Origin of the sequence: Collinsella sp. TF10-11AT, from assembly GCF_003437565.1 — a bacterium.
GTDB lineage: Bacteria > Actinomycetota > Coriobacteriia > Coriobacteriales > Coriobacteriaceae > Collinsella.
Map to the genome: position 1 here is coordinate 5319 of NZ_QSQW01000014.1, position 52402 is coordinate 57720.

At 59.4% G+C, this 52402-nt stretch carries 50 protein-coding genes, 1 tRNA gene and 1 pseudogene; 13 read left to right on the forward strand and 39 right to left on the reverse strand.

Annotated features, from left to right (window positions below; all coding sequences use genetic code 11):
* Positions 1–86: 86 nt before the first annotated feature.
* From DXC99_RS08835 to purH, 4 genes are all read right to left on the reverse strand, one after another.
* Complete coding sequence (locus DXC99_RS08835; RefSeq protein ID WP_117629943.1) at positions 87–1130, reverse strand: sensor histidine kinase; 1044 nt, start codon at positions 1128–1130, stop codon at positions 87–89.
* Between the two features lie 9 nt (positions 1131–1139).
* On the reverse strand, positions 1140–1811 hold the full coding sequence (locus tag DXC99_RS08840) for a response regulator transcription factor (protein WP_117629944.1): 672 nt from the start codon (positions 1809–1811) through the stop codon (positions 1140–1142).
* A gap of 176 nt (positions 1812–1987) precedes the next feature.
* A complete protein-coding gene (locus DXC99_RS08845) occupies positions 1988–2719 on the reverse strand; it encodes a hypothetical protein (RefSeq protein ID WP_117629945.1) in 732 nt (243 codons plus the stop codon).
* A gap of 251 nt (positions 2720–2970) precedes the next feature.
* A complete protein-coding gene (gene purH, locus DXC99_RS08850) occupies positions 2971–4578 on the reverse strand; it encodes a bifunctional phosphoribosylaminoimidazolecarboxamide formyltransferase/IMP cyclohydrolase (RefSeq protein ID WP_117629946.1) in 1608 nt (535 codons plus the stop codon).
* A 276-nt stretch (positions 4579–4854) separates the two neighbouring features.
* Here purH and DXC99_RS08855 point away from each other — a divergent pair, with 276 nt between their 5' ends.
* On the forward strand, positions 4855–5493 hold the full coding sequence (locus DXC99_RS08855; protein ID WP_117629947.1) for a GNAT family N-acetyltransferase: 639 nt from the start codon (positions 4855–4857) through the stop codon (positions 5491–5493).
* Positions 5494–5682: 189 nt separating this feature from the next.
* On the opposite strand, the gene DXC99_RS08860 is transcribed toward DXC99_RS08855, so the two are convergent.
* Positions 5683–7629 carry a DUF2207 domain-containing protein gene (locus tag DXC99_RS08860; protein WP_158551691.1) on the reverse strand — a complete coding sequence of 649 codons (1947 nt, stop codon included), beginning with the start codon at positions 7627–7629 and terminating at the stop codon, positions 5683–5685.
* Positions 7630–8144: 515 nt separating this feature from the next.
* On the opposite strand from DXC99_RS08860, the gene gluQRS reads away from it, so the two are divergent.
* Positions 8145–9146: a tRNA glutamyl-Q(34) synthetase GluQRS gene (gluQRS, locus tag DXC99_RS08865; RefSeq protein ID WP_117629949.1), complete on the forward strand. Its 1002-nt coding sequence runs from the start codon at positions 8145–8147 to the stop codon at positions 9144–9146.
* A 15-nt stretch (positions 9147–9161) separates the two neighbouring features.
* Here gluQRS and DXC99_RS08870 read toward each other — a convergent pair whose 3' ends face one another.
* The 4 genes from DXC99_RS08870 to DXC99_RS08885 form a co-directional block, all read right to left on the reverse strand.
* Positions 9162–9887 (reverse strand): metallophosphoesterase, encoded by a 726-nt coding sequence (locus DXC99_RS08870; protein WP_117629950.1) that lies wholly within the window; start codon positions 9885–9887, stop codon positions 9162–9164.
* A complete protein-coding gene (locus DXC99_RS08875; protein WP_117629951.1) occupies positions 9884–10522 on the reverse strand; it encodes a metallophosphoesterase in 639 nt (212 codons plus the stop codon). Before DXC99_RS08875 ends, DXC99_RS08870 begins: the two co-directional genes overlap by 4 nt.
* A gap of 40 nt (positions 10523–10562) precedes the next feature.
* Positions 10563–10802 carry a hypothetical protein gene (locus tag DXC99_RS08880; protein ID WP_117583597.1) on the reverse strand — a complete coding sequence of 80 codons (240 nt, stop codon included), beginning with the start codon at positions 10800–10802 and terminating at the stop codon, positions 10563–10565.
* Positions 10803–11088: 286 nt separating this feature from the next.
* Positions 11089–12384: an ATP-binding protein gene (locus tag DXC99_RS08885; RefSeq protein WP_233505714.1), complete on the reverse strand. Its 1296-nt coding sequence runs from the start codon at positions 12382–12384 to the stop codon at positions 11089–11091.
* 414 nt (positions 12385–12798) lie between these two features.
* On the opposite strand from DXC99_RS08885, the gene DXC99_RS08890 reads away from it, so the two are divergent.
* Positions 12799–14340, forward strand: coding sequence for a DNA cytosine methyltransferase (locus DXC99_RS08890; RefSeq protein WP_117629953.1), 1542 nt, complete (start codon positions 12799–12801; stop codon positions 14338–14340).
* Here DXC99_RS08890 and DXC99_RS08895 read toward each other — a convergent pair.
* From DXC99_RS08895 to DXC99_RS10520, 5 genes are all read right to left on the reverse strand, one after another.
* Entirely contained in the window at positions 14315–16399 is a 2085-nt protein-coding gene (locus DXC99_RS08895) for an AIPR family protein (protein WP_117629954.1), read from the reverse strand. The genes DXC99_RS08890 and DXC99_RS08895 overlap by 26 nt on opposite strands.
* A 5-nt stretch (positions 16400–16404) precedes the next feature.
* Positions 16405–17391, reverse strand: coding sequence for a PD-(D/E)XK motif protein (locus DXC99_RS08900; protein WP_117629955.1), 987 nt, complete (start codon positions 17389–17391; stop codon positions 16405–16407).
* On the reverse strand, positions 17369–20131 hold the full coding sequence (locus DXC99_RS08905) for a Z1 domain-containing protein (RefSeq protein WP_117629956.1): 2763 nt from the start codon (positions 20129–20131) through the stop codon (positions 17369–17371). Before DXC99_RS08905 ends, DXC99_RS08900 begins: the two co-directional genes overlap by 23 nt.
* Positions 20132–21580, reverse strand: coding sequence for an ATP-binding protein (locus DXC99_RS08910; RefSeq protein ID WP_117629957.1), 1449 nt, complete (start codon positions 21578–21580; stop codon positions 20132–20134). It abuts the gene before it with no gap.
* A 231-nt stretch (positions 21581–21811) separates the two neighbouring features.
* Positions 21812–22093 carry a hypothetical protein gene (locus tag DXC99_RS10520; RefSeq protein ID WP_233505715.1) on the reverse strand — a complete coding sequence of 94 codons (282 nt, stop codon included), beginning with the start codon at positions 22091–22093 and terminating at the stop codon, positions 21812–21814.
* Positions 22094–22121: 28 nt separating this feature from the next.
* Between DXC99_RS10520 and DXC99_RS10525 the strand changes: the two genes are divergently transcribed.
* On the forward strand, positions 22122–22325 hold the full coding sequence (locus DXC99_RS10525) for a hypothetical protein (RefSeq protein WP_233505716.1): 204 nt from the start codon (positions 22122–22124) through the stop codon (positions 22323–22325).
* A 12-nt stretch (positions 22326–22337) separates the two neighbouring features.
* On the opposite strand, the pseudogene DXC99_RS10640 reads toward DXC99_RS10525, so the two are convergent.
* Positions 22338–22460, reverse strand: a pseudogene (locus DXC99_RS10640) (hypothetical protein); the annotation flags it as partial.
* A 183-nt stretch (positions 22461–22643) separates the two neighbouring features.
* Here DXC99_RS10640 and DXC99_RS08920 point away from each other — a divergent pair.
* Complete coding sequence (locus DXC99_RS08920) at positions 22644–23447, forward strand: hypothetical protein (protein ID WP_117629959.1); 804 nt, start codon at positions 22644–22646, stop codon at positions 23445–23447.
* Between the two features lie 12 nt (positions 23448–23459).
* Here DXC99_RS08920 and DXC99_RS08925 read toward each other — a convergent pair whose 3' ends face one another.
* Positions 23460–24206, reverse strand: coding sequence for a metallophosphoesterase (locus DXC99_RS08925; RefSeq protein WP_147329358.1), 747 nt, complete (start codon positions 24204–24206; stop codon positions 23460–23462).
* A 392-nt stretch (positions 24207–24598) separates the two neighbouring features.
* Here DXC99_RS08925 and DXC99_RS08930 point away from each other — a divergent pair, with 392 nt between their 5' ends.
* From DXC99_RS08930 to DXC99_RS08940, 3 genes are read left to right on the forward strand one after another with little or no spacing between them, the layout of a single operon-like run.
* Positions 24599–25141: a DUF4342 domain-containing protein gene (locus tag DXC99_RS08930; protein WP_117629961.1), complete on the forward strand. Its 543-nt coding sequence runs from the start codon at positions 24599–24601 to the stop codon at positions 25139–25141.
* 18 nt (positions 25142–25159) lie between these two features.
* A complete protein-coding gene (locus tag DXC99_RS08935; protein WP_117629962.1) occupies positions 25160–25945 on the forward strand; it encodes a response regulator transcription factor in 786 nt (261 codons plus the stop codon).
* Entirely contained in the window at positions 25929–27224 is a 1296-nt protein-coding gene (locus tag DXC99_RS08940; protein ID WP_117629963.1) for a cell wall metabolism sensor histidine kinase WalK, read from the forward strand. Before DXC99_RS08935 ends, DXC99_RS08940 begins: the two co-directional genes overlap by 17 nt.
* A 295-nt stretch (positions 27225–27519) precedes the next feature.
* Here the strand turns inward: DXC99_RS08940 and DXC99_RS08945 are convergent, their stop codons facing one another.
* Both DXC99_RS08945 and DXC99_RS08950 read right to left on the reverse strand, forming a co-directional pair.
* Entirely contained in the window at positions 27520–27894 is a 375-nt protein-coding gene (locus DXC99_RS08945; RefSeq protein WP_117629964.1) for a VOC family protein, read from the reverse strand.
* Positions 27895–27905: 11 nt separating this feature from the next.
* Positions 27906–28193: a PTS sugar transporter subunit IIB gene (locus tag DXC99_RS08950; RefSeq protein WP_055252380.1), complete on the reverse strand. Its 288-nt coding sequence runs from the start codon at positions 28191–28193 to the stop codon at positions 27906–27908.
* 163 nt (positions 28194–28356) lie between these two features.
* Between DXC99_RS08950 and DXC99_RS08955 the strand changes: the two genes are divergently transcribed.
* Positions 28357–28980: a hypothetical protein gene (locus tag DXC99_RS08955; protein WP_117629965.1), complete on the forward strand. Its 624-nt coding sequence runs from the start codon at positions 28357–28359 to the stop codon at positions 28978–28980.
* A gap of 31 nt (positions 28981–29011) precedes the next feature.
* Positions 29012–29096: transfer RNA gene (locus DXC99_RS08960), tRNA-Leu, on the forward strand.
* A gap of 300 nt (positions 29097–29396) precedes the next feature.
* Here DXC99_RS08960 and DXC99_RS08965 read toward each other — a convergent pair.
* From DXC99_RS08965 to larC, 6 genes are all read right to left on the reverse strand, one after another.
* Positions 29397–30398, reverse strand: a complete 1002-nt coding sequence (locus DXC99_RS08965; protein WP_117629966.1) for a hypothetical protein — start codon at positions 30396–30398, stop codon at positions 29397–29399.
* Positions 30399–30418: 20 nt separating this feature from the next.
* A complete protein-coding gene (locus DXC99_RS10530) occupies positions 30419–31180 on the reverse strand; it encodes a hypothetical protein (protein ID WP_233502567.1) in 762 nt (253 codons plus the stop codon).
* A gap of 195 nt (positions 31181–31375) precedes the next feature.
* Entirely contained in the window at positions 31376–32665 is a 1290-nt protein-coding gene (gene eno / locus DXC99_RS08975; RefSeq protein WP_117629967.1) for a phosphopyruvate hydratase, read from the reverse strand.
* A gap of 189 nt (positions 32666–32854) precedes the next feature.
* Complete coding sequence (mazG, locus tag DXC99_RS08980) at positions 32855–33715, reverse strand: nucleoside triphosphate pyrophosphohydrolase (protein ID WP_117629968.1); 861 nt, start codon at positions 33713–33715, stop codon at positions 32855–32857.
* Positions 33716–33717: 2 nt separating this feature from the next.
* Positions 33718–34266 (reverse strand): phosphodiesterase, encoded by a 549-nt coding sequence (gene yfcE / locus DXC99_RS08985; protein ID WP_117629969.1) that lies wholly within the window; start codon positions 34264–34266, stop codon positions 33718–33720.
* A gap of 57 nt (positions 34267–34323) precedes the next feature.
* Positions 34324–34809 (reverse strand): nickel insertion protein, encoded by a 486-nt coding sequence (gene larC, locus DXC99_RS08990; protein ID WP_117629970.1) that lies wholly within the window; start codon positions 34807–34809, stop codon positions 34324–34326.
* Between the two features lie 383 nt (positions 34810–35192).
* On the opposite strand from larC, the gene DXC99_RS08995 reads away from it, so the two are divergent.
* The 3 genes from DXC99_RS08995 (at position 35193) to DXC99_RS09005 (ending at position 40210) form a co-directional block, all read left to right on the forward strand.
* Entirely contained in the window at positions 35193–38759 is a 3567-nt protein-coding gene (locus tag DXC99_RS08995) for an ATP-binding cassette domain-containing protein (RefSeq protein WP_117629971.1), read from the forward strand.
* Entirely contained in the window at positions 38759–39178 is a 420-nt protein-coding gene (locus DXC99_RS09000) for a nitrous oxide-stimulated promoter family protein (RefSeq protein WP_117629972.1), read from the forward strand. The genes DXC99_RS08995 and DXC99_RS09000 overlap by 1 nt, the downstream gene beginning before the upstream one ends.
* A gap of 120 nt (positions 39179–39298) precedes the next feature.
* The gene (locus tag DXC99_RS09005) at positions 39299–40210 is read left to right on the forward strand and encodes a PHP domain-containing protein (RefSeq protein ID WP_117629973.1); all 912 of its coding nucleotides are present in this window, start codon (positions 39299–39301) and stop codon (positions 40208–40210) included.
* A 27-nt stretch (positions 40211–40237) separates the two neighbouring features.
* Here DXC99_RS09005 and hisE read toward each other — a convergent pair whose 3' ends face one another.
* The 15 genes from hisE to DXC99_RS09080 form a co-directional block, all read right to left on the reverse strand.
* Positions 40238–40555 (reverse strand): phosphoribosyl-ATP diphosphatase, encoded by a 318-nt coding sequence (hisE, locus tag DXC99_RS09010; protein WP_117629974.1) that lies wholly within the window; start codon positions 40553–40555, stop codon positions 40238–40240.
* Between the two features lie 15 nt (positions 40556–40570).
* Positions 40571–40798 carry a hypothetical protein gene (locus DXC99_RS09015; protein ID WP_099432266.1) on the reverse strand — a complete coding sequence of 76 codons (228 nt, stop codon included), beginning with the start codon at positions 40796–40798 and terminating at the stop codon, positions 40571–40573.
* A complete protein-coding gene (hisI, locus tag DXC99_RS09020) occupies positions 40795–41136 on the reverse strand; it encodes a phosphoribosyl-AMP cyclohydrolase (protein WP_117629975.1) in 342 nt (113 codons plus the stop codon). Before hisI ends, DXC99_RS09015 begins: the two co-directional genes overlap by 4 nt.
* 153 nt (positions 41137–41289) lie before the next feature.
* Positions 41290–42072, reverse strand: coding sequence for an imidazole glycerol phosphate synthase subunit HisF (hisF, locus tag DXC99_RS09025; protein WP_099432268.1), 783 nt, complete (start codon positions 42070–42072; stop codon positions 41290–41292).
* A complete protein-coding gene (locus DXC99_RS09030) occupies positions 42035–42820 on the reverse strand; it encodes a HisA/HisF-related TIM barrel protein (RefSeq protein ID WP_117629976.1) in 786 nt (261 codons plus the stop codon). Before DXC99_RS09030 ends, hisF begins: the two co-directional genes overlap by 38 nt.
* Positions 42817–43518, reverse strand: coding sequence for an imidazole glycerol phosphate synthase subunit HisH (locus DXC99_RS09035; protein ID WP_233505717.1), 702 nt, complete (start codon positions 43516–43518; stop codon positions 42817–42819). The genes DXC99_RS09030 and DXC99_RS09035 overlap by 4 nt, the downstream gene beginning before the upstream one ends.
* A gap of 138 nt (positions 43519–43656) precedes the next feature.
* Positions 43657–44244, reverse strand: coding sequence for an imidazoleglycerol-phosphate dehydratase HisB (gene hisB / locus DXC99_RS09040; protein ID WP_117629978.1), 588 nt, complete (start codon positions 44242–44244; stop codon positions 43657–43659).
* Positions 44245–45360 carry a histidinol-phosphate transaminase gene (hisC, locus tag DXC99_RS09045; RefSeq protein WP_117629979.1) on the reverse strand — a complete coding sequence of 372 codons (1116 nt, stop codon included), beginning with the start codon at positions 45358–45360 and terminating at the stop codon, positions 44245–44247. It lies immediately after the preceding gene.
* Between the two features lies 1 nt (position 45361).
* On the reverse strand, positions 45362–46786 hold the full coding sequence (gene hisD, locus DXC99_RS09050) for a histidinol dehydrogenase (RefSeq protein WP_117629980.1): 1425 nt from the start codon (positions 46784–46786) through the stop codon (positions 45362–45364).
* 105 nt (positions 46787–46891) lie between these two features.
* Positions 46892–48607 carry an ATP phosphoribosyltransferase gene (hisG, locus tag DXC99_RS09055; protein ID WP_117629981.1) on the reverse strand — a complete coding sequence of 572 codons (1716 nt, stop codon included), beginning with the start codon at positions 48605–48607 and terminating at the stop codon, positions 46892–46894.
* Positions 48608–48776: 169 nt separating this feature from the next.
* Positions 48777–49613 (reverse strand): sugar phosphate isomerase/epimerase, encoded by an 837-nt coding sequence (locus DXC99_RS09060; RefSeq protein WP_117629982.1) that lies wholly within the window; start codon positions 49611–49613, stop codon positions 48777–48779.
* Positions 49614–49696: 83 nt separating this feature from the next.
* Entirely contained in the window at positions 49697–50533 is an 837-nt protein-coding gene (locus tag DXC99_RS09065) for a PTS system mannose/fructose/sorbose family transporter subunit IID (RefSeq protein WP_117629983.1), read from the reverse strand.
* Positions 50523–51314 carry a PTS sugar transporter subunit IIC gene (locus DXC99_RS09070; protein ID WP_117629984.1) on the reverse strand — a complete coding sequence of 264 codons (792 nt, stop codon included), beginning with the start codon at positions 51312–51314 and terminating at the stop codon, positions 50523–50525. The genes DXC99_RS09065 and DXC99_RS09070 overlap by 11 nt, the downstream gene beginning before the upstream one ends.
* An 8-nt stretch (positions 51315–51322) precedes the next feature.
* Entirely contained in the window at positions 51323–51793 is a 471-nt protein-coding gene (locus DXC99_RS09075) for a PTS sugar transporter subunit IIB (RefSeq protein ID WP_099432278.1), read from the reverse strand.
* Between the two features lie 17 nt (positions 51794–51810).
* Positions 51811–52227, reverse strand: a complete 417-nt coding sequence (locus tag DXC99_RS09080) for a PTS sugar transporter subunit IIA (protein WP_117629985.1) — start codon at positions 52225–52227, stop codon at positions 51811–51813.
* Positions 52228–52402 lie beyond the last annotated feature (175 nt).

Genomic DNA, 52402 nt, shown 5'->3' on the forward strand with positions numbered 1-52402 from the left:
ATAAAAGATGGCGTGCCGCCCCGTTTGGGGCGGCACGTTTTGTTTGGGCTGCGCGTTTTTGTTTGGGCGGACGTCTGCCGCGTGCGTTACTCGAAATATTGAAACTTATTCGTTGAAAACGCGAATGTTACGACGAAGCCTTCGCCGGAGTTGGATGCTGCGGTGACGTCGATGCCCATCTTGGAGCACAGACGCGCCACCAGGTAGAGGCCGATGCCCGTTGCACGCTTGGTGGTGCGGCCGTTGTCGCCGGTAAAGCCCTTCTCGAACGCGCGCGGCAGGTCGGCCGCGCTCACGCCACAGCCGTTGTCGGCAACGGTAAGCTCAATGCGCTCACTCGCCAGGCCCTCGTCCAGCAACGCGCCCGAAAACACGATCTTCGCGCCGTCCTCGCGCGCATATTTAATGCTGTTCTGGATGAGCTGACCTAAGATGAACTCCAGCCACTTCTCGTCGGTAAAGACCTCGAAGTCGAGGTTTTCGCACACCGGAGCCACGTGCGCTGCAATGAGTTCGCGCGCGTTGGCCTTAATCGCACCCGTCACCAAGGTCTTGAGATCCCAGCGGCGAATCAGGTAATCGCGCTCCACGACTTCCGAGCGCGCATAGTACAGCGCTTGGTCGATATAGCGTTCCACGCGAGCCAGCTCACGGCCCAGGTCATCCACACGCGACAGGTCGTCTTCGCTGCCGTCCAGGTTTTCCAAAATTAGATGGGCCGCCGCCAGGGGCAGCTTGGCCTCATGGACCCAGCTCTCGATATAGTCGCGATAGTCATCGGTCTGACGCCGGCCTTCGGCAACCTCGCCGCAGGCAGCTTTGCCCACCCGGCGCAAGACCTCGTACTCGAGCTCGCCCTCGGCATAGGTCGGGCATTGCACCATCTCCTGCACCCATACGGGGCTCTCCAGCTCCTCTGCCGCACGCTCCAGCTGGCGCAGAAAACGACGACGGCGCGCGTACTCGATCACGATGCCGAGCATACCAAAGATAAAGGACACGCCGACCGCCACGACCACAATAGATGTCGAAGCACCGGCGACCGTCAGCACAAAGCAGCTCAGCAGCACGCCGCACGCCCACACGGCGACGGGAAGCAGCGCATCTTTAAAGAATTTGCCAAACGACATAGCCGACCCCTAGACCGAATAGCCTTGGCCGCGGTGCGTTGTCAAATACCCCTTGATGCCGATTTTTTCGAGCGTAGTACGCAGGCGGTTGATGTTGACGGTGAGCGTGTTGTCGTCCACGAAGGCGTCGGAGTCCCACAGGTCCTGCATGATGGCCGAGCGCGAAACGATCTTGCCCGCACGGCTCAGAAGCAGCGAGAGGATACGCAGTTCGTTTTTGGTGAGCTCGGTGCTGGTACCGGTTTGCGTATTGGTGACCATGGAGCGAGCGAGATCGAGCTCCAGCCCCTTGTGGACGAGCGTGCCGCGCTCGCCCGCCGCCGCGGTGCGACGCAGCAGTGCGTTGATGCGCGCCACGAGCACGCGCGCGCTGTAGGGCTTGGGAACAAAGTCGTCCGCGCCGAGCGTCATAGCCATGACCTCGTCGATCTCGGTCGTGCGCGACGTGAGAACGATGATGGGGACCTCGGATTCGCGACGGACCTCATGACAGATGTGCTGGCCGTCTTTGACAGGAAGCGTGAGGTCGAGCAGCACCAGGTCGGGCGCGGCAGCGAGAATATCGCGCGAGACGTGCTCAAACGATTCGCAGGCCTCGACCTCAAAACCGGCACGGGCAAGGATGTCGGCAAGCTCGCGACGAATGGGCTCGTCGTCCTCAACGATATAGATCAGCGCCATGGATTCCGTTCCCCTCTTAGTTGCCTTACAGCCATTATCGCCGCGAAGTCGCCGGCACGCGCCTCGCGCGGCAACAAGGTGACAGAACTGTTCGCGAACGAAAGGTCCGACTCGCCCTCGCTCGCAACGGGTGCGGGGATCAAATGATTATAAAATCCCCGTCCCAGAAAAATCATTTAGCGGCGGGCGCGGAGCTTTTCGTAGCCGTCGGCAAAAAAGGCGACCGTCGCTGCATCGGACTCGGCGGCGTCGGCATCGGCAGCGGGAACCACGCCGTGCTCGTCGCTCACCAGAAACAAAGCGCCCTTGAGCTGCGCGGGAATGTCTACGCGCGTGACCGAGATGCCCTTGGTCTGGGCCAGCTGCTCGATGAGCGTCGCCGTGCCGCACAGGAACTCGTCCGCCGGCGCCACAAAGGCGAGCTCGCCGTTGTTGACGGCGGCGAGCAGCTCGGGCGCCACACCAGTTTCGTCAGCCTCGGAGCGGGCCTCGGCAGAGCGGGCACGCAGCGCCTTGGCCGACGTATCGGCGAGCGGCTCGTACTCCCCCACCGTCATGGCGGCGTTGCCGTTGATGTCGATCACCAGCATGAGCACGCCGTCGCGTGCGGTGTAGTCGCCTTCGGCAAGCGACCACTCAACGTGCTGCTTGGCCCAGCTGAGCATGTTATGGGTAAGCGGCTCGCCCTGCACCAGGCGCTCGGATAGCGCACGGATGTGGCGGTTGAGCATGGGCACCTTTTTGTTGGACATGCGCCAACGGCAGATAAGCGCGGGCTTGTCGAGCGTAAACTTCTCGACCGCCTCCTGATTGGCGCAAAAGTCCTCGTACGCACGCTGATCCTCGGCATTGCCAAACAGCTCGGCATCATCAATCTGGGGCATGGTCATACCTTTCGTGTTAGTCATTCCGTCCTCTTATACCAAAAAGACGGCCCTCCAAACGGAGCGGCCGTCTTTTGCAGAGATTATTTTAGAAGCGAGGCCAGTCCAAGGGACGAGATAACATCCCATCCTCCCCAGTCAACCTAACAGGTCGGCGAGGGTTGCCCAGGTGCCGCAGATTGCCGTGAAAGAGGAGCGACGCGTACTTGGGTACGCGAGCGACGAATGAACGGCAAGGTGCGGTGGCTGGGCAAGCCGCAGCGCCACCTCCCTACTTAATGGCGGAAGTGGCGGGGGCCCGTGAAGACCATCGCAATACCATGCTCGTTGCAGGCCTGGATGCTCTCGTCATCGCGCTTGGAGCCGCCGGGCTGGATGATGCAGGTCACGCCGTGTGCGGCAAGCACGTCGACGTTGTCGCGGAACGGGAAGAACGCGTCGCTTGCGCAGGCAAAGCCGCCCTTCTCCACGCCCTCGCGCTCGCAGAAGTCCTCGGCGCGCTCGCAGGCAAGCAGCGCAGAGTCAACGCGGTTGGGCTGACCGGGGCCCATGCCAATGCCGGCCTTGCCCTTGGAGACCAGGATGGCGTTGGACTTGACGCCCTTGCAGACCTTCCAGGCAAACTCGAGCTCGGCCATCTCGGCATCGGTGGGCTTGCGGTCGGTGGGGAACGTAAAGGTCGCGGGGTCCTCGATCACGTGGTCGACCTCCTGCACCAGCATGCCGCCGTCGATGGAGCGCAGCTCCACCTTGGCGCCGTGGTCCACGCCGCCGGTAGCCAGCACGCGCAGGTTGGGGCGCTTGGCCATGCGCTCGAGCGCCTCGGCGGTGTAGCTCGGGGCGATGATAACCTCGACGAACTGCTTGTTCTGATCGGCAAAGTGCTCAACCAGCTCAAAGGGGACCTCGCGGTTGCAGGCGATGATGCCGCCGAAGGCGCTCTTGGGATCGCAGGCAAAGGCGCGGTCGTAAGCAGCCGTGATGTCCTCGGCAACGGCGGAGCCGCAGGGGTTCTGATGCTTGAGGATCACGCAGGCCGGCTCGTCGAACTCGCGCACCAGGTTCCAAGCGGCATCGGCGTCCAGATAGTTGTTGTAGCTGAGCGGCTTGCCTTGAATCTGCTCGGAGCCCACGAGCGGGAACTGCGAGCTCGCGGTGTTCTCGCAGCCCTCGGCAAAGCGGTAGACCGTAGCCTTCTGCTGAGGATTCTCACCATAGCGCAGGTCGTCGACCTTCTCCAACGAGATCTCGAGCTTGGCAGAGGTGTCCGCCACGTCGCTTGCCTGGGCGGCAAGCCAACGGGAGATAGCCGTGTCGTAGGCGGCGGTAGTCTGGTAGACCTTCACCTGCAGGCGACGACGGGTGGAAAGCGTGGTGCAGCCACCGGTCTCGCGCATCTCGGCCAGGACGGCATCATAGTCGGCCGGGTCGGAGATGACGGTAACGCTCGCGGCGTTCTTGGCGGCAGAGCGCAACATGGAGGGGCCACCGATGTCGATGTGCTCGATGGCATCCGCAAAGGTGACCTCGGGGTTGGCGACGGTCTTCTCGAACTCGTACAGGTTGACGACGACCAGGTCGATCAGCTTAATGCCGTGCTGGGCGGCCTCCTGCATGTGCTGCTCGGAATCGCGGCGGGCCAGCAGCGCGCCGTGAACCTTGGGGTGCAGGGTCTTAACGCGGCCGTCCATCATCTCGGGATAACCCGTGAACTCCTCGATGGGGGTTACGGGAACGCCCGCGTCCTCGATGGCACGAGCCGTGCCGCCCGTAGAGATGATCTCGACGCCAAAGTCATCGACCAGCGTCCGTGCGAAATCGACGACACCCGTCTTATCGGTAACCGAGATCAACGCGCGTGCGATCTTCACATCAGATCCCATGCAGTCCTCCTGTCTGATACGCCGCCGTGCTCTGTGAGTCGGTGATACGTCGATCTGCAGCGCTCGCGCAGCGGCATTGAAAATACTGATTCAATGTAGCGCATCGAGCGCGACGTTGCATCCCGCAACGCACGGCTGTGCGGAAAAAGTTTGCGAGCGGGGGGATGGGCACGGCACCGGGCACGGTGAGTTCATGGAACACAGGGGCACCATAATTAGATGCCAATGGCGTGGTAGAACTGTGCTCGATATGCATCCGCAAAAGAAAGAGGCACCATGGTCTCGCGGGTTCTCTACCGACCGTTTGATACCGAAGACTTCGACGCCATCGCGCTGATTCTGCAGCAGCTTTGGCATAACAATTCGGATAACGATGAGTACAACCGCCTCGAGGCCGCGTGCGACCTTGCCTACTGCCTTTCGTCGTCGACGTTTTCGCAGGTTGCGGTGATTGACGGTCAGGCGCGTGGCATTTCGCTCGCGCGTGCGGGACAGAGCTCCGGCGCCGTTAAGGAACACTGGATGGATACCGAACGCGCGCTGCTATCGCAGATGCGTGAGCTGGAGCCCGATGCCTGCGCCGAGTATCTCTCGTTTGTACGCGCAACCATCCGAACCAACAACCGTCTGCTCGAGAGCAGCCCGTTGCCGCACGACAACGAGGTCACGCTGCTTGCCGTGGATCGCGATGTCCATGGCCTGGGCGTTGGCACGGTTCTGCTCGATGCCGCAGTCTCGCACCTGTCCTCACTTGGAGCGACGAGGGCGCACCTGTACACCGACTCCAACTGCTCGTGGAAGTTCTACGAGCTGCACGGCTTTAAGCGCACGGCCACGCACCGCGCCAACCGCGAAGAGCGCCGCCACGCCATGCCGCGCGAAAGCTTTCTCTACGAACTCGACCTAACAGCCTAAACCCGGCAGTTAGGGACGTTCCTCTTGTGCCGGCACTCCGGGACACCCCTTGGCAGCAACCACACCTAGTCATTGGGGACGTTCTTAAATGACTAGTCGCTGGGGACAGTCTTCGTAGGTAGCGCGTAAAAAGGGGATGGGCTTTCCCCGACGGCTGTCGAGAAAAGCCCATCCCATAATTTACGACCGTTAGAACGTTCCGCCGCCGCCTCCGCCGACGCCGCCGCCTCCGCCGCCCGAGAAGCCGCCACCACCGCCGCCACTCGAGCTATCGGAGCTCGAAGCCAACTCGCGGATGGTCTCGTGATACACATCGTTGAACGAATCGAGCGGAGACTCGTTGCCGTAGTGATGGTAATACCACCAGTAGCAGGGGTAGTTGTCGTAGAAATCGTCGCTGTTGCGCAGGTCCGCAGGCACGGCCTCGGCCAGCTGTCGCAGCACTTCTTTCGAAACGCCTAGGGCAACGCCCATCACCAGCAGCTTGTTCCACAGCACCAGATCGCCCGGAACGGCTTCCTTTAGGCGTGTGAAATCCTCGAGCCAATGCTTGAGCGCCTTGCAGCGAGCCGCCACCTCGGCGCCCTCCGGCGTGTAACGGCGGAAGGTGCAGCTCAGGACAAAGCCCACGATCGTGACGGGGATCGAAATCATAGCGGCACCGACGTTGGCGTCCGCAAAGTCGGTATAGAACAGAGAGCCCAAAATGCCAAAGACAATGATGATGCCGAGAACCAGGCCGGCCACCATCGCGATAGTGCCATCCGATGCGATAAACTCGCACTCCTCCAGCTTGCCCTTAACCGTGCTCTGATAGTCCTCGAGCTTGTCGCCAACAGATTCAGTACGCTCGCTGGCATACTCCTCCAGCTCGCTAAACGTGCGCGAACGGACGCCGTCTTTATCGGGCTTAACGCCAGCGAAGAAGACCTTGAGCACGTCGCGATCGATGCCGTCCTTCTTGGCAGCCTTCCAGGCCTCGTCGGTCACTGTGATGCGATACGTCTGCTCCTCTTTTTCGCGACGGAGCAGACCCTTCTTCTTGGTCTCGGTCGCTTCTTCCAGCTTGATCACGCGGTCGTCGGTCAGCTTCATCAGCGTGGCGATATATGCCTGATCGGGCACGTCGTTCCAGCTCATAAGAGTTGCAAGCACCGCGGGATGATCGGCGGAGGGCACATCGCGGAAGTACTCGTCCTGGAAGAGCGGCTTGGGCTTGGGCCTGCGCAGCTTGAGCATCACGATTACACCGGTATAGGCAACCGCCACAACAACACACACCACGGCAATCGCGCTGGCAACCGCACGCGCGTGCTCACGGCGGGCGTTAGCTTCGTCGGCCCATTCCTTCTCTTCGCTCAGGATCGTTGACATGCGCTCTTCGCCCGAAGCGGCAAGCTGCGGCACCCAGTCGCTAGGGAAGGCGATGCGTGCCTCGGCGAATTCGCCCTGGTGCACGCAGGGAATGGTATAGGTGACCATGGGCTCGTCCTCATCGAGCGACACGTCGCCCGTCAGCGGACCATGGCCCCATGCGCGGAAGTTATCGCCCTTGACGGCCGCCGTCCCGGCAGCGGCATTCGCGAAGCACACTTCCATCTCGACGTCATCGGAATCCGCAGACCAGCCGTCACCCACGAACTTCCAGTAGAGCTCGGCGGTATCGGCCCAGTTCATAACCGCACCGGTCATGGTGTAGCTCACGTAGTAGATTGCGCTGTCGCCGCTCTCGTGAGGGCTGAACACCTTAATCCTTACGCCGTCACCGGTCTGCTCGACCGTGTAGACGCCAGAGTCGCCCTTGTTCGCGCTATCGACTTTGTTAAACGCGGTGTCCTCTTCCTCGACACTCAGCACGTCGACGCCCGCCGTGCCGCCCTGCTGGTTGGAGCCCGTATTGATCTCCCAAAACACGCCGTTGATGTCGTCGTCGAAATCAAACTGGCGTCCCTCGACAACGGTCAGCGATCCATCGGCCTCGACCGTGGCACTGATGTAGGTTTGGGTCATGGAATACCCGTCGGCACGTGCAACGGCGGGCAACAGCAGCAGCGCGCACGCGACGAGCGCGCAAATGGAAGCAAATCGCGCAAACGGGCAGCGCTGCCGACAGGTCTTGGCAACGGGGGCGTTCATAGGCACATCCTTTGTCTGTGATACCAGTAGCGTCATTGTCCCACGTTTGCGGGTTCATGTGACGAACATCTAGGTCAGCGGAGTATCAAACGGGACGAAAGTCACGCCCGCGGCCGGCACCTGGGGACGTTCCTTATCTGCCGGCAATCTGGGACACTCCTTGGCATAGCCCGCTCCGGCAATAGATACCACTTCATAGCTCCGTCACAGGTGTAGCGGCTTTGTGTGGGCGCGGCGTGAGCCGATTAAGCCGGCGAGCGAGGGGCATAAAGCAGTTGAGCGAAAACGGTTTGCCCCTTTGCCGTTCGCTTGAGGATCATGTCCCCCTTTTCCGCGGAAACCCCGGCAGTTGCGAAGAGCTGCCGGGGTTTCTGTCGTTTGAGGGGTTGAAGGGGCTGAGCTTGGGGCGGTAATCGAGGTGTTGAGTCGGTGCCCGCCGCGCACAACACGCAGCCTCGGCAACTCGCGAGCATCGACGACGCCCCCTCACCTCACCCCGCGCTATACTCGTCCGCATGGATATCAACGCATGCAACATAGCGACACACGCCGCGGGCGCACCAGCAGCGGCCGCTCCCGCGCCCGTCGCGGGCCGCTTTGCCCCGTCGCCCTCGGGCCGCATGCACCTGGGCAACGTGTTCAGCTGCCTGTGTGCGTGGCTTTCGGCCCGCAGCCAGGGCGGCAGTATCGTGTTGCGCATCGAGGACCTGGACGATCGCTGCAAGCGTCCCGAACTTGCGGCCCAGTTGATCGACGACCTGGCCTGGCTGGGTCTCGAGTGGGACGAAGGCCCCTACTACCAGCACGATCGCCTGGACTTGTACGAGGACGCCCTGCACCAGCTGCAAGACGCCGGCCTCACCTATCCCTGCTTTTGCACGCGTGCCGAGCTCCACACCGCAAGCGCGCCGCACGCCAGCGACGGCACGCCCATCTACCGCGGCGCCTGCCGAGGCCTTTCTGCCGAGGAGGTTGCCCACCGCAGTGCCCTGCGCGCTCCGGCCACGCGCCTGCGCGTGCCCACCGTAGATGACCTCGCGGAAGACGTGATCGAATTCGTTGACCGCACGTACGGAGCCCAATGCGAGGCACTCGCCACCGAGTGCGGCGACTTTTTGGTGCGCCGCAGCGACGGCGTTTTTGCCTATCAGCTGGCCGTGGTGGTCGACGACGCTGCCATGGGCGTCACCGAGGTCGTGCGCGGATGCGACCTGCTTGGTTCCACGCCGCGCCAGATCTATCTGCAACATCTGCTGGGACTGCCCACACCGCGCTACGCGCACATTCCGCTGCTCATGTCGCCGGACGGCCGCCGCCTTTCCAAGCGCGATCGCGATCTGGACCTGAGCGAGCTCCGCACCCGCTTTGGCACACCCGAGGCACTGTTGGGATGGCTCGCCGGGCAAACAGGCATCGTGCCGGACACCACGCCGCGCTCTGCCGAGCAACTGGTCGAGCACTTTAGCTGGGACGTTATCCGCGCACACCGGGAGAACATCACTGTAACGGCCGAGTAGCCGCTCACTCCACCCCTACGCAACATCCCAGGGCTGGAGTTCGTCGCCCAGGCGAACGATGCAGTCGTAGAGCACGGTATGGCGCTCGGCCGGGTTGGCATCCCGATGGAAATGCCCGTAATACCAGCACTTGTAATCCAAGCGGTCTTCCAGCTCATCGAAAAATGCCGTAAGCCGATCAACGGCGGGGTAATTCCAGCCGGGTGCCGGATAAAGCGTGGGCGAAAGCATGCGCGTAGGGCAGGTGTGGGTGACCACGTAGTCGACCTTCCAACCCACGCTGTCGAGCTTTGCCCGCGCCTCCTCAAAGTTGCGCTCGTCCGGCAGTTCCTGCGGCCACCAGCTGGAATAGGGAATGCGGTATCCTTTGTCCACGCTCGTGGCGCCGCCCATGGTAAAGATCGTTGAGCCGTCGAGCTCAAAAACCTCGCCGCGCGTCAGGCGCCGTATGGGGGAGGTATCCGACAGACGCTGCGTCAGCCCACCGTGCCACAGCTCCATGGGACGCTCCGCCCAGTGATCGAAACGCTCGTGGTTGCCGTCGACGAACAGCACGGTATAGGGGCGCGACTCCAGCCAAGCGATGTCGGCACATTCCTCGGCAGAGAAATCCCAGGGAAAGCCAAAGTCGCCCGCGACAATCAGATAGTCGTCGCTCGTCAGGCTATCCCCAAGGTCCCAATCGCGCAGCTTTTGCATGTCGAGGCCGCCGTGAATATCGCCCGTCACATAGACCGTCATCGGATCACCACTTCCCTCTTATAGGCTTCGAGATCGCGCTCGACCTGTTCATCGTCCGTAACGTTGACCCACCACGGCCACTTAACGCACTGCACCAGCTCGTCTACCTGCGCAAACCATAACTTGAGCTCATCCAAACTTACCGGGGCGTAACCGTTGGCGTCCACGCCCACGTCATAGCGCAGCAGCCCCTGCCGAAGGTTGAACTTGTTATACGCGCCGCCGCAGCTATGGATATGCCCGTGCAGATGCCAGCTGCCGTGCGACATGCCCTGCCAGTCGACCATGGGATAGTGGCTCAGCACGATTTTCTGCCGATCGATTTTGAGCACGCAAATGGGCGGCTCGACGATAAAAGCATCCGCTACGGCAGGCTGCGTCCAGTCTTTGTCGTGGTTGCCGGGTAGCAGGTGGACGTGCTTACATACGATGCTTTTACGCAACTCGTAGGCCTCTTGGACCGTCATCTTAAAGCTGAAGTCGCCCAAAATGTAAAGCTCGTCGTCCGCAGCGACTTTGCTATTAATGCTCGCGACCATGGCGTCGTTCATCTGCGCAACATTCGACCAAGGCCTGTCGGCGAGACGCAGCATGTTCTCGTGTCCAAAGTGTGTATCGCTGGTAAACCAGATCACGGGGACCTCCTAACGCTGCGGGGCATCCATCCCTTAGGGCTTACCCTTCGTTCTTCCATCCAAACGGGTCAAACACCCAAAAAGCTAGATCGAGCACGCCGCCGGTCATCATGGCGCCGGCAAGAGCCATGCAAACGTGTAGAGAGCTGGCGCTTCGAAGCACGTCAAATGGCCCCAAAACAGCCAGCAGCGCGACCGCTGCACCGGCAAGGCACAGCGTGAGACACGGCCCCGCGTCCTTGACGCATTTCTTTGCGAGATGCTTGGTGTTGTCACTCATCGATTTCGAGCTCCTTAGAGGGTCGTTGTTCAGGTACGTGCCGTCGCGGCAGAGCAGGACGGCAGGTTAAGTGTCCCACGCCACGCGGACACAGCTGAAAGCCCTCGCTCAAATAACAGCGCGCCGCAGGATTCGTATCACCTGCGGCGCGCCGAAAATGGTCCGCTTTCCTCCATCCCCAACGGATCAGCTGAGTTGGTGCCGCCCGACGGAAAGGAAGAAGCCGGCGGCGTCACGAGCTGTGGCAATGTCGCTAGGCATAGGAAACAGACGCGCTCCAAACGCACTAAGCCCCAAGCCTACCCATTAAGAAATCGACTGCAGAAACGATTTTGATGCCGTCGATGTCGGTCGGATGGCTCCCCTGACGAACGACGACGATCTTCTCGTAACCGCCGGTAATCTTCTCGAGCGACCTGAGCTCAAATGGACGCAGCTCGCGCTTACGCGTCGCCTCCTCGTCAATCGACTCTGTGACCTGAATAAACTTACGATCCGAGCCGTCGCCTATCGCAACAAAGTCGATTTCGGCATCTCGAAGATGACCCGTGAAGACCTGGTATCCGTCATAGACAAGGCGATTGTAAACGGCATTTTCGAGAACACGTCCGCTGTCGCTGCCGCGATACCCATCCAAGAAGGCTCGAAGTCCCAGATCCTCAATGTAAAACTTGCCGCCGGTCTTCAAAATGTCCCGACCCTTAATATCAAATCGGCGCGCGTGCGAAAAGATATAGGTCTCCTCAAGGGCGGACACACAAGTGTCCACGACGCCGTGCGAGGATTTCGCCCCGTTCTCTGCCAGCGTTCCAACGATCTTATTAATTGATGTCGGGTTTGAAATGTTATCAGCCAAGTAGGAAGTGACGCGGTCGAGCACACTCCTGCTCGTCACCGACCGTCTACCCCGACGCGCCTCGCGAGCCAAAATGTCGCGCCCGACGATTGTTTGGTACGTGCTCCAGATATAGTCCTTCATTTCCTGCTCCGGCAGCTTTGAAGCAGCGAGAAACGGCAGGCCTCCAAACGTCAGATATCGGTCAAGAAGATCGTCGAGTGCAACAATATCCTCCCGACCAAAAACAGCGAGCCTATTCGTGACGTCAGTCGGACCAAGAAAGTCGACATATTCCGAAAAAGCGAGCGGGTGCATCCGAATCTCGACATACCTGCCCGAGATTAAGGTCGCGATCTCTGACGAGAGGAGAAAAGCATTCGAACCCGTAACATATATATCGCAGTCCCGGTCGACACGAAGTGCGTTAATCGCCTTCTCCCATCCGGCAACCTCCTGAAGCTCGTCGAAGAAGAGATAGCACCTCTTGCCCGCAGGCATTAGGCCGTCCACGTGGCGGTAAAGCTCTCGCCAATCACGCACGCCCTCCAGCTCAAATGACTCCATCTTAAAGGTCAAAAGACATTCGGATGGAACGCCGTTATCCTCCAGATGTTTGCGCATCATGTCCAGAAGCGTCGATTTGCCACAACGGCGCATACCCGTTACGACCTTGATGACATCCGTGTCACGGAAGGCGATTAACTTCTCGAGATATCGATTTCTGGGAACCATCCGTTTATCCATCGCTCGCCCCAATCTGCAAGTTTTTCTCACAGAATGACAAGAACTTGCGAATTTTGCAAGTTCTTGTCACGTAGCAACAAGAACCTGCAGAATTACATCAGAGCCATTATAAGTCGGGCTCAGTCAAAGCAGCGTCAAGGCGCAGAACAATGGTATGAGGCGAATCGTTCAAGAGTGCGTTGAACAATTTCATTCCCGCATTTTTGGAATGCCCATAAGATGCCCGTTTGACAGGAAGCGATCTGGGCCATCTTTGAGCAGAAACTCAAATGCTGGCGCGCCGCCTGCACTTATCGAGTTTCCCGCAACTGCTATAAATAGAAAGTTTATTTACATAGCGAGACACTCCTGGACGTTTGACTTTCATCCTGGTAGCCTGGATATCTAGAAGTTTCTGTTTGGAGAGGGTTAGCAGTGATTCCCGTTATTGACTTATTCGCGGGCCCGGGAGGCCTTGGGGAAGGCTTCTCATCACTTCGAGACGCTGAGAACAAGCCCGTGTTCCAAACAATCATGTCCATTGAACGTGACAAGCAGGCTCATCAGACCCTGAGGCTTCGTTCATATCTGCGCAAAATTGCAGAACCGGACGGAACATTGCCGAGAGTTTATCTCAGATACATGAAAAAGCATGACAATGAGACCTTCGACCAACTTATCCGCTACCGCCCAAAAGAATGGCAGGCTGCTTGCGAAGAAGCTTTATGCGACGAGCTCGTCGATGGAGACGACCGCTTGGTTAAACTCGGCGCCGAACGCGTGACAAGATGGTTTGAAGACCGTGATAGGGGTCCGCTAGTCCTTATTGGCGGACCTCCGTGCCAAGCATATTCGTTGGTGGGCAGATCGCGGCGCAAGCATGACATTACATTCGAAGAGGACCCGAAGCACACCCTCTACCGTTGCTACCTCTCGTTTATCAACGAGCTAAAGCCGGATGTCTTCGTTATGGAAAACGTCAAAGGACTTCTTTCTGCAAAGCACGAGGGCCATGGCGTTTTTAACCGCATATGCAAAGATATGGAAGAGGCGGGATACACTATCCATTCCCTCGTCACTGATGACCCCCATAATCCAAAAGATTACGTTGTCAAAGCCGAACAGTATGGAATCCCCCAGATGCGCCACAGGGTCATTCTCCTTGGTATTAAAAATGACACCGGAATCGAACCGAGCACGCTAACCAAAAAGCATGTTTGCACTCTTGGGTCAGCCCTTCGTGGGCTGCCTAAACTGCGAAGCGGATTCTCTGAACGCAACGAAAACTGGCGCGATATGAACTGGGCAGAGTACATAAACTCAGCGGCAAAAGAGTTGAAAGACAATGGCGAATGCAACGATCTTACAGACATCCTTGATAGGGTAATTTCACGCTACGCGCCAAAGTTAACCGCAAAGCACAAAGTTGATCCCGTCCACAATCGATATGAAGAATGGTATAGAGGAAGGCTCGGAAATAGCAAGGTCCTCACAAATCATGAGTCTCGCTCTCACTTGGCGAGCGATCTTGACCGTTATCTCTTTTGTGCGGCATATGCAGAAAAATACGGTACGCCCGCACGCCTTGAAGAATTCCCCGAGTCATTGCTTCCCAATCATAAGAACGTCCAGGCAGCAAAAACGACTGGTAACTATAAATTCAACGACCGTTTTCGTGTGCAAGTATGGGGAAGACCCTCTACGACCATCACCTCGCATATCGCCAAGGACGGACACTATTACATCCATCCGGATCCGTCGCAATGCAGGAGCCTTACCGTGAGAGAGGCCGCAAGACTTCAAACCTTCCCAGATGACTATCTGTTCGAAGGCAACAGAACGTCTCAGTACACTCAGGTGGGTAACGCGGTGCCGCCGCTACTTGCCCAGCAGATAGCGGCGGTAGTCGCAAAGGCACTTGGAAAAGAAGCCCACGGGTTTTACGAGAATCTTACAGACGATACTGACTGCTCTTAACACGGTAAGGACAGCCGACTCTGTGCAGCCGCTTCATCATGTTAATAAGTACAACGGACTGGCTCTCGGAGGGCACTTTGTTTGGCAAGGCACATGCATACTGCAAAATACCCCGTTCCTTCTCAGTTCCCTCGCCCTCTGCAAGGCACCAGTTAAGAACATTTTGCCAAAATCCGCTTCCCATCTCGCAAACCGCCGTCTGAGCTTCAATCCCATTCAGCGTTTTCTGGTTACGGGAGCCCTCTCGCTGAATGTCTTTCTCCTCATCGAGGTCAATAAGCTCGCCAAGCCACTCTTTGTCCCAATCAACCTTTTTTAACTTGATAGCCTCCCAGCATTTCTGTTGTTTTGCCCATTCAGAAATGTTTCGATAGCCCGTCGCGGGATGCATCAATACATCATGCGCAGCGTCAGATGCTTGCCCAAGCGCCCTCTCAAACGCTGGCGACAACGATTGTTGATTCCAAATGCCAAGAAAGTTAACGGCTTTTCCTAAAGCGGAAACTGCATTTGAAAGCACTCCCACCGCAAGGACTACATGCTGCGAGCGATAGCTGCCGGTTTCCCACCAATCACGCGCCTGCACAATCTTGCCTGTGCGATCGAATATAATTTTCTTGGCAATCAAATATTTGAAATAAGTCTCATTGAACTGACTCTCATCCTTATCCCAGGAGTCTTTAATTAGCCGAGCAAATTCAGAGAAGTTCTTCTGGGCACCGCGATTGACCAAGTAGGCCTTATTCGTCCAGACCATGAGATATTTTGCCAAATCCGTTTTCGTAAAAGTCTGCGTTTTAGGAAACTCAGCAACAAATTTACGCTTCTGCGCAGGCGTAAGATAAGCTTGCTTATCTCGATATGAGCCTCTTGCCCGCTCGTAGAACCATTTGGTTTGCGTGAAGCTATCTGCCCGCATGGGAGCAAGTATCCTTTGCGAGAACTCTTCGATCCTCACGTGATAAGGGTGGTTTGCAAAGAAGTCGGCTGAAGAAACCTTATTCTGGCTGTTTGCATATTCAGAGATCCTAGGCACCAGTTCGAGAGCCTCTTCCGGGCTGACAACACTAAGCTTCATTTGGACAAACACGCGGTCCAAACTTTTACCAGCCTTATATGCGGCATAAACCGATGCGGTTGTCTGGCCACCGTTAACTATCTGCAGGTTTTCTAGACGGTCAATTAAAAGCCCGTCTTCCCCGCTCTCCGTTGTAACGCTCTCTGCGGTCGCCGTGATACCGTTATTGAACGAGAAGAAAAGCTCGGGCTCATTCTCGAGAGTACGCTTTATACCCTTGTTGACATTGCTTCTCGCCTGAAGAAATACACGGACGTTTTGCTCAAGAAGTCGCGCTCCCCAACGATCGTAGATGCGCGCCAAATCGACACCCGGTATCGCAGCAAGGTAAACCTTGTTCTTGTCTTTCGGAGAGCTTGCGAGAAGGGCCCGAATCGGACCCGTCGGCAATTCGTTAAAGTCAATGAGCAGTCTCTCCCGCTCACGACCCGATTCAATAAGATTACCTATCCGTTCAAGATCCCAGACGTTGTAAACAACCTCTTTGCCAAGGACACTCCCCGTCTCTTTACCCGAAACCCTTTGGCTAAGTTTTTTGTTTGAAAGAAGATACAGATTAACTCGCTCGATTTCGTTCCAGCGAGCGTGAATTAAATCGGCGAGCCCAAACCCCGGATCCGTCGGCTCAAGAGATTCCCTAAATTGAGAATCCAATGCTTTGGTTACGAATTTCTCAAGCCGCCGAAAATCTGCCTCCATTTCAGAATTCGTTAATGTCAGCAAGCCAGTATCTTGGTTGAAGTCGAGGACAATGAGGCCAAGGACTTTTCTGCTTGACTCAAAAGGATCGCCACAGTAGCCATCAACCCTTATTCCAGTTCTCTGACAGAAGGCGGGGATGGCCTCATCGAATTCTCCCGCATCGCAAAGATAATCAGTGATGAGGTCAAAGAACGCATCGTTCTTATAGACTCCCTCTGAGTCCGCCTTATTCTTGACCTCTTGAAACAGTTCCTCCTGAAACGAAGTGGAATCTGTCATCTAATTCACCTCAATGCTTGGGTAATTGCGCTCTGATCAACTTCGTAATCAGAGCAGTAGCCAAGGTCGATTTTATATGTAACAGCCTTAACTCCAGGCGGACACGAACTGGAAACGATTCGCGGAAATCCATCCTTAACTTCATATGTTTCAGTTACGCCCTCGCTCCACAAGGTGTGGGAATAATCGTCTTCCGGAAAATACCCGGCATCCGACAGCTTCTCCTGAAAGTGCGCCAAATCCAATGGGCTGTCGAAGAGCATTTGAACATCGTTGACGACATCGGTAAGGCTGAATGCCGCTTTATCTTCATCCGTAGCGCTGTTCAACTCAACGACATATAAGAAGAGCCTTTCACTTTCGTTGGTGTTCAATTGCTCTTCTGACGATATTCCAATTTCCGAATTCGACGACCCTCGTTTGCTTTTCACCTCGACGAAAATCTGCCCGTAACCGAAATCGCGCTTAGAGCGTTCTGGCCCTGTCCAGCCACTCAAGGCATTCGACGGCTCGTAAATGGCAGCGGAAACCCGTTTAAGAAAAAGCAGCTCGCCGATAAGCCCTTTTTGTTGCTCGGCTGTGAGGGGACCACGCCCGGGCCTGAGAAACGAAGCCCATTTCTCGAGCCTCATGAAGGTCATCTTCCTCATCGCAACGGTGGGGGCTTTCTGCACCGAGTCGGCAATATCAAGACATAAGCGGAGAAATTGGGCTTTCATTTCCTGGTCTTGGAGCTCAAGCAGTATGGAGCGCTCCGATTCAATGTCTCGAATAGAGATGTTCTTAAACTTGGGAGGCTCCGGTGCCCCCGTCTCGCTGCTGTCATATTCGACAAGAAAAGCAGGGTGATTAGAGCGCCCCTTTGCCCAATAAATCCTTTTTGCATCGGGATTGACATCGGGTGCGACCATTCTCGTGTTGTAGTCGCCCCTTCCACGCGATCTAGGCAGCTCTTCCCACGGATTATCGCTAGTCGTCTTCATAATCATCATCGCTATCTTCGGGTTCCGGCATCATGTTCTCCAGTGCCACAGAATTAAAAACGTAAGTGACTGGTCGCGTTTGCTTATCGGTGTGCGGAAAACTGATGCTCCAGCCGAAAACGCATTCCTGAGCATCCCAGCTCTTCCACCAGGAAGGAGCTTCTTTTCCGGCCTCCTTCTTTTCTTTAATTTTGATTTCTCCAAATCGCATGCAAATCGGATGCAAAACCAGCAATGGCCGCCTCCTTATTTGACGATAATAGAGATCAGAACAGTTTTTCGCCTTGTCGCCGCTATGGTCTGCAGCATATCGTTCTTCCGCCATTTTCCTTTCTTCCGCACTTAAGCCAGCGGCCTCAACTCCACGACTGGATAAACGATGTTTCTCTCCGACAACAACGACATCATTGTTCGAAGCGCTACCGGGATATCTTTGCTCCATGCTGACCGTTCCATCAACAGGCAAATCGATTGGATCATTTGATCGAGAGCCATGTGCCAAGAGAACGTCCCATTCCTTCAGCTCGCCATCAAGCAGCCGTTCGTTGACGTAGCTTAGGATTGGAGCTTTTTGAGACTTTGGCGAAAGGCCATCTTCATTTTCATAGGCTTCTAGAAAAGCGGTAACAAACTTGACCGGAACCCCCTTATAAAGATATCTATAAGAGCCCCCGTCTTTGAAGTCCGCATACCCCTTTATTGCGCTAAGAAGGTCCCTGCATGCCGCCTCGTTATCGGCAACTATCTCCGCGTCCCTGTCAAATGCAATCGTTTCAACGAATCCCTCGTTTAAATCGATGGGGGCCTTTTCCTTTTGCCCGGCACCCATCTTATTTCTCGCGGTAACGGTCAGGGCATCAGGGCTCTGGCGTATTTTCAAAACGTAATTCTTTGGAGTGCGCTTAACTTGGCGCATGCTCCTTAGTTGATCGAACAGATTCTCCGTCGAATCGGCAACGTATTTGTACCAGCCCGCCGCCTCGTCGGTCATCCATACACGACAAAGATCCTCATACTGAGGCCTATATCCAAACCAACGAGCCATCTGCATCAGCGCATCATATGCTCTGGCGTTTCGCGAATAGTAAGAGACCGTTAACCCTTCAAGGGTTAAACCACGAGAAAGCCTATATCCGCCAACCGCGATAACTCGCTCGTTCCTGTTCTCATAGTCCAGAGCATCTCCTGAGTCTGTATTGATGCTCAGAACATGATAATCCGGGTCGTAGAGACGTGGCTGTATTTCGCTCCAGCCAAAACCGCAGCCTGCATATTCCAGCTCCCAAGTAGCTTTCAAATCCTTTAGGTGCGGAGAAGCCTCAAGCGCCTCCTCCGGGTTTAAGGCCCCATAGGATTTCGCCGCCGTATTCAGGTCGTTAAGGTAATCCTCAACTAGATTCCGCATGCAATTCTGCGGTTTCTTATAGGGAGATACATTGACCATCATCGTTGAATGGAAATTAGTGCCAAAACGAAGTGTCTTTATCGTCGTCGCCAATACAAAAGTACGAATTGCCGCCTTTAGACTAAGGGGAAGCATAAAGGGCTCAAAGCTACTTTTATGTTTTGCAGGAAGGACATCGTCCGCATCGTCAATGAAACGCAAGTGCTTGTGAGTAGGCTCGTCGTAATCTCCGAATACCTTTTTGGCACCGAAGTAGTCAGAGGACTCCTCAAGCGTATAAATAAAGTTGCTCGGGAAAAGGTCCTTGCCATACTCATCGCTGTCAACGCTAGGGTCGATCAAAACGTTAGCAAATGGCGTAGCAGTGTAGCCAACATAGCAGGCCTTATTGAATAGGTTAAGCAGGTTTCTTATCTGCCCATTGATTTTGGTCGGTTCATTCTCTCGCTTTTCGAGCTTGTATTTTCCGTTAATCGAAGCATTATCCGCTTCATCGTCAATGAGCAACAGAGGTTGATCCTGGCTATTGCTGGCATCCAGCCATTCAATTACCTGCTGGAGAGACTTACTATTCTTCTTAACAACAAACAAAAAAGGTTCGTTTGTTTGCGTCGGCTGGATGCACCTTAAAGCCTTAGCTCGTTCTGTACTAAAGTCTGCTTCTCTCGAGGTACAGGCAATTGGTCGTCGGGCTTGACTCCCCTTGCCAACGCCAACCGGTTCGACTGTGCTGTTCTCAATGTTAAAACCTGTAAAACCATCTTCAAGACGAGCTTGCGTCTGATTTCGCAGGACATTATGCACGCCGGCCATGACGATAATGATTCGATATCCCGCGTCGGCGGCGCGGGATATCAGCCCAATATAATTTGCAGTTTTTCCCGATTGAACGGATGCGACTACGAGGCCGCGTCTTGTAAAAGAGCCGCACTCTAAAGGATCGGCCATTAAGTCAAGGATGTTGCGACTGTCCCTATCTATCGACTTAACCGCGGCGGGCGCCCATTTCTTATCGCGCACCAAGTATCGCCTATAGCGATTCCAGTAGAACCATTCGATCGAGTCTTCTGCTTCACTCAACCAGGGATGGCTATCCTCATCCTTAAACTCAAAGCCAAGCTTTTTCTTAATCGTAAGCTCGCTACAATACTTCTCAACAAGCCTACGGACGATATCATCCTTGTCGCATTGTTTAGATACAGGGAAAATTCCGGCGAATGCAGTGTAGAACTGCGAATAGGTATCCGCAACATCCGCCTCTTCGGGAACGCCGTCATCGTTCTCTAGTTTATCTCTGGCGGAGTTGTCAATGTAATTGATGAACTGCTCTAGTGTGGCGTCCATTTAGCACTCCTCGATTCCCAAAATGGCAAGTACTTCATTCCAACGTGTGGCGAACAAGTCAACTGACCTCATAGTGGAGAGGATGTCATCCTCATCCTTCCCCATTTGTTTTAATGAGCCAAAGAAAGTGAGAACAGCATTACAAAAGTCATCGTCTTTCATCTCCTCAAAGCAAACTGACCCTTCGTTGTTCGACAGTTCGTAAAAAAGAGATTCCGTTGGGAATGACGATTCGACCAGCGAAAGAACAGTCTTGAAAGCAGCCCTCTGATCATCATCAAGAGATGAATTGAAGCTATCAAGAATTGGGTTTTTGCGATTAATGCAATAAAGGGTCTTGTCTCCAGTTTTTATCGCATTCCAAGCCGGATATACCTCAGGCCTCGTTAACCTAGCGCCGCGACGACGATAAACTCTTTTTGAAGGCGCACCAATATGAGCAATCAATTGTTTGATACTCGCCCTTACTTCTTCCGGAAGCTGAGCGGACACTTTCTTAACGTCAATTTTCCATGCTTCATCTTGGTTAACATCAATATCAATCTTCACGCGGCACAACTGGGTGAGAGCGGTTTTCTTGGCAATCCCAAACCAAGTTCCATGCAGTATCAAGCGCTTCGCGCGATAGAGAAAGACTCCCTGATTCTTTAAGTAACCGCCAGGAAGAGCAAACTTTTCATACTCTGCATCTGAAGCATAATTTGACCTATGCGGAAGAGTAAACGCCTGCATCGTAACGCCGGGACAAACATTTTCGACAGGCGATGGTTGCGTCGCCTGATTGCTAACATTAAATGGATCGATGGGGTCAAGCGTGCGATTATTCACATTGACCTTAATGCGCTTGAGCCCACGTTCTCCCGCTAAGTAACGATGAAATACAAGAGAGAGGTAATCTTGAGCCTCACTTATAATTCTGTCGTAATTGGCTTTTCCGGATCCATTTACCCCGGTTAGACGATCAAGTTTTTCCCATAGAACAAGCGTACCCGTCTCGTTCATCTCTCCAATAAACGGAATGGAGTCCGTTCTTTTCTGTTCCAAAACTGTCCATTTGTTTTCACTGGCAACAAGATCGAGATCCCACGTGAAGGCATTCACTTCACCGTTTTTCTTTGACACAACCGTCAGCCTTCTGCATTGTGAAAATGAAGCGGTTTTTAACCCGAGACCAAAACGCCCGAGATCGTTCAAATTCCGCTTGCACCTCGGATCAGTGCTACCGAGCCTCATGGCATGCATTAACTCATCTCTGCCAAGCCCCTCACCGTCATCAATGATTGCAATTCTGAAGTCATCAGAAGGAATAGCAAGGATTGGGATATTCCTTGCCCTCGCGGTAATAGAATTGTCAACAATATCAGCTAGTGCACTATTAAACGAATACCCAATATCTCTTAGGCTTTCAATTAAAATCCTCGGTTCGGGCTCAAGCTGCATCGATTCCATCCAAAGCCAATCTTACTAGCATCATAATCGATAAGTATAGCAGCGGCCATTAATCAATTATCACTTACCGGCACCCAAATCATGCGAACGGTAGCGCTACCGGCAATAACGTGACAGTCGCAGCACGATTATTCACGTTTCGGCGCTCATTTAAAACTGCCTTGCGGCATTCCTAACAGCCATCTTCAATGCGGCAGGCGTTTTGTACTTCACCATGTCCTCTGTTTCACATTACCCGTTCAGTACCATCAGCAAAGGCATCATCAGTCCGCGCCGCTTGGCGGTTTTAGAGTTCTCCTTTACGAATTCTTTCAGCCGCTGTATATCGAGCCCTCGCCCAAGCGCATCGTTATAGGCATCGATAATTAATGAGGGGTCCTCGCAATCGAGGCAAAGATCGACAAGCGTGCGCTCGGGCTTGGTTACCGGCAGGCCGTCGAGCCAAACGATATCCCGCTCGGCAATCTCGCGCTTTACAAAAGAAAGGGAATCGTTTCTCGTATTGATGCGCATGGGCGCGGTCATCCTGTAGGGGGGACAGATGGAAATCGCCCATTTGCTGCAGGTTCGCCGCAGTCGTACCGCTCACGGCGATGCCATCCCACTGGCGTTTTCTCTCCCACGCGCACAGGGAGGGATTGGTGAGCTTCCAAAGAGCGTTGAGCTCGTCGGTGTCTCGGCGCTGCGCGCCCGACATCCGGTAGGCACCGTGGCATATCCGCTCAAGACGCCCCACGCGGCATGAGTGCGCCAGCGCATCTCGAGAAATGTCCATGCGAGCCGCCTGAGCCGTGGTGAACACGCCCTCGCTCTCGGAAAGCTCGCTTATCGCCGTTATGTTGCTAAAGTACTTCATGTTGCATTTGTAGGATATTTTCATACTTTTGCAACGTGATTTGCATAACGCACAGGCGCAGTGCCTTGCTTAATCTGTTCCTGCCGCAGCGCTGTCGTTGAGAGGCCATCATTTTCCTCCCCTGGGACCATGCTGGCACCCCTAGCCGCTACGACCGCAGGCATGCCTATAATGAGACATGTTTCCTGATGAGAAAGGAATCCAGATATGGACGAAGCCAAGCTCGCCGATTTGAACCACATCCAGGACTTTTTCAACCGTGTCGATAGCGTGCGCAACAGTGCATCCCCGACCAAAAAGTTTCATATCGATCATCCAATAGGAATAGGCGTCAAGAACTTCATTGGATGGTGCAACGATTCCTGCGAGATCGGTTCCGAAAGCAGTAATAGCGCAGACGATGCCGAGACGTTGGGCGAAGCCATAGTCGCTCTGAATCAGCTTGACAACAGTGAGCTCGCTGCAATGGAAGCCGCTCTCAGGGAAGACGTATGGGGCGATTGGTGTGGAACCGAATGGAGACAAGCGAAGCAGGCAAAAAGACTCGGACCGACAATTAACATAATGAAAAATCACCCGGAAAACGCGGCCTTCTATCTTGTGCTCAGACACCGCACCGATAAGCAAAAGCATTACCGCTTTTATTTTGACGACGATACAATTGCAGAAGTCGATGCCTTCAAGCCCTTTACCGACAGCGCGCATGACAATTTAAATCAGCAATGGCATGTGCTCATCTCCGTGCTCGCATACCTCGATGTCGCTCACGCTTTAAGCAGTGATCAGCACGAATACCATTGCCTGTATCAACATTTTAAATCGCGGGACATGGGCGATTTAAGTGCATTGCATCTACAGTTATTGTGTTCCCCTAACCAGCCTGAAAACAGGCGCATCAAGCTACAGCTTGTTAAACCGAAGACGGCCCCAAAGCCCTGGACAATAACATATCGCTCGGAAGCGATGAATGGTTGGCTTAAGGAAGCACTGCGTAGGTTGGCAGACAAATAATCGCCCGTCAACCTACTCCAGCCCTTGCCCGCTGTACTTCCCTGTCTCTGAGTCGTAGTTCAGCACGACGACCTCACCGTGCTGAACTACGTTCCCGTCAATGTAGAAATGGCTGGCTCCGTCATACCAGATACCGCGGTAGCCTGCGATGCCCGAAGCCGCTTCGGTATTGATGTGCCCGGCGATAACATCCAGGTAGAACTTACGCCCCACGTAATCGGGCGGCATCATGGTAAACGACTCGGCAGACGTGCCCATCTTCCAATACTCCCCGGCATCCTCTTCAATACCGGCGTGCACAAAAACCTGGCCGAAGGGGCTCTCGTAAAAATAAGGGAGCTTGCGGACCCACGCGATGATGTCCGCATGCTCGGCCTTCATGCTCTCGACCGTAAAGGCGTACGCTTCCTCGAACTCCCTGAGCCTCAACAGATGCTTAACGTGCTTGAATGCCTCGGCATCTAAGAAGCTCTTAGCCGTTGCCAGATTGCTGTCGGCAAGTATCCATGCCTGCGTGAAATTGGGATCGTTCACCTCGTCAATGTACTCAAGGAACATCCCCTCATGGTTGCCACGCAGTGCCACGACGCGATCGCCGTAACGTTTTTGCAGGTCCATGATGAGCTCAAAGACGCCAAGCGAATCGGGGCCTCGATCGCAGTAATCGCCAAGTAAGACCAGCTTGAAGTCCTGGGCATCGAGGTCGATGGTGGATAGCGATGCCTTAAAGGCGTCCAAACACCCGTGAATGTCACTCATAGCGTAGATATGCACCTATGACCCCCTGTTTGCGTCGGGACCCCGCTCGTTTGCGCCATACGGCACGGCGACCCCTCTGATTTCGCGGGCGGCAGGCAACTTTGCCCCGTCACGCCCTTAACGTTGGTAATAAGTATATCTCGCCGTGCGGACACAAATTTACCCTTACGCCCCGGGCGCCCGGCCCGCACTTGCCTCAAAGACTGCCTGTGCCCACACCACCCAAAAACTCATCCAGCATTAATCTTGGCTCAAGAATCGCTTAATCTATAACCTGCACTATAGAGTTCGACCAAGGGCGGGGCGGCGCCGCGCGACGCAGGCCGCCGAACGCAACGCTCGCGCCCGAGCAGATCGCCTGGCGTCGCGCCCATCGAACGAAAGGACAGGTCATGGACGACCTCGAAAAAGTTGAAACCATCCGCACCAAGTGCAACGTGAGCTACACCGACGCCAAGGCGGCGCTCGACGCCGCCGACGGCAACGTTCTGGATGCCATCATTTGGCTCGAGTCGCAGGGCAAGACCCAGACCACGTCGGCGCATGCCGCCACCGAGTCCGCGCCAGTCGATGAGCCCTCTGCCGAGATGGTCGCCGCGCAGGCAGCCTACGAAAAGTCGAGCGAAAAGACCGACTTCTCCAAGAAGATGGACAGCGCGTGGGAGTACCTCAAAAAGCTCTTCCGCCTGAGTCTGGACACCAAGTTTATCGCCACGCGCCGCGATGCGATCATCCTCAACATCCCCATCCTGATTCCCATCGTCGCGCTGTTTGCCTGGGGCGCCACGATATGGCTGATGCTGATTGGCCTGTTCTTTGGCATGCGCTACCGCATCGACAGCGACGGCGACGTGCCCGGCAGCATCAACAACCTTATGGATAGCGCTGCTAACGCTGCGGACGACATCAAGCAAAATCTCAACGACGACAAGTAATCGCAGACGGGGGCACGCATGGCACGGATCCTGATCGTAGAGGACGAGGAGAAAATCGCCCGCTTTGTGACGCTCGAGCTGGAGCACGAAGGCTACCAGGTGGAACACGCCGCCGATGGCCGCACTGCCGTGGACCTGGCGCTGGAGCGCGACTACGATCTGATTCTGCTCGACGTACTGTTGCCGCAGCTCAACGGCATGGAGGTCTTGCGACGTGTCCGCAAGCACAAGGATGTGCCGGTGATTATGGTCACCGCGCGCGATGCCGTGATGGACAAGGTGGCTGGGCTCGATGCCGGCGCCGACGATTACCTGACCAAGCCGTTTGCGATTGAGGAGCTGTTCGCACGGATCCGCGTGGCACTGAAGCGCTCGGAAGCCGTGCGAGCGGCTTCGGGCGTTGGCGGCGCCAGCGCCGGGGCTGGCGTAGCGAGCGGCACGGCCGCCGGTATCGCCACAATGTCCCCGGCAACCGACACGGCCCAGACCGCTGCCGCGCCCTCCCCCGCCGCGCTCACCGTGGGTTCGGTCGCGCTCGATCCCGACCGCCGCGAAGTCACGGTCGGCGGCTCGCCCATCGCGCTCACGGCCCGCGAGTTCGACGTCCTCGCCCTGCTTATGACGCATGCCGAAACCGTGCTCACGCGCGAGCGCATCGCGCACGAGGCGCTGGGCTACGAATACGTGGGCGACACCAACAACGTCGACGTGCACATCGCGCACCTGCGCGCCAAGATCGAGGACGCCGGCGGCGCCCGCATCATCCAGACCGTGCGCGGGGTGGGCTATGTCTGCCGTGCGTAACGCCGAGGTCAAGCGCGTCACCTCCATCGCCCGCGCCATCAACTGGAGCTATATGTGGCGCCGCTTGATGAGCCACATCTGGCTCGACCTGTTACTGTTGGTTATTGCGGCGGCGATCCTCGTCTATGGATACAACCAGACGCTGCCCGATGGCGCGTTTACCGCGGGATGGATCCCCGGCGCCGCCGTTCGCAGCATGTCGCTGACGCCCGCGCGCGGCTGGGACCTGACAACGCTCACCTATACCGTCGAGCTTGCGCGTACCACCAAGACTTTCCCCCTCGCGCAGGACCTCGTCACGCTATGGCCTCTCTACCTTGTCGTTGTGGGCTGGCAGGTCATCAGCGTGCTCAACATGCTCGGCGGCGCCCGCCGCGTGCGCCGCACCATGGCGCCGCTCAACGATCTGGCCCTGCGCGTGGACGAACTCGGCCGCATGCAGCTCTCCGGCGGCAAGATGGAAACGCTGGAGCAGGCCATCGAGCGCGCAAGCGTCGACTCGCCGAGCGTCACCACCGGCGACGCCGACCTGGCAAGCATCGAGGTCGCGCTCAACCGCCTGCTGCGCCAGATGCAAGAGGCCAAGCTGCAGCAGATGCGCTTTGTCAACGACGCGAGCCACGAGCTGCGCACGCCCATCGCGGTGATTCAGGGCTACGTGAACATGCTCGACCGCTGGGGCAAAGACGACCCGGACGTGCTGGCAGAATCCATCGCGTCCCTCAAGGCCGAAAGCGAGCACATGCAAGAGCTCGTGGAACAGCTGCTGTTTTTGGCACGCGGCGATGCCGGGCGCACGGTCCTGCGGCGTGCGCATACCAACCTGGCCGCACTGGTCGGCGAGGTATGCGAGGAATCGCAGATGATCGATACCGAGCACACGTATCGGCTGGCGTACGACACCACGCTTGCCAACGACCCGCGCTGCGACGCATCTGTCGACGTGGCGCTCGTGAAGCAGGCTCTGCGCGTGATCGTGCAGAACGCCGCCAAGTATTCGAACGCGGGCACGTCCATCAGATTTGGCGTAGTGCCGGATGCGGGCGCGGGCACGATCGACATAAGTGTTGAGGACGAGGGTATCGGCATGAACCAGGAATCCGCAGCTCACGCTTTTGAACGGTTCTACCGCGCCGACAACGCACGCGATGCCGGCGCGCAGGGCTCGGGTCTGGGGCTCGCCATTGCCAAGTGGATCGTCGACAGCCATGGCGGTGTCATCGGCGTGACCTCAGTCGAGGGCGTCGGCAGCCGCTTTACGATTCGCCTGCCGCGGTAGGGGCGTCTCTCACGAATCGAAGGTGAATGCTTTTCCGCGAAGTGAACGACCTATTTTGGACCCCCGAAGCATCCGCACTTTTTGGCGCCAAAACCGCAGGAAATACCTGACAAAACCGCAGGAAAGAGCGACGTAAAAGTGTCGATGCTTCAGGGGCTCGATTTCACTCGTTCACTTCGCGGAAAAGCATTCACCTTCGATTTACGGCAGCCCGTCAGTCACCCTCTCGGCATTAAAAATGGGGTAAGGCCACGTGGCCTTACCCCATTTTTCGTTAGCTATGGCAGCTTGTGCGCTACTCGCGGCACAGGTGCACGGCGAAGCCGGCGAACTCGCGCTTAAAGTACACGAGCTTAGTGCCGCCGTCGGGCAGCAGCACGCGCGACTCCTCGTTGACCTCGAGCCCGCGCTCGGCAAACCACTTCTCGGCCGCATCGATGTCGTTGACGGCAAAGCCGATGTGGCCCTTGGTGCCACGACCGTTCTGCTTCATGATCTCGACCAGCGAATCGTTAAAGTACGAAACGGGGGTCTCGATAACGGGCAGGCCCATCATCGTCGAGAACAGCTCCGCGATCTCCAAGGCGTCTGCCGGATCGGCAGCGTTAATGCCCACATGGGCAACGCGCATACCAAAGAGCTCGACCGGGTTGGCGTTCTGCTCACTCATGCAGTCAGCGCCTACTGAGCCATAACGTCGAGAACGGCCTTCTCGGCAGCAACGCGGTTCATGCCGGTCATGAAGGGCACGCCGCTCACGTACGGGCAGGTGAGGCCCTCAGGGGCAACGGTGGTGGCGATCAGCAGGTCGGCGCCCTCGTCGCAAGCGTCCTTGGCCTCGGAGATGGCGCACTGCACGATCTCATACTTGCCGGCATAACCGTTGGCGTCGAGCATGGTGGCGACTTTCTGGGCAACGAGCGTGGAAGTAGCAGCGCCAGCACCGCAAGCCAAAACGATTTTCTTCATAGGTAATGTCTCCCTTCATGGTTTACTTTAGGTAAGTGTACCGCAGCGAGCGATGGCACTCGGCCTCGATGAGCTTTTATGCCAGTTTGCTTGCGCGCTGCGTATAATACATCCAGTACGTGTTGTCATACCGCTCGCTTTATGAGCGACTAAGGACCCTAATATGCCCGATTCCCGCACACTCTGGACCGCCGTCGTTATCATCTGTATCGCCGTGTCGGTGTTCTTTAGCATCAAAAAACGCACCACGTTTAAGCGCCTGCAGCAGCTTATGGCTGCCAAGCAGTGGGACGAGTTCGATCGTTTGCTCGACGGCAAACTCACCAGCATGCTGTACCCGCGCTACAACCGCGACTACCTGCGTCTGAACTCCTATCTGCTGCGCGAGGACCACGAGCGCGCCAGCGAGATGTTCGACCTGCTGCTGGGACTCAACCTCCCCAAGATGCAGCGCGTCGACCTGGTCATTAAGGCCTTTAACTACTATGTTGGCCAGGAGGACCGCAAAAAGTCCAAAGAGCTGTTGCGCGAGATCAAGGGCTTTGAGGGCGGTCAAGCCGAGGCGGTTGCACACGAGTGTCAGCTGATGTACGACACGATGATCCTCAAGCGCCACAACGACATTCCCGAGTTGGAGCGCATGCTCGAGGATGTCGGCGACGACCCGGTCAAGCGCTGCCGCCTGGAGTACCTGCTGGCCCTGCAGTACAAGAACAAGGGCGACGAAGCCAAGTTCCAGGAGTTCCTGGAGAAGTCGGGGCAGCACTCGATGGCCGTCAACGCGTAACGGACGGCTTGTGCTAGACTTCTAGTCTCACGGGGGCGTGGCGGAATTGGCATACGCAGGAGACTTAAAATCTCTCGCCGCAAGGATTGTGGGTTCGAGTCCCACCGCCCCTACCATTTGGCTTTTACGGGCCCGTGCCCCATGGGGATGCGGGCTTGTTTCTTTTGGACGCCGGTGGGGCTCGAACCCGCGAGGGGGCGAGCGTCAAGCGGACGCGCAGCGTCCGTAGCGAGCCGGCGAGGGCGCCGACAGGCGGCCGAAGCCGGTGCGCATTTGCGCAGCAAATGCGCAGACGTCCCACCGCCCCTACCACGTATTGTCTACGAGCCCGTGTCCCCAAGGGATGCGGGCTCGTTTCTTTTAGGTGCCGTCAACTGCAGAGCAGCTCATTTGGGACAGAGCTTTTTTGACTACTTTTAAAGGGTGCTCAGGCTCGGGGTCCAGGCGATGGTGGGGGTCGCGCCGTCGAGAACCTCGTTGATGGTGGCGGCCATGCCGGCGAGGAGGCTGTTCTCACTTACGGTGAGCGTCTTGTAGCCGCCGGCTCGCATGAGCTCGCGAATCACCACGGCGCCGGCCAGAATCACGCCCGCGCGTTTGGGCTGTACACCCGGTAGCGCGGCGATACCCTCCACATCCAGCGCGGACATACGCTCGATGGCAGCCGAAACCTGCTCCATCGAAAGCTCGCGCAGGTGCACAAAGCTCGAATCATACGGCTCCAGCTCGTGAACGAGTGCCACGAGCGTGGTGACGGTGCCGCCCACCGCAACGAGGCGTTCGGCGCGCTCAAAGTCGCTGGGCAGGCCTTCAAAATAGGCGGCAAACTGCTCGCCTGCCCACGCGGCAGCGGCAGCAAGCTCGCCATCCGCGGGCGGCAACGCGGAGAAAAAGCGCTCCGTCACGCGACGGCAACCGATGTCCAGCGAGCGCGTTCCCTCCAGCGCAAAGACACCGCGCTCCGGAGCGTATACGCCCGTCGCGAGTTCCGTGGACCCGCCGCCCGAATCCGCGACGATGATGCGCTCGCCGGCAAAGTCGTGCGCCACGCCAAAAAACGTCAGGCGCGCCTCGACCTCGCCCGGAATCACCTGTGGTTCGAGCCCCAACTCGCGCAGGCCGTCCAGCAGCAACGCGGCATTGGACGCATCGCGCGCGGCACTCGTGCACGTGGTGCAGACGCACACGGCCCCAAAGGCGCGCGCCTCGTCCACAAACGTACGGCACGCAGCGAGCACACGCTCAACGGCCGCCTCGCAAAAGCGGCCCGTCGCGTCCACGCCCTCGCCCAGGTCGGTAATCTCGGTATGCTTGGACGATTCCACGATCGCCCCGGCCTCGACCTGCGCCAGCACCAGTCGCGACGACACCGTTCCCAGGTCGATCGCGGCTACCTTATAGCGTTTGCAATTTGTCATTGCGGGCTCCCCTCCGGGCGCTATTTGCCGTTGGACACGACCGTCTGGCCCTCGACGCCGTTAAACCCAAACAGCATGTCGAGCGCCTGGATGTACCACGGCGCGTCCTTGCCGACTTCTTCGATTTCCTTGGCCACTTCGCTGGCCTTCTTGGCGTTTGAGGACTTTTTGCTCGACGACGAGTCCGAATCGTCGTCCAAGCCCAGCACGTCAATCTTCTTCTCGCCGGGCATCACCAGGCCCAGGTCCTCGGACGCCGCGTCCTTGATACCCTCCTCCGAGAGCAGCTTGTCGACGCTTTTTTGCAGCTCATCATTGTATTGCTGGCGAATCTCGACCTGCTTGGCCAAGATATCGCTCGAACGCTTTGCCACGTACAGGTCGCGCACGGGGAAATACAGGCTCACGAGCACCAGCGCCACCACGACACCGATAAACAGCGGACGCAGAGAGCCATGCGTAAAGTCATAGATCGCCTTGACCACCGCGTTGTCGTTGGCGTAGCGCATAAAGTCCGAGCCCGAAAAACGGTTCGAGGGCCTGCTCGATTTGTCGTGTGCCTGAGTCGAGGGACGCGACGTATGCGACGAACGTGCCGGGCGCACCGGTCCATCTGTCGAAGTATTCACTTGAGCATTGGGGCGCGAGGTACTTGTCGGGCGCTGCACGGGGCGGTCGACGCCGGCGTAGGCGGGCCCACCGAGCTGCACCGTGCGTGCACGGCGAGGCGACGGCTCGCGTGAACCGGCGGAATAGTACCTGTTGTCGTAAATCTGATCCATGTGCGCCTTGTGCGGTTGAGGTTTGTTTGCGCTAAGTCCTTTAGTTATAGCACGAGCGCCCGCACCGCCTTCGCCAGCCTTTGCTCGACATAAAAAAGGCGCTGAGCCATATGGCCCAGCGCCCACAGCGCTTTGCGGCGTCCAGCCAAGGCGGGGCGGAACCGAGTCAGCCTCCTCCTCGCCAAATTCGCCCGTTTAGCGAATGTTGTAGAACGCGGCCTTGCCGGCGTAGCGCGCGCTGCCCTCGAGCTCGTCCTCGATGCGAATGAGCTGGTTGTACTTGGCGATACGGTCGCTGCGGCACGGGGCGCCCGACTTGATCTGGCCGGCATTGACGCCCACGACCAGGTCGGCGATCGTGGAATCCTCGGTCTCGCCGGAGCGGTGACTCACGATGCAGGCGTAACCGGCCTCCTTGGCGGTCTCGATGGCCTCGAGCGACTCGGTGAGCGTGCCGATCTGATTGACCTTGACCAGGATCGCGTTGGCGGCACCCAGCTCGATGCCCTTCTTGAGGCGCTCGGTGTTGGTGACGAACAGGTCGTCGCCCACCAGCTGCACCTTGTTGCCAATGCGGCGGGTAAGCTCAACCCAACCGTCCCAGTCCTCCTCGGCCATGCCGTCCTCGATGGAGATGATGGGATAGGTGTCGACGAGCTTCTCCCAGTAATCAACCATCTGGGCACTCGTGTACTCCACGCCCTCGCCCTTGAGCTCGTACATGCCGGTCTCGGCGTTGTAGAACTCGGTCGAGGCCGGATCCATGGCGTACATGAAGTCGACGCCGGGCTTAAAGCCAGCCTTCTCGACGGCCTTGGTAATGTACTCGAACGGCTCGGCATTGGTCTTGAGGTTGGGCGCAAAGCCGCCCTCGTCGCCCACGCCGCCGCCCAGGCCCGCCTCGTGCAGCACGCCCTTAAGGGTGTGGTAGACCTCGGCGCACCAACGCAGGCCCTCGGCAAAGCTCGGGGCGCCCACCGGCATGATCATGAACTCCTGGAAGTCAACGTTATTGTCGGCATGGACGCCACCGTTGAGGATATTCATCATAGGCGTGGGCAGCAGGTGGGCGTTGACGCCGCCCAGGTACTGGTACAGCGACAGGCCCGCCGACTCGGCAGCGGCGCGGGCGACGGCCAGCGACACGCCCAGGATGGCGTTGGCACCGAGCTTGGTCTTGTTGGGGGTACCGTCCGCGGCAATCAGCGCGGCATCGACGGCGCGCTGGTCGAAGGCGTCGAGGCCCACGACGGCGTTAGCGCACTCGTTATTGACGTGCTCGACGGCCCGAGAGACGCCCTTGCCCAGATAGCGGCCCTTGTCGCCATCACGCAGCTCGCAGGCCTCAAAGGCGCCGGTCGAAGCGCCCGAAGGCACCATCGCGCGGCCGAAGCTGCCGTCCTCGAGCACGACCTCGACCTCGACGGTGGGGTTGCCGCGGCTGTCGAGTACCTCGCGACCGTAGACATCCAAAATATCGCTCATGTTGTCTCCCTCTCACTTGGAAACGGGTTGAATGCTTGGCGACACGGCTTGCACGCTACAGCGGCGCGCAGGTTCATAAGTTAGCCTTATCGCACTTTTTGCATTATGCCCTAAGTTAGCCAAGGGATACAATCTTTTTAAAAAATAATAGGGGCGATGGGACAAGTCCGTCCCGTCGCCCCCGCAGTCTTACTCCTCTGCCTTTGCGGCATCCCAGAGGTCATTGAGGCCGTGGGTCGAAAGCTCGGCCAGATCCACGTGGGCGTCGGCCGCCATCTGCTCCATCGCGGCCCAGCGGCGGCGGAACTTTGCCGTGCTGGCACGCAGGGCGCTCTCGGCGTCGATTCCCTCCTTGCGCGCAACGTTGACCAGAGCAAAGAGCAGGTCGCCAAACTCCATCTCGCGCTCGGGCGAGCCGGAAGCCTCGGCCTCAAACTCGGCACGCTCCTCGGCGACCTCGTCCCACACGTCCTGGACCGTCTCCCACTCAAAGCCCACGGCAGCCGCCTTGCGCGACACCTTCTGAGCCTGCATCAGCGCCGGCAGGTGCGTGGGCACGCCGTCGAGCAGACCCTCGGGCGCGGCCTCGCCTGCCGCCACGGCCTGGTCTTTGGCGGCCTTCTCGGCAAGCTTGACCTCGTCCCAGATCTTGAGAACCTCGTCGGAGCTCTCGGCGTCCGCATCGCCAAACACGTGTGGGTGGCGGCGGATGAGCTTGGCGTCGATATCGCGTGCCACATCGGCCAGCGAAAACTCACCGGCGTCCGCCGCAATCTGCGCATGCAGTACGACCTGCATGAGCACGTCGCCGAGTTCCTCGCGCAGATGCGCCACGTCGTCGGCCTCGATGCAGTCGAGCGCCTCGTAGGCCTCCTCGATCATGTTCTTGCCAATGCTCTGATGCGTCTGTTCGCGGTCCCACGGGCAGCCATCGGGCTGACGCAGGCGCCAGATGGTCTGCACCAGATGCTGCAGCTCGGCCGACGCGTCGACCAGCGTGGACAGATCGCGCGAGCCCTCGGCATTTTGCTGAGCCAGCTGCTCGGGCATGGTTACTCCTCCTCCAGGATCACGTGGCGGAACGCACCGTCCTCGTAGATACCGTAGCTGTGCGTGCCGTCTTTGGGAATGCTCACGCTGCCGGGATTGAAGAGCCACAGGCCCGGGTGCGTCTCGCTCGCTTCGTTGACCTTGATGTGCGTATGGCCGTAGACGAGCGCGGAGCCCTTGGGCAGCGCGGGCGCGTGGTCGACGCTGTTGTGCATGCCGGCGCCAAAGACGTGGCCGTGCGTCAGGAACAGCTCGCGGCCGGCCTCATCGAACAGCGTGGCGTAGTCGGCCATGACGGGGAAGTCGAGCACCATCTGGTCGACCTCGGCGTCGCAGTTGCCGCGCACCGCGATGATGCGGTCGGCCGGGGCGTTGAGCAGCGGAATCACGCGCTTGGGGGCGTAATCGCGCGGCAGGTCGTTGCGCGGACCGTGATAGAGCAGGTCGCCCAGCAGGACGATGCGGTCGGGCTGCTCGGACTCGATGGCGGCGCAGAGGCGCTCGGTCCAATATGCCGAGCCGTGGATGTCGGAGGCGATGAGGTATTTCATGGGAGGGTCCTTTCGGATGGGGTTGATGTGGCCAGGCGCGAGATGTGGCCGGGCGCGCTATTCAAATCGCAGTGCCGAGGCTTGTGCCGCCTGCATCACGCGCTGGAGTGGCACGCCATGTTCGCGGGCAAGACGGGCGCAATCCTCGTACTCGGGAGCCGCGCGCTCGCTGCCGTCTGGCAGGGTCGCCACCTTAACGGACACCTCGCCCCAAGGCGTCGCTACCTGCTCAAAACGACGCGGCAGGCAAACGCGTTCCGTCACCTGGCGACGAACGGCGTTGGTCGTGGTTTCCAAAAAGATAATCGTCTGCAGGCGTTCGATATCCTCATGCGAGCAGATTACCTGCAGCTGCCAGCCGGGGCGACCTTTTTTGCAGTAGAGAGGCAGCCAGTGCACCTCGCGGGCGCCTGCCTCGCGCAGGCGATCGGCGGCATAGGCGAGTACCTCGGGCGACGCATCATCGATGTCGCACTCCAGCTTGACGATGGTTTCGGGCGCATCGGTCTCGCGGGACAGCGGAGATGTACTTCCACGTTGCATACGGTCCGGATCCTTTCCGCACGGGCTCGTTTTATTCACCCAAACGCTAGCACATCGAACGTGGCACAGGCGTGACTTTCGTCCGTCGTCGCCCTTGCCCCTATCCAAACATGTACGTCAGCCTCCAAACATGTCATTTTTTGTCGGTTTTGGAGGCTGACGTACACGTTTTGGAGCGGGCCGCACACGATCAAAATTGCGCCCGCATTCCGTCCACCACAAAGTTCGCCGCACTCAACAATTTTGAACTTTCTACGCAGTTCATCGGCCAAAAAATAACCCTCGGCATACTTATCCGCTGCACGATGTTACTCTAGTTGCATTTGGCTAACTAAGCGGCTGCCGAGAACCCCGCCCGGCACCGTCATGGCATCGGAGGTTTCATGTTCGAGAAGCGACTCTTCTCCCTGGTTCCGCAGGCAACGCCCTACATTGTGGCGAGCGTCCTGTTTAAATGGATCGCGCTCATGGCAAACATCACGGTGATGTGGGTGCTTGCGCGCATCTTGGGCGGTATCGTCACGGACGGCCTTTCCGCCGCGCTCGCCGTCGACGCGCTCGCACAAGCCGCCTTGCCGCTCGCCGTCGCCATCATCGTGCGCGCCGCCGCCATCTACCTGGCTCAGCGCACCGGCGACAAGGCCGCCTTCGAGGCCGTCCGCCGCGCGCGCTCGCTCGTCTACGACAAGCTCACCGCACTCGGCCCCTCCTACACCGAAACCGCCCCCACCGCCGAGGCCGTCCAGACCAGCGTCGAGGGCGCCACGCAGCTCCAGGTGTACTTTGGCGGCTACCTGCCGCAGCTCTTCTTTGCCGGGCTGGCGCCTGCCACGCTGTTCGTCCTGCTCATGGGCCAAGCGGGACTTCCCGCCGCGCTGCTGCTCGCGTGCGTTCCGGTCATCCCTATCTCCATTATGATGGTCATGCGCAACGCCAAAAAGATCGGTGCCGAGTACTGGGGTAGCTATGTCGATCTGGGCGGCATGTTCCTGGAGGCCGTGCAGGGTCTCACCACCCTTAAGGTGTATCAGGCCGACCGCGACTGGCACAAGCGCATCAACGCCGAGTCCGAGCGTTTCCGCACAGCGACCATGCGCCTGCTGGTGATGCAGCTGCGCTCCATTTGCGTTATGGACCTGGTCGTCTATATGGGCGCCGCGCTCGGCATTATCGTAGCCACGCTGCAGCTCGCCACGGGCAAAATTGGCTTTGAGGCGGCCTTTCTAGTCGTCTTTCTGTCGCAGGAGTTCTTTTTGCCCATGCGCCGCCTGGGATCGCTGTTCCACACGGCCATGAACGGCATGGCCGCCTCGCGCCGCATGTTTGGCATTTTGGATACGCCCGAGCCCGAGCGCGGCGATGTTGAGCTTGACGGTCGCGGCGATATCGAGCTCGCGGGCGTGAGCTATGCATACGGCGACCGCACGGTGCTGGACAGCGCCAGCGCGACCATTGCGCACGGCTCGCTCGTGGCACTCGTGGGCGAAAGCGGCGGCGGCAAGTCCACGCTCGCGGGGATTATCGCGGGCCGCAAGGGTGCCTACCGTGGCAGCGTTCGCATTGGCGGCGTCGAGCTGCGCGATGCCACGGCCGCCTCACTCATGCGTGCCGTCACCCTGGTGCCCACCAACGGCTACCTGTTTGCCGGCACCCTGCGCGACAACCTGCTGCTCGCCCAGCCCAACGCCACCGACGCCGAGCTTTTGCGCGCGCTCGGCCGCACGCGCGTGGCGGCCTTTGTGCAGGCCAACGGCGGGCTCGACATGGTGATTAACGAGGGCGGCACCAACCTTTCGGGCGGCCAGCGCCAGCGCGTGTGCATGGCCCGCGCCCTGCTGCACGACTCGCCCATCTATGTGTTTGACGAGGCGACGAGCAACGTCGATGCCGCAAGCGAGGCCGCGATCGGCGAGGTCATCGCGTCGCTTGCCGGCGAGCACACCGTAATTGTGGTGGCGCATCGCCTGTCGACGATCGTGGACGCCGACCAGATTCTGGTGCTGGAGCGCGGTCGCATTGCCGAGCGCGGCACCTATGATGAGCTCCTGTCGGGCGCGGGCGCCTATGCGCGCATGTGGAACAGCCAGGAGCAGCTCTCGGCATATGCGTATGCGGAGGGTGATGCCGAGGATGCCGGCGCGGTTGAGGCTGTTGACGGCAGCGCCGCCTGTGCCGATGGCCTCAACGGTACTAGTTCGTCTTCCGCTGCCGCGGCGCCTGACTCCGGCCGCGCCCGTCGCTCGGCGCCGTCCATCATGTGGCGCATGATGGGGCTCGTCCGACCGCTTGCCGGCTGGCTTGTGCTAGCCGTCGCGCTGGGCAGCATCGGCATGCTCACCGCCGCGTTCGTGCCGGCCTTTGGCGCCCTTGGCCTTATGGCCGCGCTGGGCCGCAACGCCTTGAGGCTTGGTCTTATCGCAGCATGCGCGGCCTGCGCCGCCTGCGGCATCGCGCGCGGGCCGCTCCACTACGGCGAGCAGCTCTGCAACCATTACATCGCATTCCGTCTGCTCGCACACATTCGCGACCTGGTATTTGGCGCCCTGCGCCAGCTCGCCCCCGCCAAGCTCGAGGGCCGCGGCAAGGGCGAGCTCGTGAGCCTGGTCACCTCGGATATCGAGCTGCTCGAGGTCTTCTACGCGCACACCATCTCGCCCATTGCCATAGCTCTGGTCTGCACCGTTGTGTTTGAGGGCTTTTTGCTGGCTGTGAGCCCCGAGCTCGCGGGCATCGCGCTCGTGGCCTACGCGGTCCTGGGCGTGCTACTGCCCCTGACCTCGGCCAAGGCATGCGGCACCACCGGCCGCCAGAGCCGCGAGGGCGCCGGTAAGCTGGGCGCCTTTGTACTCGACAGTCTGCGCGGCGCGGGCGAGACCATCCAGTTTGCCGGTGGCACCGATCGCAGCCGTGCCCTGGGCAAGCTGACCGAGCAAGTCGGCGCCGTGGACGCGCGCCTCAAGCGCCGCCAGGCGGTCAGCGAGGCCGTAGCCGATGCGCTTATTCTTGTGGCTAATCTGGTGATGCTCGGGCGTGCGCTGCAGCTGGTGGCTGCGGGAACGATTGACTTTGCCGCAGCGTTTGTCGCCGTCTTTACCTTTGTGTCGTCGTTTGGCTCGGTGATGGCCGTGAGCCGCCTGGGCGCCTCACTGCAGGAGACGCTCGCCTCGGGCGCACGCGTGCTCGATTTGCTCGACGAGCAGCCCCAGTGCGCCGAGGTCGCCGATGGACAGAACGTTGAGTTTGCCGGCGCCGCAGCCGAGCATGTGAGCTTTAGCTATGTGGGCGGCGTGGACGCGGGCGGTGCGGGCGCCACAGAGCAGGTCGCGAACGACACCGCTGCGAGTCTCATCCTCGACGACGTGACCTGCACCTTTGCGCCCGGTACCATGACCTGCATCATGGGGCGCTCGGGTTCGGGCAAGTCGACGCTGCTTAAGCTGCTCATGCGCTTTTGGGACCCCGCAGCCGGCACCATCACGGTGAGCGGCGTCGATGCCCGCCACATCAACACGGCGAGCCTGCGCAGCCACGAGTCCTATATGACCCAGGACACGCATCTGTTCTGCGGCACCGTACGCGAGAACCTGCTGGTCGCGCACGCCAACGCCACCGATGCCGAGCTGCTCGACGCTTGCCGCTCCGCCTCACTCACCACGCTCATCGACCGTCTGCCGCAGGGACTCGACACGCCCGTTGCCGAGCTGGGCGACTCGCTTTCGGGCGGCGAGCGCCAGCGCATCGGCCTTGCGCGCATCTTCCTCAACGACGCACCCTTCATCTTGCTCGACGAACCCACCAGCGCGCTCGATGCTCTCAACGAGGCGTCCGTGATGCAGGCAATCGACGAGCTCAAGCGCCGCGGCAAGACCATTGTGCTCGTGAGCCACCGTGCCAGCACCTGCGCGTTTGCCGATTTCTCGCTTTCGGTCGAGCACGGGAGGCTGAGCTAATGGCGCGCCCAGTCGACACACCGGAGCTAGCACGCAAACGTGAGCGTGAGGCCCAAATGGTGTCGCAGATGATTGCGCTGTGGTGTCGTGGGCATCATGGCGGCGGGCATGTGGTCGAACAGGCTGGCGACGATGAGTCCGTGCGCGTGAAACTCGGCCTTCGAACCATTACGCTCTGCCCCGAATGCGCCGAGCTGCAGAAATACGCCATCGCGCGCATTGAGCACTGCCCGCACATAGGCACCAAGACATTTTGCTCGGCATGTCCTTCGCATTGTTACCGGCCTGCCATGCGCGAGAAGATCCGCGAGGTTATGCGTTGGTCGGGACCGCGTATGATCCGCTATCGCCCCATCACCGCCGTGAGACACGCGATGGTAACAGTGCAGGCCAAACGCGCGGCGGCACGAAGCAAGTAGTCGCCGGCGCCGGCACGCGCCGCCCCGCCTTTCCACTCGATTTCGGCACCCGGCGTGCGCGGCGTGTTGAGAGCTGCACCATTACAATGGAGCGGATTCACCAAATGCAAAGGAGTCGCCATGCCCGCCTGCCCGCTGGTCGATTGCCATACTCATACCTCGTTCTCGGACGGGCACGCCTCGTTCGAGGACAACGTCCGTGCCGCTGCTGCCGCCGGCTGCCGCGTCATGGTCTCGACCGACCACCTTACCCTGCCCGCCAGTATGGATGCTAACTGCGAGGTGCAGGTCGTCGAGGGCGACTTGCCGGCACATCGTTTGGCCTTTGAGGACGCCCGCAAACTCGCCGCGCAGATTGCGCCGGAGCTCACCTTTATCTACGGTTTTGAATGCGATTGGTACGAGGGCTGCGAGCCCTTGGTAGAGCGCTGGTCCCAGGGCGCCGTCGTACGTCTGGGCAGCGTGCACTGGATTGGCAACCCGGGCGATATTGCGGCAGGCGCCGCGGGCACGGCAGGGACAGAGGACGTCGCGCGCCCCGATACACCCGATTCCCTTTGCGGTTGGATCGACGACGATACCAACTTGCATGTTTGGGAAAACTTAGGCGTGCGCGGCGTGTGGGAGTGCTACGTCGACGACTGGTGCCGTGCTTGCGAAAGCTCACTCAACTTTGACGCGATGGCCCATCCCGACCTGGTCATGCGCTTTTCGAAGGACGGCTTTGCACCCGACTTTGACCCCGCGCCGTTTTGGGAGCAGATGGCCGAATGCGCCCACGATACGGGTCGCCGCGTTGAGGTCTCGACCGCCGCACCGCGCAAGGGGCTCGACGATTACTACCCCGCGACCGGGCTGTTGCGCCGCTTCGCCCATGCCGAGGTGCCCATCACCTTTGGCTCGGACGCGCACCGCGCCTGCGACATCTGCTGGAACATCCGCGAGGCCCAGGCCCACGCCTACGACTGCGGCTACCGGGCCTTCGATATCCCCCACCCCACCGGCGAATGGGAATCCACGCCCCTCGCCTAACTAGTCGTTTAAGAACGTCCCCAATGACTAGTGGCGGCGGGCGTTGAGTTCGCCGGCCAGTTCGTCGAGGGTGATGCCGTAGCGCTCGAGCGTCACGAGCAGGTGGTAGATCAGGTCTCCGGCCTCGTAGCGGATGTGATCGTGGTCGTTATCCTTGCAGGCCATGATCACCTCGCTCGCCTCCTCGGCAAGCTTCTTGAGAAGCTCGTCCTCGACGTCGGTCAGCAGACGCGCGGTATAGCTCTCCTGCGGCGGCGCATCGCGACGGCCGTGAATCACCTCGGCCAGTCCCGTCAGCGTCTCACCGATGTTTCCCGGCTGCACGTTAGCTGTTCTGACTCCCATGGTTATTTCCTCTCGTTACTGCAGCGTAAAGTAGGTACCGGTCTCATCGAACCGAGGCTTTGCGCCCTTTTTCTCAAAGAACTCGACGATGACGGCATGGGCCTCATCGAGCCTTTCCTTCTCGGCCTCGAGCCAAAGCGACTGCGCCCCGCAGGCATCAGTCAGGTGCACGCGACATGGCACGCCCGCGCGGAGGAGCTCGGTGTTGCAGTCGGCGACCTCGAACGGCGTCACGACTTTCATCGCACTCCCCCTTCCACGCGCTTAAAGAAGCAGGTACGGTTGCCGGTGTGGCAGGCTGGACCCGGCGAGTCGACCTTGACCAGCAGTGTATCGCTATCGCAGTCGGCCCAGAGCTCCTTGACCTCCTGCATGTTGCCGCTCGTCGCGCCCTTATTCCAGAGCTCTTGGCGGCTGCGGCTCCAAAACCACGTGGTACCGGTCTTGAGCGTCAACCCCACCGATTCCTCGTTCATCCAAGCAACCATAAGCACCTCGCCGGTGTCATATTGCTGAACCACACAAGGGATCAATCCTTTGGCGTCGTATTTAAGATCCGCTGGAGTAGTAATTTCTCTCATTTCAATTCCCCAATTTAAACATCACATGTCGGCGAGGGTTGTCCAGGTGCCGCAGGTTGCCACGAAAGAGGAGCGACGCGTACTTTGGTACGCGAGCGACGGTTTGAGCGGCAAGATGCGGTGCCTGGACAAGCCGCAGCGCAGCCCGCAGCACTAGAAGTCCAACCTCACAGGAATACCTTGAGAGGCCATATACTCTTTGACTTCGCGAATGCTGAAGGTTCCAAAGTGAAAGACGCTCGCCGCCAGCACGGCATCGGCCTCGCCCTCGATCACGCCCTCAGCGAAATGCTCGAGCGTGCCCACGCCACCGCTCGCGATGACGGGGATTGGCACCGCGCGCGCCACGGCGCGGGTGAGCGCCAGGTCAAAGCCAGCCTTGGTGCCGTCGCGATCCATGCTGGTCAGCAGGATCTCGCCGGCGCCGCGGCGAGCCGCCTCCTCGGCCCACGCCACCGCATCGATACCCGTGGCGTTGCGGCCTCCTGCGGTAAAGACCTCCCACTTGTCGGCACCGGATGCTCCGGGCAAGCCGACGCGCTTGGCATCGATCGCCACAACCACGGCCTGGCTGCCAAACGCCGCGGCAGCCTGGCTGATCAGCGACGGATCGCGCACAGCCGCCGAGTTGAGCGACACCTTGTCGGCACCGGCGGCAACCATGGTGCGCATGCCCGCCAGGTCGCGAAAGCCGCCGCCCACGGTATAGGGAATGGCCAGCTCCTCAGCAGCATGCGCCGCCATCTCGATAGTCGTCGCACGGTTGTCGCTCGTCGCGGTAATGTCCAGGAAGACGACCTCGTCCGCACCCTCGCGGTCGTAGGCGCGGGCCAGCTCCACCGGGTCGCCAGCATCGCGCAGGCTCACAAAGTTGACGCCCTTGACCACGCGGCCGTCCTTAACATCCAGACAGGGAATCACGCGTTTGGTAAGCATGGTCTACTCCTCCCCCTCGGGCGGCGGCCAGCGCCTGAACCAGCGTAAAGTTGCCTTCGTAGAGCGCGCGACCGGTGATGGCGCCTTCAATCGCGCCCCCACCTACCGCGGCAAGCGCACGGATATCGCCGAGCGTCGAGATACCGCCCGACGCCACGACGGGAAAGCCCGCGACCTCGGCCACATGGCGATATGCCGCCACGTCGATGCCCGTCTGCATGCCATCACGCGCGATGTCGGTATACACCAGATGCTTAAAGCCCAGCTCGGTAAGCTGCCCCACGGCATCGTCGAGCGCCACGCCCGCGCCGTCGCGCCAGCCGTTCACCTTAACCTGGCCGTCGCATGCGGCAATGTCGGCGACCAGCAGCTCGCCAAAGCCTTGGGCTGCCACCTCAGCAAAACCCGGCTCGGTCACGAGCACGGTGCCCAGCGCAATGCGGCGAGCACCATAGCCTGCCAGCTCATCGATGCGTGCGAGCGAGCGAACGCCGCCGCCCACGTCCACGGACAGACCGTCGACGCCGCAGATGGCCTTAATCGCCGCCGAGTTGGCAGCGCATGTATCCTCGTCCTCACCAAAGGCAGCGGACAGGTCGACGACGTGCACCCAGCTTGCGCCCTGCTCGGCAAACGAACGGGCGACGGCCACGGGGTCGTCGGAATATACCTTGCAGCGGGTGCGGTCGCCGCGCTCCAGGCGCACAACCTTGCCGCCGATCAGATCGATTGCGGGAAACAGAATCATCGGCCAACCTCCTCGACGATGCTGACGAAGTTCTTAAGGATACGCTGACCCAGCGCGGAGGATTTCTCGGGATGGAACTGGCAGCCCCACACGTTGCCGTGGCGCACGATGCACGGGAAGCTCCGTGTATAGTGCGTGCGCGCCAACACATCGGCGGCATCGACGTCGTCGGCCACCGCGTAGCTGTGAGTGAAATACATGTTGGCGCCCTCGGCAAAACCGGCAAGCAACGGATCGGCCGCACCGGCGGGCGTCATGTGCACCTGGTCCCAGCCCACGTGCGGGACCTTCAGGCGGCTTGATTCCAGGTGCGTGCACGAGCCACGCATGATGCCCAGGCCATCGACCCAGGGACCACCGGCCTGCTCGGAGGCATCGTCGTCCGCGTCCGCACCCTCGTCCGCAGGCACGCCCTCGTTGCCGCGCTCAAAAAATAGCTGAAGGCCCAGGCAGATGCCGAGCAGCGGAGTTCCGGCGGCAACGGCATCGAGCACGGCCACCTCCTCGCCGCTCTGGCGCATAAAGGCGATTGCGTCATAGAACGCGCCCACGCCCGGGATGACCAGGCCGTCGGCGTTGCAGATCTGCTCCGGATCGTCCGATGTGCAGGCGGCGGCACCGGCGCGCGCAAGCCCGCGCACGACGCTCGACAAGTTGCCCTTGTGGTAGTCGACCACCACAATCTTTGGTTCGCCCACGCGACCCCTCCCTTTTCCCATTCAAAACCTGCCAAAAAGGGACAGGTTTATTTTGGTCGGTTAAACGTTCACCCACCACATGAGACAGCATTTCCGCAGATAAAACCTGCCAAAATAAACCTGTCCCTTTTTGGCAGGTTACAGCGAGCCCTTGGTGCTGGGGATGCCCTGCACGCGGGGATCGAGCTCGCAGGCGTGGCGCATCGTGCGGCCCACGGCCTTAAAGGCGGCCTCGATAATGTGATGCGAGTTGCCGCCCGCCAGCTCGCGCACGTGCAGCGTAAGTTTGGCATCGCGCGCAAAGGCATAGAAGAACTCGACAGCCAGCTCGGTATCGAAGCTGCCCACGCGCTCGGTCGGCACGGGCAGCTCGCAGTAGGCCTGGCCGCGACCCGAAATGTCCACGGCGGCCATCACGAGCGTCTCGTCCATGGCGATCGCCGCATCGGCAAAGCGCGTAATACCCGCTTTGTCGCCCAGCGCCCGGCAAAACGCCTCGCCCAGCACAATGCCCGTGTCCTCGACGGTATGGTGCGCATCGACTTCCACATCGCCTACCGCATGCACCGTCAAATCGAACAGGCCATGGCGGCCAAAGGCGTTGAGCATATGGTCGAAAAACGGCACGCCGGTCGAGATATCGCACGTACCGGTTCCATCCAGGTCGAGTTTGACGACAATGTCGGTCTCCCCCGTCTTGCGGGTCACCTCGGCATAACGGCCCATCTAGATCTCCTCCTTCACCAGCACGGCAAACGCAGCCAGTACCTCATCGTTTTCCTGCGGCGTGCCCACGGTAATGCGCAGACAGTCCGCAAGCCCCGGCGCATAGCTAAAGTCGCGCACCAAAATCGAATACTCGTCGCGTAGGCGCTCGCGCACGCGCGTGGCATGCGGCGTACGCACGAGCACAAAGTTCGCCGCGCTCGGCCATGCCTCCACGGGCAGGCCCTCGGTAGCCATCGCGCGCAGGGCGCACAGCTCGCGCTCGCGCTCGGATGCGACCTGTGCCACCACGGGCGTGTACGCATCGCGGGCACGCACGCAGGCAAGCGCCGCCGCCTGGCTCAGCACGTTGACCGAATAGATCTGGCGAATCGCCGCGAACACGTCGATGACCTCGGACGCCGCGATCACGTAGCCCAGACGCGTGCCGGCAGCGCCAAACGCCTTGGACAGCGTATGTAAAATCACCAGGTTGGGATGCTCGGCGATAAGGCCCTGCGCCGTGGTGGCCGCGCCAAACGAATCGTCGGCAAACTCAACGTAGGCCTCGTCGACCATCACCATGCCGGGGCACGCATCGCACAGCGCCGCGATAAAGTCGAGCGGCGCCACGTCGCCCGTGGGGTTATTGGGCGAGGTCACGATTGCCAGGTTGCACTCGGGCGCTGCCGCAAGCACGGCTGTCTGGTCGAGCTCAAAGGTCGCGGGGTCGCGCCACACGTCACGCACCTCGGTCTGGCAGAGCGACGCAAAGAACGCGTACTCGCTAAAGCACGGCGGGCAGTTGAGCAGGGTCCGTCCCACGCCGCCAAACGCCAACAGGTAGTTATAGAGCAGCTCGTCGCCGCCGTTTCCCACGCAGACATTCTCGCGCGCCACGCCATGCCAGGCAGCAAGCTCGTCGCGCAGATCGTTCGACATGGGATCGGGATAGCGATTGAGCGGTGTGGCAGCCAGGGCAGCGTCGACCGCCTCGCGCACGCCGGTCGGCACGGGATAGGTGTTCTCGTTGGCCGAAAGGTTGATGCGCGTGGGCGTAAAGCTGGGATCATAGGGCTCAATACCGGCCAGGTAAGGCTGGACGAGCTCCTTCATGCGGGGTGAAAGCTCGGCCATATTAGGCCTCCTCGCCGGTCACACCGGCAGCGGCCGCCAAGTCCACGCCCTCGGCAACCGTCGCGGTCGTATCGCCCGGCCAGGCAACCTTGGTCAGGTCGGCCGCGGCCAGCGACTCGGCGCTCACGGCATCCTCGCCCTGCTCCAGCACACGACGACGCAGTGCGGCAGAAAGCGCGTGTGCCCACAGGCCCTCGGCCTCTGCCAGGCGCTGCGTAGCGGGAGCATCGGAGAGCAGGCCCTCGGGTGTATAGCAAATGACACTCGAGCGCTTGACGAACTCCTCCACCGAAAGCGGGTTGGAGAACATGGCCGTGCCGCCGGTCGGCAGCGTGTGATTGGGGCCGGCGACGTAATCGCCGAGCGGCTCGGAGCTCCAAGCGCCCACAAAGATGGCTCCGGCGTTGCGAATGCCGCCGAGCAGGCCCATCGCATCCTTGCAGTGCAGCTCCAGGTGCTCGGGCGCCACGGTGTTCACAGCCTCGACGGCGGCAGCCATGTCGGCGGCCACCACAATGGTGCCTTCGTTATCGAGTGAAGCGCGCGTGATCTCGGCGCGCGGCGACTGCGCCACCAGGATGTCGATACCCGCCTCGACCTCACGCGCAAACTGCTCGTCGCAGGTCACCAGATAGCAGGCAGCCAACGGATCGTGCTCGGCCTGGGCCATCAGGTCAGCCGCGACCACCATGGGCTTGGCCGTGGCGTCAGCCAGCACGCAGACCTCGGAGGGACCGGCGACCATATCGATACCCACGTCACCCGAGACAATCTGTTTGGCAGCAGCGACAAAGGCGTTGCCCGGGCCGATGATCTTGTCGACACGCGGAATGGTCTCGGTGCCGTACGCCAGCGCGGCCACGGCCTGGGCGCCGCCCACCATATAGATCTCGTCCACGCCTCCGAGCTTGGCAGCCGCAAGCGTATACGGGCTGATCAGGCCATCTTTTTGCGGCGGAGTCACCATGACCACGCGCTTGACGCCGGCCACCTTGGCGGGAATGGCGTTCATGAGCACGGTGGAGGGATACTGCGCGCGACCGCCCGGCACGTAGATGCCGGCAGCCGCGAGCGGGGTCACTTTAACGCCGAGCATTGTGCCGTCCGGGCGCGTGGTAAACCAGCTCTGCTCGACCTCGCGCTGGTGGAACTCGCGAATCTGGCGCGCGGCCTTCTCAAGTGCGGCGACAAAGGCCGGATCGAGGCCTTCGAGCGCGGCATCGATCTGCTCCTGCGGCAGACGGAAGCTCTGCAGCTCAACGCCATCAAAACGCTGGCAGTAATCGCGCACCGCGGCATCGCCATTGGCACGCACGTTGGCCACGATATCGCGAGCGGTGTCGACGATGTTTTGCGGCAGCACGCCCTTACGGTTGAGCTGGTTGGTAACGAGGCGCTCACCGGGAGCAAGCTTGATGGTCTTCATATCGGTATCCCCTATCGGTCGAGGTTGTGTTCGAAAAACGAGAGACCGGGCGGCGGCGCCAATCGGCCCGCAGCCCGTACGTTGGGGCGCCCGTGCGTGCTCGCGCTATTGCGCCGAGCCCGCGACGGGCTCAAAATGCTTGTCCTTCACAGCCGCGGCCAGGCGATCTGCCAGATTACGCACGCGCGGATCCAAGCGAGCGGCACCCGGATTGACGAAGAAGCGCGCCGTGCAGTCCATAATGCGACCAGTAATAACCAGGTCGTTATCGCGCAGCGTGGCGCCCGTGGCGGTAATATCCACGATACGGTCGGTCATACCGACGATGGGGCCCAGCTCGATGTTACCGTGCAGCGAGACGATATCGACATTCACGCCGCGCTCGGCATACCAAGCGCTCGCGATGCGCGGGTACTTGGTGGCCACGCGAAGCGACCCGCGGCGGGCATAGTTGCGCTCGGCCTGGCCAGCGCGCCACGCGGGCTCCGCCTCGATGAAGGTGCACAGGCCGTAGCCCAGATCGACCAGCTGCAGCAAGTTGAGGCCTGCCTCGATGAGCGAGTCCCAACCGCAGATGCCGCAGTCGGCACCGCCACAGCCCACAAAGGCGGGCGCGTCGCTGGGTCGCACGATGACAAACTCGATATCGCCGACCGCACCCTCGCCGGCACGCGTGTCGCGGCCGCGCACGATCAGGTGACGGCCGGGGTCACGTAGCTCAGAGACGTCCAAACCTGCGGCCTCGAGCACGTCGAGCGTGTCGGCCTTGAGCGAGCCCTTGGGCACGGCAATGCGCAGCGGACCCTCGGTGCCGCGGCCCACGGCATGGTCACCATCGGAAGCAGCGTCCTCGGCCGAGGTGCGCGCGGCCTCCAGACGCTCGAGCGAAAAGGCAAAGCCTGCCGCCGGCACCTCGATGCCGTCGCCAAATGCACCGGTAAAGATGGAGTCGTAGCGACCGCCCGAGCCCACCGGATCGGGCAGGCCACCGGCATAGGCCTTAAAGACCAGGCCCGTGTAGTAATCAAACGAGTTCATGATGGAGAAGTCGAAGGACAGCACCTGAGCGTCCTCGGGAGCCAGGCCCTCGACCAGGGCACGCAGCTCGCGCGTGAGCGGCGCGACAATGCCCGCCGCCGCCAGCAGCGCGTCGACGCGGTCGAGCACCTCGGCACCACCGTGCAGGCGCGGCAGCTCGCTAATGGCGGCCTTGACGGCCTCGGGCTCGACACTTGCCGCCACGCGGGCATCGAGGCCCACAAAGTCGTTGGCGTGCACGCAGCGCAGCGCCTCGGCAGCCAGCTCGCGATCTTCGCACGCCGCAAGCAGTTCCTTAAACGGACGCACACTGCCCGCGATAATGCGCGCACCGGGAAGTGCCAGCTTGCGCACGGCCTCCGCCACCAGCGAGACGATCTCGACATCGCCCGCGGTATCGCCCACACCGATAAGCTCAAAACCCAACTGCGTAAACTGACGCGAGCCGCCGGCATTGCGCTGGCACTCGCGAACCACCGGCGCCTCGTAGCGCAGGCGCAGTGGCAGATCGGCCGCGCGCATGCGGGTCGAAACCAAGCGCACGATCGGCAGCGTGTTGTCGGGACGGACCACCAGCAGGCGGCCGTCATCATCAAAGAGCTTAAACGGGGTGTCCGCAATGCGGCCACCCTCCTCGAGAGAGCCCTTGTCCTCGAGCAGCGGCGTCTCGACCGGCAGGTAATGATGCTCCCTAAAGCAGCCCTTCACCGTCAGCGCAATCTCCTCGCGCGCCTGAGCCTCCTCGGGCAATATGTCCCGGAATCCCCACGGTGTGGCCGTCATCTGGTGAGCCTCCTCATGCTGTGTTTCATATAGAACAGAAGACCGGCATAGCTCCGCCGGTCTTCTGGGTACTTTAGCATACTAGAGTGTTTGCGGGGAAAATCCATCGCAGCCGCTCACGCCGTATTCATTTGGAAACATAGGGCAGATCGCCGCAACCCAAACCCGCCTAGGCGCCAATCGCACGACGATACTCTGCCATTACCTGCGCATCGGCAGCTGCGGGGTCGGCGAAATAGCGCCCGTCATAGGTCTCGGCCGAAACAACTCCGCGATAGCCGCGCGCCACCAGCCTATCCAGGTCGGCGCGCATATCGCGGTCGCCGTCACCCCAGGCAAGATGCGTCGTGCCATCTGCCGCAACATCGACAAAATGCACGTGGGCGACATCTTCGCCAAGCAGATCGAAATAATCGTCGATGGTATCCCCTGCCACCGCCATAGCGCCCAAATCCAGACACGCCTTAAGTGCCGGATGATCAACTGCCTCGATCATGCGCTTCGTGTCGGCCGCCGAGTTCACGATCATCGACTCAACCGGCTGTAGGGCCTCGAGCACCAGTCGCACGCCGCGCTCTCCCGCATGCTCGGCAATCGCACGCAGCATCGAGGCGCTGCGACCCCACGCGTCCTCGATCGGCTCGTTCAAAAATGCCCAGCCGCTCGAGACCATGACCTGCTCGGCTCCAAGCTCCGCCGCGATATCCACAACGTTCTTAAAGTACGCGAGCGTGCGGGCACGCGCCTCATTCCCACGCGCCGCGATATTCCACGGCTTGGGGTTGTTCTGTTCGGGACAAAGCCCCACAATCCGAACCCCATACCGCTGCGACAGCTCCCGCACCTGCTCGAGCGAATCGTATCCATGGCAATCGACATACAGATGCATCGCCCCGGTCCAAAGCTCGCAACACGTGTAGCCCGAGGCCGCTGCCGAAGAAAAGAATTCCTCAAGGTCAAAATAACGATGGCTGATATTCATGACGGCAAGCTGCGGATACTCCATCTTGTCCACCTTTCGGCAAAAGGGCGCCGCAGCACAGTGTGCGCGACGCCCCCTCTTACATTATTCTCATTATGACGGATGCCCTACTGAACACCAAGCACTCCAAAGAACGCGCCGGCAATACTCACGAGCAGGATCACGAGCATGATCACGAGCGGATTCATCTTCTTCTTGAGCATGAGATAGACGATTCCAAACAGCCCCATCGTGACAAAGCCCGGGAAGATTCCGTTGAGCAGCTCGGCCAGCGTCTGAGCACCATCGCCCGCACCGACCATGAGCGGAATGTCCACGGTGACCATCTCCATGGTCATAGCGCCGATCACCATGGCGCCCATGATAGAGGCCATCTTGACGATCGTGTCCATAATGCCCGATTCCTGGACCTTGCTGATCATGTCCGAGCCAAAGCGATACCCCACAAACGTCAGCAGGTAACGGATGATGTAGTGAGGGACATTGAACACGAGCAGGAACAAAATCGGGCCAAGAATAGAGCCCTGTAGCGCCAGCGACGTGCCGACACCCGTTGCCAAAATTCGCAGCGTGCCCCAGTAGAAGGCATCGCCCACACCGGACAGCGGTCCCATCAAAGCAAGCTTGACATTTGAGATCGCGCTCGTGTCAAAGCTATCGTCAGTAGCGTTGACCTCTTCCATTGCAGCGGCGATGGACATGGGGAGCGTCGAGATGTACGGCGTGACGTTATAGAGCTCCATATGGCGCTTAAGGGCGGCCTTAAAGTCCGCATCCTGCGGATACAGCTTGCGAAGAATCGGCATAAGGGCCCACATAAAGCCGATATGGCCCATACGCTCGTAGTTCCAGGAATGCTCATAGGGAATCGAGCGCCAGAACAGCTTCTTAAGGTCTGCGCGGGAAATCAGCCCGTCGTAAGAAGACTCAAACTTAAAACTCATCGAACCCACTCCCAATCGCAGGATCCTCGGTTGCCACTGCGGGCTGCTCCGCTTTTTTCTTATCACCCAAAACCGTCATCGCGACGACGATGATCGCGGCAAAGATCGCCACGCCCGTCGTGCTAATGCCAAAGTAGGCGACGAGGAAGAAGCCAGCGAAGAAGAACGGCGCCACCGTTTTGTTCATAATCATCTGCGCCAGCATCGCAAAGCCGAGTGCGGGCAAGAAGGCGGCGGCGACATCCATGCCGGTCTGAACGAAATCGGGGATGATGTTGAGCAGGCTGGCAACAGCATCGGCGCCAAAGAAGAATGCCAGGGGAATAATCAGCAGGCCGCACCAGCTCTGCGCGTAACCGGCGATGAGCATGTTGCGCGTGATGGCCTTGGTGTCCCCGTCCTCGACGTTTTTGTCGATACGGTGCACCAGCAGTAGCATCACCGGCTGGCCCAGGGCCGTATCGAGCGCCAGGACGATCGTTGCGATGGGAATGCCCAGGGTCAGGGCCGCCGATGCGTCCGCGCCGGCCTGCATGGCAAGCGACACACCCAGGATGGTTCCGGAAATCGTATCGGGCGGGTTATACGCACCGACCGAGATGGCGCCGACCATGGCAAGCTCCATCGTGGCGCCCATGATCGTGCCGGTCACCATGTCGCCCATGACAAGGCCAACCAGAGGTCCGAGCACGATCGGGCGCTGGAGGTAGCTCGTGCCCGTCAGCCACTCGGAATAACCCAAAAGGGCAATAAGGAAAATCAGGATTGTCTTGATAACCATGATGGCCCCTAACCGATGACCTTCGCGGCGTCAGTCTTCGCATCTGCCGGAATCATCTGAATGAACAGCTCGTAGCCCTCGCCGAGCAGCTCTTTGACGTATGCCTCGTTTTCGGGCGTAAGGAACACGCTCGTCGAGACCTGGCGGGCATCCTCGCTAAAGGCAACATTGCCGAGGTTGATCTTCTTGACGCCCATCGCCTTGGCGACGGCACCGGCCTGCTGGATCGTCTCGCAAACCACGAAGAGCTTGTACTTATCGGTCACACCGCTCTGGAGCGCCTTGACGGCATCCTCGGTGTTTTTGACGACAACCTTGCAGCCCTCCGGTTTTGCAAGGGACAGGGCCTGCAGACGAAGCTTGTCATTGAGGACCGTGTCGCTTACCAACAGGATGCAGTCGGCACCCAGAGCCGAAGTCCAGCTAACGGCAACCTGGCCGTGCAGCAGTCGATAGTCCACGCGAATCATCTGAATCATGATGTGCTCCCTAGCGATTAAAACTCATCGAGTTCGGCCTGCCCCAGCAGGTCGTTGACGTACTTGACCTTGGTGTCGTCCGCCTCGACGATCTGGCGAATGGCCTCATCGATCGGGGTGGATTCGGACACGAACAGCAGCTGAATAAGGAGCGGCAGGTTCATATTGGTCACCAGGTGCGTGTTGGGACGCGTCTGGACGATCTTGGTGAACTCGTTGTTGACGCTGCCGCCAATGAGGTCGGTGCAAACGACGACCTCATCGTCCGCGGCAAAGCCGTCCAGAATCGCTGCGGCCTCCTTGGTCAGGTCCTCGTTTCCGTCGACATACATAGAGAGCGCATGGACGTTTTCGCGCTCGCCGGAGAGCAGCCCAATGCTCTCGACGATTCCAGACGCAAAATGGGCATGGGATGCAACGATAAACTGCCTCATTCGATTCCCCTTTCTTGCGAATTTCGGCATAAAAATGCCCGGACGCATGCGCCCGGGCAGGGTGCTTCTTGATCAGTAGCTTATTTGTCACCGATTAGTAGTCGAACTGGTGATAGTAACGACGGTAGTTGAGGTTGTGCTTGGTGACCGTCTCGTAGTAGCGAGCCAGGCGGTC

Coding starts and splice junctions, on each gene's coding strand:
- DXC99_RS10530 (WP_233502567.1), bottom strand. CDS start 31,180: ATGGATCAGATTTACGACAACAGGTACTATTCCGCCGGTTCACGCGAG.
- DXC99_RS08965 (WP_117629966.1), bottom strand. CDS start 30,398: ATGACAAATTGCAAACGCTATAAGGTAGCCGCGATCGACCTGGGAACG.
- hisD (WP_117629980.1), bottom strand. CDS start 46,786: ATGAAGACCATCAAGCTTGCTCCCGGTGAGCGCCTCGTTACCAACCAG.
- mazG (WP_117629968.1), bottom strand. CDS start 33,715: ATGCCCGAGCAGCTGGCTCAGCAAAATGCCGAGGGCTCGCGCGATCTG.
- yfcE (WP_117629969.1), bottom strand. CDS start 34,266: ATGAAATACCTCATCGCCTCCGACATCCACGGCTCGGCATATTGGACC.
- DXC99_RS08955 (WP_117629965.1), top strand. CDS start 28,357: ATGCCCGATTCCCGCACACTCTGGACCGCCGTCGTTATCATCTGTATC.
- DXC99_RS08905 (WP_117629956.1), bottom strand. CDS start 20,131: ATGGACGCCACACTAGAGCAGTTCATCAATTACATTGACAACTCCGCC.
- DXC99_RS09065 (WP_117629983.1), bottom strand. CDS start 50,533: ATGAGTTTTAAGTTTGAGTCTTCTTACGACGGGCTGATTTCCCGCGCA.
- hisI (WP_117629975.1), bottom strand. CDS start 41,136: ATGAGAGAAATTACTACTCCAGCGGATCTTAAATACGACGCCAAAGGA.
- DXC99_RS08940 (WP_117629963.1), top strand. CDS start 25,929: ATGTCTGCCGTGCGTAACGCCGAGGTCAAGCGCGTCACCTCCATCGCC.
- DXC99_RS08855 (WP_117629947.1), top strand. CDS start 4,855: ATGGTCTCGCGGGTTCTCTACCGACCGTTTGATACCGAAGACTTCGAC.
- hisC (WP_117629979.1), bottom strand. CDS start 45,360: ATGGCCGAGCTTTCACCCCGCATGAAGGAGCTCGTCCAGCCTTACCTG.
- gluQRS (WP_117629949.1), top strand. CDS start 8,145: ATGGATATCAACGCATGCAACATAGCGACACACGCCGCGGGCGCACCA.
- DXC99_RS08945 (WP_117629964.1), bottom strand. CDS start 27,894: ATGAGTGAGCAGAACGCCAACCCGGTCGAGCTCTTTGGTATGCGCGTT.
- DXC99_RS09000 (WP_117629972.1), top strand. CDS start 38,759: ATGGCGCGCCCAGTCGACACACCGGAGCTAGCACGCAAACGTGAGCGT.
- DXC99_RS10525 (WP_233505716.1), top strand. CDS start 22,122: ATGGAAATCGCCCATTTGCTGCAGGTTCGCCGCAGTCGTACCGCTCAC.
- DXC99_RS08900 (WP_117629955.1), bottom strand. CDS start 17,391: ATGATGATTATGAAGACGACTAGCGATAATCCGTGGGAAGAGCTGCCT.
- DXC99_RS09030 (WP_117629976.1), bottom strand. CDS start 42,820: ATGATTCTGTTTCCCGCAATCGATCTGATCGGCGGCAAGGTTGTGCGC.
- DXC99_RS08835 (WP_117629943.1), bottom strand. CDS start 1,130: ATGTCGTTTGGCAAATTCTTTAAAGATGCGCTGCTTCCCGTCGCCGTG.
- DXC99_RS08925 (WP_147329358.1), bottom strand. CDS start 24,206: ATGAGTGACATTCACGGGTGTTTGGACGCCTTTAAGGCATCGCTATCC.
- DXC99_RS09060 (WP_117629982.1), bottom strand. CDS start 49,613: ATGGAGTATCCGCAGCTTGCCGTCATGAATATCAGCCATCGTTATTTT.
- DXC99_RS08930 (WP_117629961.1), top strand. CDS start 24,599: ATGGACGACCTCGAAAAAGTTGAAACCATCCGCACCAAGTGCAACGTG.
- DXC99_RS08950 (WP_055252380.1), bottom strand. CDS start 28,193: ATGAAGAAAATCGTTTTGGCTTGCGGTGCTGGCGCTGCTACTTCCACG.
- DXC99_RS08895 (WP_117629954.1), bottom strand. CDS start 16,399: ATGACAGATTCCACTTCGTTTCAGGAGGAACTGTTTCAAGAGGTCAAG.
- DXC99_RS08845 (WP_117629945.1), bottom strand. CDS start 2,719: ATGACTAACACGAAAGGTATGACCATGCCCCAGATTGATGATGCCGAG.
- purH (WP_117629946.1), bottom strand. CDS start 4,578: ATGGGATCTGATGTGAAGATCGCACGCGCGTTGATCTCGGTTACCGAT.
- DXC99_RS09070 (WP_117629984.1), bottom strand. CDS start 51,314: ATGGTTATCAAGACAATCCTGATTTTCCTTATTGCCCTTTTGGGTTAT.
- eno (WP_117629967.1), bottom strand. CDS start 32,665: ATGAGCGATATTTTGGATGTCTACGGTCGCGAGGTACTCGACAGCCGC.
- DXC99_RS08880 (WP_117583597.1), bottom strand. CDS start 10,802: ATGAGTGACAACACCAAGCATCTCGCAAAGAAATGCGTCAAGGACGCG.
- DXC99_RS08870 (WP_117629950.1), bottom strand. CDS start 9,887: ATGACGGTCTATGTGACGGGCGATATTCACGGCGGCCTCGACATGCAA.
- DXC99_RS09005 (WP_117629973.1), top strand. CDS start 39,299: ATGCCCGCCTGCCCGCTGGTCGATTGCCATACTCATACCTCGTTCTCG.
- DXC99_RS08840 (WP_117629944.1), bottom strand. CDS start 1,811: ATGGCGCTGATCTATATCGTTGAGGACGACGAGCCCATTCGTCGCGAG.
- hisE (WP_117629974.1), bottom strand. CDS start 40,555: ATGGGAGTCAGAACAGCTAACGTGCAGCCGGGAAACATCGGTGAGACG.
- DXC99_RS08860 (WP_158551691.1), bottom strand. CDS start 7,629: ATGAACGCCCCCGTTGCCAAGACCTGTCGGCAGCGCTGCCCGTTTGCG.
- DXC99_RS08920 (WP_117629959.1), top strand. CDS start 22,644: ATGGACGAAGCCAAGCTCGCCGATTTGAACCACATCCAGGACTTTTTC.
- DXC99_RS08885 (WP_233505714.1), bottom strand. CDS start 12,384: ATGGATAAACGGATGGTTCCCAGAAATCGATATCTCGAGAAGTTAATC.
- DXC99_RS08935 (WP_117629962.1), top strand. CDS start 25,160: ATGGCACGGATCCTGATCGTAGAGGACGAGGAGAAAATCGCCCGCTTT.
- DXC99_RS09015 (WP_099432266.1), bottom strand. CDS start 40,798: ATGAAAGTCGTGACGCCGTTCGAGGTCGCCGACTGCAACACCGAGCTC.
- hisF (WP_099432268.1), bottom strand. CDS start 42,072: ATGCTTACCAAACGCGTGATTCCCTGTCTGGATGTTAAGGACGGCCGC.
- DXC99_RS10520 (WP_233505715.1), bottom strand. CDS start 22,093: ATGCGCATCAATACGAGAAACGATTCCCTTTCTTTTGTAAAGCGCGAG.
- DXC99_RS08910 (WP_117629957.1), bottom strand. CDS start 21,580: ATGGAATCGATGCAGCTTGAGCCCGAACCGAGGATTTTAATTGAAAGC.
- larC (WP_117629970.1), bottom strand. CDS start 34,809: ATGCAACGTGGAAGTACATCTCCGCTGTCCCGCGAGACCGATGCGCCC.
- hisB (WP_117629978.1), bottom strand. CDS start 44,244: ATGGGCCGTTATGCCGAGGTGACCCGCAAGACGGGGGAGACCGACATT.
- DXC99_RS09075 (WP_099432278.1), bottom strand. CDS start 51,793: ATGATTCAGATGATTCGCGTGGACTATCGACTGCTGCACGGCCAGGTT.
- DXC99_RS08995 (WP_117629971.1), top strand. CDS start 35,193: ATGTTCGAGAAGCGACTCTTCTCCCTGGTTCCGCAGGCAACGCCCTAC.
- DXC99_RS09080 (WP_117629985.1), bottom strand. CDS start 52,227: ATGAGGCAGTTTATCGTTGCATCCCATGCCCATTTTGCGTCTGGAATC.
- hisG (WP_117629981.1), bottom strand. CDS start 48,607: ATGACGGCCACACCGTGGGGATTCCGGGACATATTGCCCGAGGAGGCT.